This is a genomic window from Gilliamella sp. X-46, from assembly GCF_057063525.1.
Window position 1 is genome coordinate 1 of the sequence record NZ_JBXSQH010000005.1, and the last position, 57,671, is coordinate 57,671.

Genomic DNA, 57,671 nt, shown 5'->3' on the forward strand with positions numbered 1-57,671 from the left:
GATATATACCCCGCTACACCATTTACAGCCGGCTCATCTCCATCATCATCACGCCAATAATTATACCTAGTGACCAAATCACTTATACTCACTGAATTCACTGATGATGGGACTATCATATCTATATGACCCAGAGTATTCCCTACATAAGGTAATCTTATTGGATTTGATACACTTGATGTATTCGTAGACGGCATGATGACTTGGCCATCCTGCAACTTAATAGCCAACAAACTATCCGTTGAAGTAGCCCTTGTTTGGCCACCATCAAACGTTAAATACGGCGCACTACCCTCAATATACCTTGATGTAGACGCCGTTAATGCCATAGAGTACTGTGTATAAGGCAACAAAAACAATGGCACGAAGAACAACAATGATTTAGTTAATCTAAATAATCTAAGTAAGTTTGATAATTTAGATAGAAAAGATAAGCACCTCGATCTCGGTGATAAAAATAAGAATTGAGTCTGATTTAAACTACAGTAAAATTGAAAAAGATTTAGGGCGTAGGTTTGGCCGGTCAGCTGCCAGTTACCAATTGCCAAATAATGGTAGCGCATCTCAGTTATCATGTCAAGTAATCTTTTGTTTTATTTGGTTTTTTACAGTTAACCGCTCAACTAATGAGCATTCCCTTGCTTTAAAGCCGCTTAAATTATAATCGGCTGATTGATAATGGCCACTTTTTTTTGTTAAAATTTTGTAAATTTTTGTTAACGATGAGGTTGAACTATTATTGGTCGGTTTTGGGAAATGGTTTTGGTGGTGTTTTTTTGAATAAAAAAAATCAAAACAAAAAAATTAATAAAATCAATATATTTACCGACCTGTTTTAGTGAAAAATAAGCTTTTTTATTTCGGTGAATGGAATGGATTAGGGTTAGTGGTTTCGGGCGTTTTGACCTTTGGTGTATAAAATAACTATAATGACCACGCCCGAAACCTTTCCGTACTATAAATAGACCGCGAATTTAAACCGCCACAGCGTAATCACTAAGATTTTCAACCACGCTTTCAGCGTTGGCGGCGGGGGGAACGGCGCGATTGTAGCTTCACCGCGACAACGCACCCCTAAGGGAAAATGCTCCCAACTTACACGGGGGCTTTATTCTTTGTTAGATTATCCTCTATTTGCACCATAACCGCCCCCGCGGCCCAAGGATTAAGGACTAAGATATAAAAGCTAAGGTGTGGTACAAAGGCCATAAAGGCTGTAGCCGGCACTGAAGCTGTTAATGTCGCCGAGGTTCCAAGCAACAGTGAAGCTATTGCCACCTGAAGCATCGCTCGTCCAGTAGATGTTGTCACCAAAGCCCGCATCAGCGTAGTTGTAAAGGATGCCCCACTCCGTGAAAAAACCAGCACCTATGTGACGCTTGTAATGATTATTACTAGACGACGGCGTGGCACCTACTGCGCCTCGACACCAAAATCCTGAATGCCAACCAGAACAAACCGCATTAGTTAAATCCTTAACCTCTGGCGCACGATAACCCAAACGACTACACCAAGATATTTGGTCAGACTGACTAGCGTTTTTATTACCCCGATGGATGAACCACTGCTTTAACACAAATCCATATTTAACCACCACATTATTCCTACTATCCCTACCGACTAATTCAAACGTCTGTGGCAAAGGCAACGGAGTAAGCGGACTAGGATTACTTGTATTTATCTGAGTATTATCAGCTCTAGGACCACTTAACTTAACACGTGCGACAACTTTTCCTCTATCAGCACCAGAAATCCATCTATCGCTAGGTGTAACACTTGTCACTGTAGCCGTTACTCCACCACGAGTGACCGGAGACCACGTCAACTGACTTACATCGACTCCACCTATGTCTAAATCAAAATACAATCCATCAGCACCTGTAGTTGGAAAGTTTCGGTCGTAAGATGATGAATCATTTGACTGAGTTAAAAAACCCTTTGTACGAGACCATATGTTAGATAGGCCGGTGAAATCGTCTGTGCCATATTTAAGATTCGGCCTTGCGTAACAAGCAACAGGACTACCATACGGATTGATATAATATGTCACCGTCTGACCGCTAAAATTAGTCCTATTAGGAACCCCGTACCGCGTTTGTAAATAACCATCAGTACTACTTAACATTACCCTATAAGGAGCATTACACATATCCAATACATCACTACGATTAACAGTATTCCCATCCTTATCCGTAAACCATACCGATATACTCCCTGATACACCATTTGCAGCCAGCTCATCTCCATCATCATCACGCCAATAATTATACCTAGTGACTAAATCATTTAAACTCACCCAACTCTCCGATGACGGAACCAATGTCTCTATATCACCCAAAGTACTACCTACATAAGGCAAAACTATTGGAGTTATTGAGCTTGATAGATTGGTTGACGGTGTGAACCTTGTGCCATCCCGCAACTTAATAAACAAGAAGCCATCCGTTGAGGTTGTCCTTGTCCGACCACCGTCAAACGTTAAATATGGCGCACTACCCTCAATATACCTTGATGTAGATGCCGTTAATGCCATAGAACTCTGTGTATATGACAACAAAAACAATGGCACGAAGAACAACAATAATTTAGTTAATCTAAATAATCTAAGTAAGTTTGGTAGTTTAGATAGACAAGGTAAGTGCCTCGGCCTTGTAGATAGCCCTGCCGATAAACTCGGCGAGTTCGCTAAGCTCGATAACTTCGGTGATAAAAATAAGAATTGAGTCTGATTTCGACTACAGTGAAATTGAAAAAGATTTAGAGCATAGGTTTGGCCGGCCAGTTGCCAGTTGCCAGTTGCCAGTTGCCAGTTGCCAGTTGCCAGTTGCCAGTTGCCAGTTGCCAGTTGCCAGTTGCCAGTTGCCAGTTGCCAGTTGCCAGTTGCCAGTTGCCAGTTGCCAGTTGCCAGTTGCCAGTTGCCAGTTGCCAGTTGCCAGTTGCCAAATAATGGTAGCGCATCTCAGTTATCATGTCAAGTAATCTTTTGTTTTATTTATATTTTTACAATTAACCGCTCAACTAATGAGCATTCCCTTGCTTTAAAGCCGCTTAAATTATAATCGGCTGATTAATAATGGCTACTTTTTTTTGTTAAAATTTTGTAAATTTTTGTTAATGGTGAGATTGAGCTATTATTGGTCTGTTTTGAGAAATGGTTTTGGTGGTGTTTTTTGAATAAAAAACACCAAAACAAAAACATTAATAAAATCAATATATTTTCCGATCTGTTTTGGTGAAAAATAAGTTTTTTTATTTCGGTGAATGGAATAGTGGTTTCAGGCGTTTTAACCTTTGGTGTATAAAATAACTATAGTGACCACACCCGAAACCTTTCCGTACTATAAATAAACCACGAATTTAAACCGCCACAGCGTAATCACTAAGATTTCCAACCACGCTTTCAGCGTGGGCGGCGGGGGGCGGCACGATTGTGGCTTCGCAGCAACAGCGCAGCCCTAAGGGGAAATGCCCCAACTTACGCGGGGCTTTATTCTTTGATAGATTATCCTCTATTTGTACCATAACCGCCCCCGCAACCCAAAGATTAAGGACTAAGATATAAAAACTAAGGTGTGGTACAAACAGCATAGTAGTCGTCGAGGTAGTTATGGGTGCCGATGAAGCCGTAGTACGAGTCGACACCGAAGTATTTGCCATCTATTACGTCACTCGTCCAGTAGTAGTCGTTGACGATGCCAGCACCAGGGTAGGGGTACATGCAGCCCCACTCCGTGAAAAACCCAGCACCTATGTGACGCTGGTAATAATTACCAGATGAACGAGGAGTTGCGCCAGAAATAGGAAAAGGACTAGTTCTGACTGAATTGGTTAAATCACTTACCCTAGCAAGACGATAACCCAAACGACTACACCAAGATATTTGATGAGACGGTTGATACTGTTCATAACCCCGATGGACGAACCACTGCTTTAACACAAATCCATACTTCACCTCATTACCACGGCTATCCCTACCCACCAACTCAAAGGTCTGCGGCAAAGATGGTACAGTTAAAGGACTAGGATTTGTTGAACTTATCTGAGAACTATCAGCCCTAGGACCTCTTAACGTTACCCGTGTTACATATTTTGATTTATCAGTAATCCATTCATCTTCGTATGCACCTCGGTTTGGCAGCCTCCAACTCACCGTTGCTCTTATACTACCATTCGTGACAACAGACCACGTCAACTGACTTGCATCAACCCCACCTATATCTAAATCAAAATACAACCCATCAGCACCCGTTGTCGGAAAGTTTCGATCGTAAGATGATGAACTCATTGACTGAACTAAAAAACCCTTAACAGGACTCCATATGTTGGCAGGACCTGCATAGCGAGGCCTATCATGAGGAATGATAGGGTTATTATTAGGAACGATAGTAGTACCACCATATAACAAATTCGGCTGTGCGTAACAAACACGAGGAACACCGTCATACGGATTAATATAATAATCCACCGTAGCCCCACTAAAACTACTACTCCTTGGCACCCCATACTGAGTAGTTAAACTTCCTTCTGTACTTACTAACCTTACCCTATAAGGAGCATTACATATATCCAATGCATCACTACGATTAACAGTATTGCCATCCTTATCCGTAAACGATACCGATATATTCCCCGATGAGGTAACACCACTTGTACCCTGTCCATCTCCATCATCATCTCCCCAATTACCCTGAACAACCAAATCATTTATACTAATTGAACTCTGTGACGACGGAACGACCATTTCTATATGACCTAAGTTACTCCCCACATACGGCAATATTATTGGATTTGCTGAACTTGATGGATTAGTTGATGGCGTAATAACTCGACCATCCTGTAACCTAATAGACAACAAACTGTCTGTGTCTGTTACCTTTGTCCGACCCCCATCAAAGGTTAAATATGGAGGAGTACCCTCAATATACTTTGATGTATATGTCGTTAATGCCATAGAGCCCTGTGTATATGATAATAAGAACAATGCCACGAAGAACAATGCGGATGTTGATAATAACGAGAATTTAGATAACAATTTGGAAATCGGCGATAGCCTTACCGATAAACTCGACGAGTTCAATAAGCTCGATAACTGCAACTTTGATACCCCAAAAGATACACCGAGTAATTACAATGCATAACAACCTACCTTTTAAATAAATTTTTTATGGGAATTTCAGGATTGTCACTTAACAATAAGGACTTTTGTCCGGACGAAAGATTGTATTCTGCCACAAAATAAAGAACAGCTTATTTTTGTAAAATTTTGTTAAGCGCATAAGGTTGAGCTTTGGTGGTGTGTTTTGGGGAATGGTTTTAGTGATGTTTTTTGAATAAAAAAACCAAATAAAATTTAATAAAATTAATGCCTTTTTAACCGATTTTTTGGTGATTGAATAGTTGTTATTAAAGTGCTCTATTCGTGGTTTTGTTGATTTGCTATATGCTGGCGCTTTGTTTAGGCTGTGTAAGTGATTGATTTAGCTTAAAAACATCAAAATAAAAACTTGAATAAAATCAATACCTTTTCTGACCACTTTTTGGATGATTAAATGGCAATTATTAAGGCGTTTTGTCCATAGTTTGACCTATTGTTAGAAAGCGGCACTTTGTCTAGATTGTATAAGCGATTAATTTTTCATTAAAATAATAAAAAATACCATTAAATTAATGCCATAAATATTTTCTATTGGTGGTTTTCTTTTCTTACTCTATTTATATTTTTATACAAACGTTACTTTCTTGCATAAATCTTTTTTTCTGAATCAGGAACCGGTTCGCCAACTTCCCTTGCAATTAATTCAAATTTGTTTTCGATGACATTTTTATAAAAGATATCAATAAACTGTTGAAAAGCTAGAAAGTTATCTTTGATTTCGGTGCTTGATGATGGTTTTTGTTCAATAGAAAAATCAAGTATTGTGTCTTTATCGCCAATATTTTCAATATTTAATTTGATACGGATACAATCCAATTTAATAGAGTCAAGAGTATGGATAAAGAAGATGTGGATTCGTTGTAGTGGGATTACCGTTGTTGGTCGTATTTCAGATGATAGGGTTAGGTTGTGTTCATCAATGCTGATTTGTAGATTTTCTTGCTGTTTTTTTACTGTAAGATAAAAGCCTAATCGAAAAGCCGCCGCGGTGATTATGAGATACCCAACACAGATGCCTACTGGCACCATCCAATTTTTTGAAGTACAAGTTAATAGAAGATAAATAAAAATTGCTGTTGGTATGATAAACACAAATAGAAGAAATAACATTTGGATAAAAGTGGAAAAGCCTTTATCTGCAGCGTGCACGGTAAATTTGTAGTTATGGTTCATTAGACACCTAAATATCCTATCCTGATTTTTTTAATTATAAATTAAAGCAATTGTTTTTTATATAAAAAATTAAAGTTATTTTTATTTTCAGACGGTTGTTATGGTGTTTATTTTAGTGGCATAAAAAAACCGACCACAAAGGCCGGTTTGTTGTTTGATGGTTAATTACTGTTTAGCTTCGATGTTGTCGCCAACTAAATCTAGATGAATGGTTTTACCCGGAACTAGTTTGCCAGACAGTATTTGCTGTGCCAATGGGTTTTCGATCTCTTGTTGGATCGCTCGTTTTAGTGGTCTTGCTCCATAAATTGGGTCGAAGCCGACTTTAGCAAGTTGTTCCAACGCCGCATCCGAGATATCCAATTGGTAACCACGTTCATCTAAACGTTTTTCAACATGTGCTAATTGAATTTTTGCAATCGCTTTGATATTTTCTTGACCGAGTGGATGGAAGACCACTGTTTCGTCAATACGATTGATAAATTCTGGTCTAAAGTGTTTAGCAACGACTGTCATCACTAGCGCTTTCATTTCGTCATAACTTAACTCAACTTGACCTTGAATTAGATCAGAGCCTAAGTTTGATGTCATAATTATGACGGTATTACGAAAATCAACCGTGCGACCTTGGCCATCGGTTAAGCGTCCATCATCCAGAACTTGCAGTAAGATATTAAAGACATCTGGATGCGCTTTTTCGACTTCGTCAAGTAAAATAACTGAATAAGGTCGACGTCTAACTGCTTCTGTTAAGTATCCACCTTCTTCATAACCAACATAACCCGGAGGTGCACCAATTAAGCGAGCAACAGAGTGTTTTTCCATAAACTCTGACATATCTATACGCACCATAGCATCTTCGCTATCAAACATAAAGTTAGCCAGTGATTTGCAAAGCTCGGTTTTACCTACCCCTGTTGGTCCTAAGAATAGGAACGATCCAATTGGTCTATTTGGATCAGAAAGCCCTGCTCGGCTACGGCGAATCGCATTAGCAACCGCTAATACCGCTTCATTTTGGCCAATGACACGTTTATGCAAAGCATCTTCCATATGTAATAGTTTGTCTTTTTCGCTCTCAAGCATTCTAGAAACCGGAATACCTGTCGCTTTAGATAGCACTTCGGCAATTTCGTTATCGGTCACTTTGTTACGCAATAACTTCATGGTTTTGCCTTCTAACTGAGTTGCTGAAGCCAGTTTCTTTTCGAGCTCTGGGATTTTGCCGTATTGTAATTCAGACATTTTGCTCAAGTCGCCAGCTCGACGTGCTTGCTCTATTTCAGTACGCGCTTTTTCTAGCTCAGCTTTGATGCTTTGCGTGCCCGAAACAGCTGCCTTTTCTGATTTCCATTCTTCTTCAAGTGATGCATATTCCTTTTCTTTTTCAGAAAGTTCATCGTTTAACATCTCAAGTCGTTTTTTACTGGCATCGTCAGACTCTTTTTTAAGCGCTTGTTGTTCAAGTTTAAGTTGAATTATGCGCCTTTCAAGTCGATCTAAAGATTCTGGTTTGGAATCCATTTGCATACGAATGCTTGATGCAGCTTCGTCAATTAAGTCAATTGCCTTGTCAGGTAACATGCGATCTGAAATATAACGATGCGATAGCGTTGCCGCAGCCACAATTGCCGGATCGGTAATTTGTACATGGTGATGCAGTTCATAACGTTCTTTTAATCCACGCAAAATAGCAATAGTATCTTCAACTGTTGGCTCGGCAACATAGACTTTTTGGAAACGACGTTCTAATGCCGGATCTTTTTCGATATATTGACGATATTCATCAAGCGTTGTTGCGCCCACGCAGTGCAATTCTCCACGCGCTAATGCAGGTTTTAGCATATTACCGGCATCCATTGCACCATCGCTTTTACCTGCACCAACCATGGTATGGATTTCGTCGATGAACAATATAATGCGACCTTCTTCTTTTGCTAAGTCTTTAAGCACGGCTTTTAACCGTTCTTCAAATTCACCACGATATTTAGCGCCCGCAATTAATGCACCCATGTCTAATGATAACACACGTTTATTCCGCAATCCTTCAGGTACTTCGCGGTTAACAATACGTTGAGCTAAACCTTCCACAATGGCGGTTTTACCCACGCCTGGTTCACCAATTAATACCGGATTATTTTTAGTACGGCGTTGTAATACCTGAATTGTTCGGCGAATTTCTTCATCACGACCAATAACAGGATCAAGCTTACCTTGTTCTGCTCGTTGAGTTAAATCAATGGTATATTTTTTAAGTGCACCACGTTGATCTTCTGCATTAGGGTCGTTCACGTTATCGCTACCTCTTACTTGATTGACTGCTTGGCTAAATTTGTCTTTATTGACGCCTGATCTTTTAAGAATATCACTTAAGCTACCTTTGTCTTCTAAAGCAGCTAATATAAAGAGTTCTGATGATATATAACTATCGCCATTTTTTTGGGATAATTTGTCGCATAGATTTAATACACGAACAAACTCTTGCGATGGCATAACATCGCCCCCCACACCTTGAACTTGGGGTAATCGATCAACGGCTTGCGTTAATTCTTGTTGTAAAACAGCGACATTTGCACCAGCAGTAGTCAATAATGGCGTTACACTGCTACCTTCTTGCTTAAGCATGGCTAATAGTACATGCACAGGCTCTATATATTGATTGTCCTTACCTAACGCCATTGACTGCGCATCAGCTAAAGCTTGTTGAAACTTGTTTGTTAATTTATCTAACCTCATAGTATTTATCTCCTGAGCAATAGATTTGGATTCAATGCTTAACACATTCAACCCATTTGCATGTGATCTAAATGTGTGTTGCAATCTAAATTTCAAGAGTAAATCCACAATATTTTTTATAAAATTTATGTAGCAAGATCAGCAAGTATTTAAAGCTTCACTAGCGTCAAAAATAAAGGTCACCGCAATTCAATCAATTACCACTCAATGTTGTTTTAATAAAACTTGCAAGATGACAACTCAGCTTTTATCTATTATATTAGCGCCTTTATTTTGTTAGGTTAGCTAACCGTGGTTCGTAACCCATCCCACGTAAAAAAACTAGGAATATAAAATGTTTAAAATAGCTAAAGAGTTTCAATTTGACGCCTGTCATATGCTAGATGGGCACAATAAAAAGTGCCACAATCTGCATGGTCATACTTATCGCTTATTAGTCGAAATTAGCGGTGACCTTATCGATAATGGTTCAAGTCAAGACATGGTCATGGATTATGCTGATCTAAAAATGATTGTTAAACAGCATATTATTGATCCACTGGATCACGCTTATCTTTACAACCAAAATAACCCAAATGAGCGCCGTATCGCCACATTACTACAAGAAATGGAGCGCAAAATTTTTGCCTTTCCATGCCGAACTACTGCCGAAGGAATGAGCAAATTTATCTTTGATCGCCTGTCTCAATATTTGCCTGTTTCGATGATCAAATTATGGGAAACGCCAACTTCGTATTGTGAATATCATCGGAGCCCAAAATGATCGAATTTCGCATCGTTGAAATCTTCGAATCTTTACAGGGCGAAGGTTATAATACAGGCATGCCTGCTGTTTTTATCCGTTTTGCTGGGTGCAATTTAAATTGTGCTTGGTGTGATACTAATTTCCGCCAATTTACCCGGTTTACGTTAGATACACTGCTTGCTAAAGTGAGTGAATATAACAGCAAAAACATTATCATTACTGGCGGCGAACCCACTATGGTTAAAGCATTACCTCAATTGCTTGTACCATTAAAAAATGCGGGTTATTTTATTGCCATTGAAAGTAATGGACTTGGCAAAGTTGATCCGCTTATAGATTATATAGCTCTTAGCCCTAAGTTTTGTTATCAGTCACGCTATCAAAAAATAGCACAACCTACTGCCAATGAAGTGCGGATTGTTGCCGAAAATCATGCTGATTTTATCCCTTTTTGCCAATATATCGAAACTCAAATTCACGCCAAACGCTATTACCTTTCACCGTGCGAAAAAGATGGTGCGTTTAATATGTTTGAAACCATTGAACTATTGGGGAAAATCAACAAAGATCGCTTTGATAATAAATGGCTTTTGAGTGTGCAAAGCCATAAGTTTGCGAATATTGATTAGTCTTTTAAATTGAAGGAAACGGTTTTGCTATTAAATAGCAAAACCGCTTGGCGTGCATTTTTAACTACTTAGCACGCCAACTGTGCGGGGTGCTGGTCTTTGTTAGATTGTCCTTTATCTACACCATCCCCCATGGCCTAAGTACTAAGGATTAAGGAATAAAAGCTAAGGTACTACGCAAACAGCCGAGCCTCTTCCCGCGTTGGACATGGCGAATGAAAAGCTACCGTTGTTCGGGGCGACAAACGTGTTGACGTAGTATGAGCGACCTTCTGCAAGCTCACTTACAATGTACCTTGTTTCGGAGAAGCCAGCACCGGCGTAATCATACATGATGCCCCACTCCGTGAAAAATCCTGCACCTATTCGACGCCTGTAATAATTACTACCTGAACTAAGACTTGCGCCACAAGCATTAGGTCGTGGGCCATTTTTACACGCATTAGTCAAATCACGGCCCTTAACAAAACGATACCCCAAACCTCCACACCAAGTTAATACATTATAATGCTCCCCACTCTGACCACCGACAAACCACTTCTGTAATTTAAACCCATATTTAACCACATTACCAAGACCATCCCTACCCACTAACTCAAATGTCTGCGGTAAATTTGGCTTACTAAGTGGACCAGGATTAGCTGACTGTTTTTGAGCATCACTTGCTCTAGGACCATGTAATGTTACCCTCGTTACATGCCAGTTTTTATCTCTAATCCAATTATCACTACTGTTTGGTCTTACCCATTCTACTGTAGCTGTTATCCCACCACGCGAGACCGGAGACCACGTCAACTGACTTCCATCTACTCCTCTAGGCAAATCTAAATCAAAATACAATCCATCTGCACCCGTTGTCGGAAAATTTTGGTCGTAAGATAATGGATTCGTTGACTGAGTTAAAAAACCCTCTGTAGGACTCCATATGTTAGCTGAGTCGGCGTAACGAGGACTGTCGTTAGAAACAATACCAGTTGTGCCACCCAACAACAAATTCGGCCTTACGTGACAAATAACTGAACCACTATACGGTTCGACATAATACGTCACTGTACCACCACTATAATTGGTTCTATTAGGAATTCCGTACGGTGTTTGTAAATAACCCCCTGTACTATTTAAGGTTACCCTATAAGGAGCCTTACATTTATTTAATGCAACAGAAGGAGCTACTGTACGACCATCCTTATCAGTAAAACTCACCGATATACTCCCTCCTGATGCCGTTGCAGTAACTAGACCTCGCCCATTTCCATTACTCCATCCATCTCCATCATCATCATCCCAATTTATATATCTACTCACTAAATCACTAAAACTCACTGAACTAGCTGGTGATGGAACTACCGTTCTTATATTATCCAAACCACTCGCTATTGGTAATATTATCGGATTTGTCGCACTTGATGTATTAGTCGATGGCGTGATTACTCGACCATCACTCAACTTAATAGACAATAAAATATCCGTTGAAGTTACCTTAATCTGACTCCCATCATACGTAAAATATGGCGCACTACCTTCGATTACTCTTGATGTATGCGCAGTTAATGCAAAAGAAACCTGCGTATATGACAATAAGAAAAATGCCACGAAGACCAACGAGGACGCAAAGCTCGATAACTTTGATGATAAAAATAAGAACTGTGTCTGATTTCGACTACGGTGAAATTGAAAAAGATTTAGGGCGTAAGTTTGGCAGGCCAGATGCCAGATGCCAGATGCCGATTATGATAGCGCATTTCGATTATCCTGTCAAGTAAATTTTTGTTTTATTTCAGTTTTTTATAATTGACTGCTCAATTAGAGAGCATTTCATTGCTTTAAAAGCGCTTGAATTATAACCGTTTGAGTAATAATGCGCTACTTTTTTTGTTAAATATTTGTAAAATTTTATTAATTACGAGGATTAAGCTTTTGGTGGCGTGTCTTGGAAAACGGTTTTGGTGGTGTTTTTTGACTAAAAACCACCAAATAAAAACTTAAATAAAATCAATACCTTTTCTGACCGATTTTTGATGAAAAATAACCTACCCTTTTTGTTTTGGTGGGTAGAATGGTTTGGCTATGGGGAGGGCGAACGTTTGTTGTTTGGATGTTCAAAATAGTTATAATGAGCACGTCTTCGTTAGGAAATTATGACAAATTCTATAACTCAGATATGGTTGATAGAGTTATTTTAATCACTAAAACTACAAACACGCAAAATTTCTACACTAACTACATGCTATTACCCCAAACAACCCTCCCAAATTTCAGATAAAACTGTCAGAAAACATATTGATTTTATTTTAGTTTTTTATTTTGTTTTTAAATAAAAAAAATATTCCATCACATCCAATCAGTGACAATTCGTCACTTTCTCGGTATAATATTAGCCATTTTAGAAAATAGATTAGGTTTAGTGTGAATATTCAACAATTATTAACGCAACGTGTTTCGCAAGCGATGATTATGGCGGGTGCAGATAAAAACTGCGACGCTCTAATTAAGCAATCAGCTAAAGCACAATTTGGTGATTACCAAGCGAATGGCATTATGGCTGTTGCCAAAAAACTCGGAATGCCGCCTCGGGAGCTTGCTCAAGCGGTTTTACAACATTTAGATATTGACGATATCGCCGAAAAAGTTGAAATTGCAGGTCCAGGCTTTATCAATATCTTTTTAAAAAATAGCTGGATTGCTAAGCAAAATGAAGTTGCTTTAGGTAGTAATAAACTCAATATTACTTTACCAACCAAGCCACAAACCATTGTGGTTGATTATTCTGCACCTAATGTCGCCAAAGAGATGCATGTCGGGCACTTGCGTTCAACCATTATTGGTGATGCTAGCGTTCGCGTTTTATCGTTTTTAGGGCATAACGTTATTCGTGCCAATCATGTTGGTGATTGGGGAACACAATTTGGTATGTTAATTGCCTATCTTGAAAAGATGCAAAATGAGCATGCCAATGATATGGCGCTATCTGATTTAGAATCCTTCTACCGCTCTGCCAAAAAACATTATGACGAAGACGAAGTGTTTGCCGAAAAAGCCCGTAATTATGTAGTAAAACTACAAGGCGGTGATGAGTATTGTCGCGATATGTGGCGTAAGTTGGTTGATATTACCATGACGCAAAATATTGCCACTTATAAACGTTTAAATGTTACGTTATCGCTTGAAGACACCATGGGCGAAAGCATCTATAACAGTATGCTACCGAGTATTGTTGCCGATTTAAAACAAAAAGGGCTAGCCGTTGAAAGCGAAGGCGCGATTGTTGTGTTTTTAGATGAGTATAAAAACAAAGAAGGTGAGCCGATGGGTGTTATCATCCAAAAACGGGATGGTGGTTATCTTTACGCTACAACCGATATTGCTTGCGCAAAATACCGTTACGAAACGTTACACGCTGATCGTATTCTTTATTATACTGACTCTCGCCAACATCAGCATTTGGAGCAAGTTTGGACAATTATTCATAAAGCCAAGTATGTGCCAGAATCATTAAAACTTGAGCACCATATGTTTGGCATGATGCTAGGTAAAGATGGTAAGCCATTTAAAACACGTTCTGGCGATACTGTTAAATTAAATGATTTGCTAGACGAGGCTTGTGAACGTGCGACAACATTAATTCGTAGCAAAAATCCTGACTTAACTGAAAGCGAGCTTGCCGAAATCGTCGATGCAGTGGCTATCGGTGCAGTTAAATATGCCGATCTTTCTAAAAATCGCACCACCGATTATGTTTTTGATTGGGATAATATGTTGTCATTTGAAGGCAATACCGCACCTTATTTACAATATGCTTATACCCGTGTGTTATCAATATTTAAAAAATCAAATATTGCCGAAGACAGCTTAACAGGTAATATTAGTTTAGAAACCGATAAAGAGCGTGCCTTAGCAACTCGTTTAATTCAATTTGACGAAACAATTTCAACCGTAGCAAGGGAAGGTACGCCGCATGTACTTTGTGCTTATCTTTATGAAATCGCGACGCTGTTTTCAAGTTTTTATGAAAACTGCCCTATTTTAACAGCCGACAGCGAAAGCTTGAAGCAAAGCCGCTTGAAATTGGCTTGTTTAACAGCGAAAACACTGAAAATTGGTCTTGATATGTTAGGTATTAAGACGGTTGAAAAAATGTAAGTAAACTGCCACCGATGTGAATGCATGGGTGGCAGTTTTTGCTAACATGCCTAGCATTTTGGACTATTAACTAAATATGATCAGGTTTATTGTTCGTCATCAAAATAAGTTAATGGCTTTGTTGCTGTTATTTATTACAATTTTTGCTATTCGTTTATATCCACATCCCCCACTTTCAGAATCACTAAGCTTTTCAAAGCGCTATTATGATGACAGTGACCAGTTAATTCGCATGACATTAGCCAATGATGATCGTTATCGTTTATGGACGCCTTTAGAAGATATTTCGCCCGATATTGTTAATGGCTTGTTACTGCACGAAGATCAGTGGTTTTATTATCATATTGGTGTTAATCCATTTAGTTTGATGCGCGCTTTTGGCGCAACTTATTTGACTGGAGGCAATCGTCAAGGCGCATCCACAATCACCATGCAACTGGCACGCATGCATTGGCGGTTAAATACTAGAACTATTGGTGGTAAATTGCATCAAATAGCTAGAGCAATTCAGTTAGAACTGATGTATTCCAAGCATGATATTTTAGAGGCTTATTTAAATTATGCGCCTTTTGGACGCAATATTGAAAGCGTTGGCGCCGCATCATTTATTTACTTTAATAAACCACCTGCGCAAGTTAATTTGCCCGAAGCATTAACGCTGGTGGTTTTACCTCAATCCCCAACCTATCGGGTTGATCGTAAAACAGGATTTGCAGGTAAAGCATTAGTTAAAGCAAGAAATCAATTATTTGATCGTTGGCAAGAAAAATATCATGTTGATAGCCATATTGCGGCGCTTTTTTCGCAAAAGTTGGTTTTACGTCAACCAGAACAAGTGCCCTTTGTGGCGCCCCATTTTGTGAATCAAATCATTCACCAGAAAAACGACCAAACCCAAGAAGTCAAAACCACATTAGACAGCAATCTGCAAAAAATCATCCATCGTCAAGTCAACGCGTTCATCGAGCGCAATCGTTTGAAAGGCATTAATAATGCCTCTGTGATTTTGGTTGATACCCAAACAATGAAGGTTAAAGCGCTGATCGGATCGGCTAATTATTTTGATAATTCAATTCAAGGTCAAGTGAACGGTACACTTGCCAAACGTTCACCCGGCTCTACGCTTAAACCGTTTATTTATGCGCTTGGCATTGATCAAGGTGTTTTGCATCCCCGTACCATTTTAAAAGATGTAGCAACCGATTTTGGTTCATACACCCCCGAAAATTTTGATCGCAACTTTCGTGGTCCTATTTCGGCTACCGATGCGTTAATTCATAGCCGTAATATTCCTGCGGTATGGGTTGCATCAAAATTGAATAATCCCACTTTTTACCAATTTTTAGTCAACGCCCATATCCAAAAGCTCGCCGATGAAGCGCATTATGGCTTGTCTTTAGTGTTGGGGGGCGGTGAAGTGAGCCAGCAAGAATTAGTCGGCTTATATGCCATGCTAGCTAATGAGGGACGCTGGCAACCACTACAATTTACCGAATCAGAAACACTTCCCGAACCGGAAAAGTTGTTAAGCCCACAAGCGGCATTTATGACTATCGATATGTTAAAACAAAATACCCGTCCACAAGATGTGCTGAGCAAAATGCAAAAAAATGTAGTCCCTGTTGCTTGGAAGACGGGTACTTCATGGGGCTTTCGTGATGCTTGGACTGCAGGGACTTTTGGACACTATGCTATGGTGGTTTGGCTTGGCAATTTTGATGGTAGTGGTAATAATGCCTTTGTAGGTGTCGATGCTGCCACACCACTCTTTTTCAATATCGTTGATAGTATTAATGCTTATTATCCTAACGTGCGTTCCCCTAATCGTCCATTACCGCCAAATTTAAAACGCATTGATATTTGCCTAACCAGTGGCAATTTACTGACCCAATGGTGTAAAGCAAAAGGTAAAACGTGGTTTATTCCTGGGGTTTCTCCTATTAATCCTGATACTATTTTCAGACCTGTTATGGTCGATAATCAAACAGGTAAAGCGGTTTGTCCACCTTATGATTTAACGACATCTCACTTAGCTGTTTTTGAATATTGGCCGTCCGATTTAGCCGCTATTTTTGCTAAAGCAGGTATCCCGAAAAAAGTGCCACCCTCAACAAAACATTGCCGTTCATCACAAAATTATGTAGGTGAACCACCCAAAATAACTTCACCACTCAAAAATGTGGTTTATCAATTTAGAACAACAAAACAAAAAAATGAACAAATTAGTTTTACCGCTAATAGTGATGGCGATGTTAAAACACTTTATTGGTTTGTCAATGACAGTTTTATTGGGCAAACCGATCCCCGAAAGGCAATTAGCTGGATCCCAACACAAAGCGGAACGTTCAAAATATTAGTGCTTGATGACTTGGGGCGAAGTGATTCACGAAGTGTAAAAATCGAACTCTTTGATTAATAAACATGATAGTTAACCTGAAGTCACTAACTATCATAATCAACTTTTAAGCTACATGATTTGTTTAACTATATTAATTTCTAACCCATCAACGTGATCTTTAGCAAAGTTGGCAAATTCGACAAAATGAGGCGTTGTATTGTGAAAATCAATGGCCTGTTGTGAAGCCCATGTTTCGATCACAACAAAAATATTAGGGTTATCAATACTTTGATTAAGTTCATAGCGCACGCAACCTGCTTCGGCTCTACTACCTGCGACTAATCGTTTAAATATTGGTTGAAATGCATCATAAAATTCTGGTTTAACGGTGATTGTGGCAACGATATTTAATTGGCTCATGTTAACTATCCTATATTTCAAAATAATTGGTTAGCACAGTATACGCTTGGTATTACGAATAATCCAAAGCAGAATAATGAGATAAATAATCTCATTTTTGTGACGCTCAATTATTATTATTAAATAACAAGTTATCATTTAATTTTTTATTTTATGGATAATTTGTATTTATTGAACGCTTTTTTGTTAGTAGAAAATCTAAAAAATAATACTTTAACCATTTCATTTATTTATATATTTTATCAATTATAGTACTTGCTATTAAAAATATTTTGGTTAGAATTTCTGCAATTTTTAATCGATAAGGTATAAGCGCAATGAACACTTGTAAATCAATAATCCTAATCACTAAAATTATTGATATTACTTTTATCCTCCTTTTTGGGGGATTTTTTTTGCCTATTGCGCTCGATTTTATCCACTTTATTTAAAATGATTGCATTGTAGAGGCACACATTATGATTGAACATAAAAACATGTTATTAACCACAAGAGACCAAAGTTTAAAAGCCTATTTAATGAATAAAATTAAACAAAATGGCGGATGGGTTAATGCTCATATGCATGCCGATCGTGCTTTTACTATTTCGGTTGATAGTTTTGATGTCTATCAAAAACAGACCTTAATTGAAAAATGGGATACATTAGATAAAGTCAAAGCATCAATGAGCGAAGATGATTACTATCGCCATTTTAGTATGGCGGTTGAACGGATGATTGAGCAAGGGGTGAGTGCAATGGGATCGTTTGTTGATATTGACCCTATCGCTCAAGAACGGGCAATTAGAGGGGCGTTAAGAGCACGCGAAACCTATAAAAATGACATCACTATAAAATTAGTCAATCAGACACTTAAAGGCGTTATCGATAAAGAAGCTCGTTATTGGTTCGATAAAGGCGCTGATTTAGTTGATATTATTGGTGGTTTACCACGTCGTGATGAGCGCGATCATGGTGAAGGAATGGGACTGAAACATCTTGATGTGCTAATGCAAACAGGTAAATCATTAGGAAAAATGGTGCATGTACATGTTGACCAGTTTAATTCTCAAGATGAGATCGAAACGGAACAGCTTACCGATAAAACCCTTGAACATGGTATGCATGGTCGCGTTGTTGCTATTCATAGCATTTCGATCACAGCCCACAGTTTAGAATATCGCCAAAAACTCTATAAAAAAATGAAAGAAGCAAAAATGATGATAATTGCCTGCCCATTTGCTTGGATCGATAGCCCACGCCGTGAAGAACAAGGCCCTACTCGTAACTCACTCACCCCCGTAGATGAACTAGCTGCTGCTGGTATTCCTGTTGCTATTGGTACTGATAACGTGAGTGACTATATGTTACCATTTTCAACTGGTAATATGTGGGAAGAACTTAAATTGTTAGTGACCGGATGTCGTTATACTGATTTAGATAATGTAATTAATGTAGCAACAAAAAATGGACGAATGGTGCTTGGGCTTGAATAGTTAATCACCTATCTTAAATAAAAATCCCACAAACAATAAATAATGTTGTTTGTGGGATTTTATTTTTGCTGTGCATATAAATATTATGCACACTGATGTAATTAGATTATCTTTTCTAAAAATTTAAATATAAACTTTAATTAGTTATAAATATGAAAGATCTCTAATAATATCGTCAAACCGTGATTTTAGTTCGGTTAATTGCTGTTCTTTTGCTGCTTGAAGCAAGCTATCTTTAGTTTTCAACACTCCTTCACTATGGTTGCGCAAATTAGAGGGCACATTACCAGAATAGATATAATCATGTTTTGCCGATGTTTGAACAATGTCAAATTTTTTATTGTAACTATAAGCACCATGGACATCAATTTCAGTGGTCAAGGTTAATTTATTGCTATGCGTCACCGTTTTTAAATTAAATTGCTGATCTTTGTAGGTTTTAACTTGCTTTTTATTGCCGTTTTCGTCAGACACTTCAACAAATTTATCAAAGACTTGTTCGGTTTTGGTTTCATTGTTAACAGACTCCCCAAGATCAGAAAATTCAACGTTTGTCGTAATGCGGATTGTGACATCTGCCTGACTTGGTTGATAAGCAATGAATTCTATAAAGTCCTTACTTAATGTATCTAATACAAAAGATTTTAATTCTAAAGAATTATAATAAACTTTAATTTTTCCTTTTTTTGTATAATTATTTGCTTGTGAATCTGCATCGCGAAAAGATCCGTATTGACGATAAGTAGAAGCAGCCGAGGCGTAATATTTAGCAATTTCACGAAATTGATAACGATGCGTTGCAGTCTTTTCTAGTTGTTTTGCTTGTTCATAAGCATTTTCTGCTTGTTGAGTACAGTATTTTCTATCATTATCAATAGAAAGTTTATCACTATCTTTGTACTTGCCAAGCGGTTTATATACCTCCGAGGCATTACTAAATGCATCCGCAGCAGCCTTATAATTACCTTGCTGTTCGAACATTTTTCCTTGATCATAATACTCTTTAGCCGCAAGTTGCATATATTTTTTATTGGCGTTTTTGTACAAGCTTTCAATATTTTTATAGTTATATTGTTCAAGCCCTTTTCCATATAAATCGGCTCTTATTCTGTAACTTTCACTGTCGGTGCCAGTGATTGAATTGCCATAATTGTAGTACTCTTTAGCAATAGTTTGTTGTAATTGAGTCACGTCATATTTGTTATCGAAAAAACTGATTTCTTGGCTATAAAAACGATCAGTTAATCGCATTTTCATGGCTAATAGGTTTTCGTAGCATTTTATTCGTGTGGCATAATCCGAGTTATTGGTGTTTAAAAGGCTTGTTTCATAATGTTGCATGACATTACTGACTATATTTTGCAGCCGTTGTATATCTTGTTTTCCAAATTCTGCAGGGCCTTTATCCTCAATACTGTCACCCAATAGGTTGATACTTTCTAAATATTTTCCTTCTTTATAAGCATCTTCTGCTGTACGTGTATGACAAGCAGTTAATAAAAACATAAAAAAAACAGCTATGATTATACGCATAATTTTCCTTTCAATTCATTTTAGTTTTGTGCTCGTTCATCTATTTATTATGATGAAAACTGTTTTAATTGAGCTTAATTAATAAGCTGGTTGATGAGTTTATTATAAATTCGCTCTAATTTATTAACTTTTTTTGCTAAAGTTGAACCATAAATTAATCACCCTTTTATTTGATGAGTGATGTTATTTTGGGTATGAATAGAGATAAATTATGCGTTATACAAACACCCTTAAATAAGTTTTTTATTTAAGGGTGCTATGAAGGTTATTTTCGAGTTGCTTTTTGGCGAGTGTTTTTAGTATGCTGATTAAATTTAATACGTTTAGGTCTTACTACTCGTTTGTCAGAAGGCGAACTTGTTGTAAAGCTTTTGGCTTCTGGCGGTAAACCAACTAGTTCACGTAAGTAATTGACTGAGTCAATACCCAGTTCCATCCAAGTTCCACGCGATAATCCTTTGGGTAAAGTGATATTACCATAACGAATACGCAATAATCGGCTAACTTGCACCTCGATAGCTTCCCACATACGGCGCACTTCGCGATTACGTCCTTCAGTTATCACAACATTAAACCATTGGTTAAGCCCATCGCCACCTTGTGCTTTTATTGATTGAAACGAGGCTGGACCATCTTCTAGTTGTATTCCTTTACGAAGTTGATTAATCTGCTGATCAGTCACATTACCAAATACACGCACAGCATATTCGCGCTCAATTTCGTGCCTTGGATGCATTAAGCGATTAGCTAATTCACCATCTGTTGTAAATAATAATAAACCCGATGTATTAATATCAAGCCTGCCAATATTTATCCAACGAGCATTTTTTAATCTAGGCAAACGTTCAAAAACAGTAGCCCGACCTTGTGGATCATGACGAGAGCAAATTTCACCTTCTGGTTTGTAATAAGCAAGCACGCGACAAATTTCTTTTTCTTTGCTTCTAAGTTGAACCAAATGTCCGTTGATACGTATTTTAGGGTTTGCATTCACATCTACGCGATCACCTAAAGTGGCAATTTTACCGTCTACACTGATTTTACCTGCCATAATCATGGCTTCAATTTCGCGGCGAGATCCATTGCCTAAATTGGCTAAGACTTTTTGTAGTTTTTCAGTATTATCATATGTCGAAGTTTTGCGTGTCACATTTGGTGTACTTGGTGCTTTCGTTTTTTCATAAGATTGACTTTCTTTAGCTTTAATACTATTTATGTTTTTGCCTCGTTGTGGGAATGCAGATTTGCTATTTTTCATATTATCCTCGCTGTTACCTTCTCAGGTATCATTTTTCTCTTCACTTTATTGTCTGAATGTTGGCAATAAAAAAACGGTCATTTATTCGAATGGTTTAGTGTCTCCACTTCCTTGACGAATAATTTCTGGATAGTCATTTGTTAAATCAATTACGGTGGTTGGTTGCTCACCTATATAGCCTCCGTGCACAATCGCATCAAGCTGATGACCGATTTTATCTTCTATTTCGTCGGGATCGGATTGCGCTTGATCATCATCAGGTAAAATTAACGTTGCAGTCATTAATGGTTGCCCTAATAATTCAAGCAATGCTAAATCAATTTTATTATCTGGAATACGTAGCCCAATGGTTTTACGTTTTTCGTTCATTAATCGACGGGGTACGTCTTTACTGGCTTGTAAAATAAACACATATTTACCTGGTGTATTATTTTTTAATAATCGAAAAGTCGTGTTGTCAACAAAAGCATAGCAAGATAACTCTGAAAGATCACGGCACATTAAAGTAAAATTGTGATTTTTATCCAGCTGACGAATTTGGCAAATGCGATCAACGCCATGTTTGTTATCCAGTAAGCAACCCAACGAATACCCAGAATCAGTCGGAAAAGCGATAACTCCACCGTTATTTAATATTTTAACAACTTGATCTAATAATCGCGTTTGGGGATTATCTGGATGAATATAAAAAATTTGGCTCATAATTTTCTTCTATATCAATTTTTAGTGTTGAGTTGAATACCATCAATATTTGGGTAAAACATAAATATAAGGCCATTTAATACTAATTTATTTAGCATTGCCAATTATGCCAAATTGGTGTAACACTACCTGGTAATGGCGTTGTTTTACCTAAATCTAAATAATTAACTAAATCATGAAAATCTGAACCTTGCGATGCTAACATGTCAAATTCATTGGCTAATTTAGCTAATCGATGTAAATCATCTTGCGTTTGCCTGCTTTGCGAAACCTCAATTGCATCGCCACCACAAGCTTTAAATTCACTCAATAATGATTTTAATTTTGTTAAGGTTAGATCATAACGACTTGGATGTGCAAGCACCGCTTGCCCTCCTGCCATGTGAATCGCTTTAACCGCATCAGTAATGCTGCACCATGTTGCAGGCACATAAGCATAACCACCTTTACCTAGGTACTTTTTAAATGCGCGTTTGATGTCCTTAACATAGCCGTTAGCAACTAAAAATCTTGCAAAATGAGCACGTGAAACAATGTCACCTTTAGCAAATTGTTGTGCTTGTTGATAAGCATTTTCAATACTAACCTTTGCCAATTTTTGGCTTATTGCCAACGCCCGATTAATTCTGCCTTGCTCTTGCGATGATAACAAGTTCAATAATTGAGTATGCTCAATATCAATATTTAATCCCACAATATGAATTTCGTTATTCTTCCAAGCCGTAGATATTTCAACACCGCAAACTAATTTAACAGGCAAATTTTCATTAGCAATTGTTTGTTGAGCTTCAGGTAAGCCTTTAACGGTGTCATGATCGGTAATGGCCAAAAGATCAACTTGGTTATCCACTGCCCTTTTGACAAGATCGCTCGGCGTTAAAACACCATCCGATGCTGTAGTATGAGAATGTAAATCAACAATCACTTTTTTCTCGAAAATTATTTTTAAACGTGTAATATACCACACAATTTGCATGACCACTAAAAGGTATATTATGAAAGATCAAATTCTTCTTGCTCAGCAAGACACTAGCGCTATTATCGAAGAACTGTTAGAAGATGGTAGCGATCCTCATGCGCTTTATATCATTGAACACCACGTTTCATCACAAAATTTTGATAAATTAGAAAAAGTAGCAGTAGAAGCCTATAAATTAGGTTATGAAGCAACCGATCCCGATGAAGATGTCGATGATGCAGGCAACGTTGTTATCGCTTTTGATATCGTTACAGAAAGTCCGCTTAAAGCTGAATTAATTAATGCGCAAATTGCAGAAATAATCAAGCTTACTACCCAATTTGGCGTTAATTATGATGGTTGGGGTACTTATTTTGAAGATGGAAGTGATGATGACTTTGATGAAGTTGAACTTATGGAGACACTTCATTAAATATTATTAATTCTCTTTCTGATGTTTTATTTTTATCAAGTAAACGGATAAAAATATTTTATTTTCAACCTAAAGTTATTTCAGTTCTTCTATGCTGTTAGCATTTTTTTAGTTTGCTGATATAAAAAGAGAAATAGTTCACATTTCTCTTTTTGTTAATATCTTTATTTACAATAAAACCAAATAACTTTTAAGAAACTTTTAAAGTTAATTTTCAGTATCAATTTCATCAAAGCTTTTTACTAGCTCATCAATGGCTTTCATCTGTTTTAAGAAAGGTTCAAGTTTATCAAGTGGTAATGCTGATGGGCCATCGCATTTTGCATGGTTCGGATCTGGATGTGATTCTAAAAATAACCCAGCTATACCAATAGCCATACCAGATCGCGCAAGTTCAGTCACTTGACCACGACGCCCTCCAGATGCGGCACCCATTGGATCACGACACTGCAAGGCATGAGTAACATCAAAAATAACTGGTGAACCTTTGCTTGCTTTTTTCATAATGTTAAAGCCAAGCATATCAACCACTAAGTTGTCATAACCAAAACAACTGCCCCGATCGCAAAGAATGATTTGATCATTGCCTGCTTCTTCAAATTTCTCAACAATATTACCCATTTGCCCAGGACTGACAAATTGAGGTTTTTTGACATTAATAACTGCGCCGGTTTTTGCCATTGCAACAACGAGATCAGTTTGCCTTGCTAAAAAGGCCGGTAATTGAATCACATCAACCACATCAGCAACGGGTTGACATTGCGCTTCGGTATGGACATCGGTAATAATTTTAATGCCAAACTGTTGTTTAAGCTCTTGGAAGATTTTAAGCCCTTCTTCTAAGCCAGGTCCACGATAAGAATGGATTGATGAGCGGTTCGCTTTATCAAAAGACGCTTTAAAAATATAAGGAATATTCAGTTTATTGGTAACGGTGACATAATGCTCACAGATTTTCATTGCTAAATCACGAGACTCAAGTACATTCATACCACCAAATAGTACAAAGGGTAGATCATTAGCGACAGTAATATCGCCAACGTTTACTTTTTTTTGCTGCATCATAAATAAAATTTTCCTAGTTAAGGTTTGAACCAGCGACCAAGTGTGACTCGATCATTACCACTATAGTCGGTGAAAGTTTCAACTAATTGAAATCCGTGTTGTTTAAAAATGGTTTGCACTGCTTCACCTTGTTTCCAACCGTGTTCTATTAGTAACCAACCATATTGGTGTAAATGCTTAGTTGCACCTTTTACAATTAGTTTAATATCAGCTAAACCACCATCTTCAGAAACTAGTGCACTTCTTGGCTCATAACGCACATCACCTTGTGATAAGTGGATATCTGTTAGCTCAATGTAAGGAGGATTACTGACAATCATTGAAAACTTGCGGTTTTTTATTGGTTTATACCAATCCCCTTGTAAAAAATAAACATTATTTACCCCAATTTGGGTTGCATTTTGTTGAGCTAAAATCAACGCATCTTTATTTTTTTCAATTGCGGTAAATAAACAGTCTTGACGCTCAGTTGCCATGGCGATAACTATTGCACCGGTACCCGTACCAAGATCCAACACTTCGCATGGCACTTTAGGTAGATACTCTAAACCTAATTCAACTAATTTTTCAGTATCGGGTCTAGGGATTAATGTAGCGTTAGAGACATTAAACTTTAAAGACCAAAACTCTTTTTCGCCAGTAATATAAGCGATGGGCTCACCATTTTGCCTACGTTTTAAACATTCAGATAAAGCAATTAACTCATCATCAGTAAGCAATGTTTCACTAAATGCCATTAAAAATGTTCGCGTTTTTTGCGTAACAAAACTCAGCAAAATTTCAGCATCACGCTTTGGACTTTCACTATCAGTTAAAGTTTGAGATGCACTCTTAAGCCATTGTAAATAGGTCATTCATCTTGTTCCGATAAAGCAGCTAGCTGATCTGCTTGATATTCTTGTACAATTGGATCGATTAGCATCTCTAATTTCCCTTCCATTACTTCGTCTAACCGATAAAGAGTTAGGTTAATTCGATGATCAGTAACTCGACCTTGAGGATAGTTATATGTTCTAATTCTATCTGAGCGATCACCTGAACCTAATAAATTACGTCTTGTCGAGGCTTCTTCTTGTTGACGCTTGCGTAACTCCGCATCTTGAATACGCGCAGCCAATACAGACATCGCTTTGGCTCTATTTTTATGTTGGGAACGTTCGTCTTGACATTCAACAACAATACCTGTTGGTAAGTGAGTAATCCGAATAGCTGAATCCGTAGTATTAACATGCTGACCACCGGCACCAGATGAGCGGTATGTGTCAATTTTTAAATCAGCAGGGTTAATTTCAGGCATTTCGGCCTCAGGAACTTCTGGCAAAACAGCAACGGTACAAGCTGAAGTATGAATACGACCTTGCGATTCAGTTTCTGGTACGCGCTGAACTCGGTGTCCACCTGATTCAAACTTCAAATGACCATAAACACCATCACCACTTACTAACATAATAACTTCTTTATAACCACCATGTTCGCCATCATTTGCACTCATAATTTCAACGCGCCAATTTCGTGATTCAGCATAGCGTGTATACATTCGAGCTAAATCACCAGCAAAAATAGCAGCTTCATCACCGCCCGTTCCGGCTCTAACTTCCACAAAGCAGTTGTAATCGTCATTTGGATCTTTCGGTAGTAATAGCACTTGTAATTGTGTTTCTTGTTCTTCAATTCGGCTTAATGCTTCGTTTAGTTCCTCTTGTGCCATTTCACTCATTTCAGGATCGGATAGCATCATTTTAGCTGTCTCAATATCCTCTTGTGTTTGCTTCCAATCGGTAAAACACTTAACAACACCAGTTAATTGTGAATACTCTTTAGACAGTGTACGAAAGCGATTTTGATCGGCAATAATCGAAGCATCAGACAATAATGCTTGAACCTCTTCATAACGCTCTTGTAGCGCTTCTAACTTACTGATAATTGAAGGTTTCATAAAAATATATTTTTATAGAGATTAGTTGAATTTGCTAGGCATTATATACTTAATTGCTTTGAAAATACAGTTTCGGATTGTTGCTAAAGTCATATCCGATCATAGCATAAGCAATCAATAATAAAGCAATTGAATAAAATGAAAATATTCTAAGCATCATAAAAGTAATATCAGTGTTAAAAACGAAAATAATAGCGCATTTAAAATAGATATCACTTGGAATAAATTTAATTTAGGCTACTATTTACCAATACATATTGAGCTTGAATCAACTTATATTGAGAGTATAGTTAACCTATTGAATCAAAATCAATTAACCTTACAACAAAAATGTAGAGGGGGAATAAAGATGAATCAAACGATATGGAAACTTGAAAATAAAATCAAAAATTATGATTGGGGAAGTATCGAAAATATACCAAAATTATTTGGTTTTAAAAATCCATCCCAAAAACCCATAGCAGAAATCTGGATGGGAGCTCATCCTTTAGGGTGTTCATTAGCTATTAATAAACATAATCAAAAAATCAGACTTGATGATCTTATTAAAAACCATCCTTTAGAAATATTAGGAACAAGAACCTTTAAGCAATTTGCTGCTTTGCCTTATTTATTTAAAGTGCTTTCCGCAAATAAAGCGCTATCCATCCAAGTACATCCAACTAAAATAAATGCACAACAAGGTTTTGCAAGAGAAAACCAACTAGGCATTGCCTTAGATAATCCAAGGCGCAATTATAAAGATCCAAATCATAAACCAGAACTAATTTATGCTTTAACACCATTTAAAGCTATGCGATCTTTTCGACCGATTCATGAAATTTTAGAGTTATTTTCTAAAATCAATCTTTTTTCTTTGAATAAAGAGATTGATCAATTACAAAAAAATCCTAACAAACAGCAGTTAAGACAGTTTTTTCATGCATTACTAATGCTACCACCAGAAAAAAAGCATCAAGAAATTAATCAATTATTAGAAAGTATTGAACCGTTCTGTGATGAGCCTTATTTAACAATTAAAACGCTAGCCAAAGATTATCCAAATGATATTGGACTCTTTATGCCTTTAATTTTAAACATTATTGAATTGCAGCCCTCACAAGCAATGTTTTTAAGTGCCGAAACACCCCACGCTTACTTAAGTGGTACTGGGCTTGAGGTTATGGCAAATTCTGATAATGTGTTAAGAGCTGGATTAACCAATAAGCACTTAGACATTGATGAGCTATTAAAAAATACTCAATTTAAAAGTCTAACTTTGAATGAATTATTAACCCAACCGGTTACCCAACAAAATAAAATTGATTATCCAGTTCCTGTTGATGATTTTAAATTTGAAATAATTAAAAGCGATAATCAACAAAGAGTTGAAAAAGTAAACAGTCCACAAATTCTATTTTGTATTGCTGGAAGTATCACACTAAAAACAAAATCTGATATCTTAACTCTAACCAAAGGAGAATCCGCTTTTATTGCTTACGAAGCGCAATACTATCATTATCAAGGAGAGGGAGTATTGGCAAAAGTTTTTAATTAAATTATAACCGATAAAATATAACTAATTAATTTTAATTAATATTAATGTTTTACATAGCAAAAACAATATATTAATATGTATTAATATATTAATGTATATCGTTGTCATCATGAATCCTAAAAATAAAATTCCACGCCATCTTTTTATCCAACAAGATTTATTGAAAAAAATTCAGTCAGGAGAGTATGCTCAAGGTCAATTAATTCCTAAAGAATCTGAATTGACCGAGATTTATAAAGTTAGTAGACCGACCGTACGTCAAGCAATTCAATATTTGGCCAATGATGGTTACCTAGAACGTAGAAAACGCCGAGGAACCATAGTTAAACAACAAAAAATAAATCAAGAATTTACGCATATTATTGAAAACTATGATTCAGAAATGAATAGAAAAGGTCTTCATCCTAGAACACAAGTTCTTACATTCAAAATTGATAAAGCGACTAATGATATAGCGAACCATTTAGAAATCGATGAACAAGATGAGATTTATAAATTGGTCCGTTTACGTTATGCGGAAAATAAACCGATAGTATTAGTCACTACTTATTTACCATTAAAACTTTTACCTGACTTTTTGAATAATGACTTTGAACAAGAAAAGCTATATTCCGTATTACAAAAGATGAATTTTCCGGTATTGCAAATACGTAGAAAACTAGATGTTGTCAAAGCAGATGAAACAACAAGTGATTTATTAGATATTGAAGAAGGAAATCCTATTTTTTATTTTCATTCAATTGGTTATACACATAACAGAATACCAATTGAATACTCAATTTCTAAATATCGTGGTGATATCAATTCATTTATTTTTGAATTAAATCATTCAGCTTAAATTATTAGAACCGATAATAAGCATATTAAACCTAAAAATACCCACTTATTAGTAGGTATTTTTAGGTTTAAAATATCCGCTTAGGTATAAATTAATTAAATTTCAATAAAGTCTTTTTGGCTATTTTTTAATTCTTGTTTTAACTCTTCAATAACGGCAATACCCGCGCTTGTACCAATTCGCTCTGCACCCGCTGCAATCATTTTTTTAAATGTTTCAGCATTACGTATTCCGCCAGCTGCTTTTACTTTAACAATATCACCTACATGGCTTTTCATTAACTCAACATCGGCAAGTGTTGCACCTGAAGGTCCGAATCCTGTCGATGTTTTGATAAAGTCAGGTCTAACTTGAACAGCAATTTTACACAGTGTTATTTTTTCTTCTTCTGTTAGATAACAGTTTTCAAAAATGACTTTCGAAATGACATTGTGTTTACGACAGATATTAACAATTTGTGTCATTTCATCTTTAATATATTTCAGATTTTTAGCCTTCAATTCAGAGATATTAATCACATAATCGATTTCAGTTGCTCCATTTTCGATCGCATTTTGCGTTTCAAAGCATTTTGACTCAATAGTTGTTTGCCCAAGCGGAAAAGCAATTGCAGCACCTATGTCCACTTTAGTATCTTTTAATAACTCTGCACATAATTTCGATTGAACCTGATTAATCGCTACCATTTTAAAGTTATAGTCACTTGCTTCTTTACAAAGTTTTTCCATCATAGCGGTAGTTGCATCCGGTTTTAAATTTGTGTGATCAATAAATTTGCTTAACTCTAGTAAAGAATAACTTTTCATAATTCCCCCCAATTTAAATATGTATTTACATTATATTAAAAACAATAAAAACATTGTCAATGCGATTTCCATTAAAATCGTGATGAACTTCTCAATTAATGAAAAATACGACCCAATCCATTTGTTTTAGAAAAAAAATATGTAAACATATATTTAAACAATAACCACAAGGAGTACTATCATAATGAAAATAGTTATAACTTCACATGGTGATTTGTGTGAGGGCATTTTGACAAGTTATAAAATGATTGCCGGCGATACATCAAAATTCATTGCAGTCAAGCTTGATGAAAACGGAATTGGCGATTTTTCATTTAGATTGACGAAAATTCTTGATGAACAGATAAACGATAATAAAACAGTAATCGTCTTAAGTGACATAATGGGAGGTACACCTTACAACGAAACATTACGTTACATGCTTGCTCATCCCAATAAAGTTTTTTTATTTGCTGGATTAAATTTACCAATGTTAATTCAAGCAGGCACTTCATTAGAAGAATCCAATATACCGAATCTGCTTAATTCAATTTTAGAAGCTGGTCAAACTTCGGTTTTATTAGCTCCAGCAACAATAGACAATAATGAAGACATAGATTTTTAATGAATTATACGATAGGAGTAAAGATTTATGGCAATTACATTAACCAGAGTAGATGATCGTGTTATTCACGGTCAAATAATGACACGTTGGACAAAAGTCAGACCTGTCGATGGAATACTTGTTGTAGGCGACAATATTGCCTCGGATGAATTACGAAAACGTGTATTAAAAGCAGCTGCAGGCACATTAAAAATTGGGATTTATACTGTTGAACAAGGTGTAGATAAAATAAAACAAGGTATGGAATCAACTAAAAACTTTTTTTTAATCAGTGATTCACCGCAAACATTTGAAAAACTTCTCAGAGCTGGAGCTAAACTGAATCCAACATTAAATATAGGATGTATGAATACTCGAGCTGGAGCAAAAGTATTAGGAAGAACCGTCGCTATTGATGAAAATGACTATAAAGCTTTTGAATATATTGAAGCTCAAGGTATTAAGATTGAATTTCAACTTTTACCAGACGATGAACCTAAAAGCTGGTCAATTATGAAAAAGAAATATGACACTTTATAGATCTCATTGATTGAGGAGAATATTATGGAGACAACACTATTTATTCCAGCCTTACTCACAGGAATATTCTGTTACTTAGGCGCCATAGAATCACCTTGGTTATTTGGTATGTCAGGTGGTTTTTATATTGTAGGTAGGCCGTTAGTTGCAGGGTTATTAGTTGGATTTGCTTTTGGCGATGTACAATCAGGTGTTTTGTGTGGCTTAGCTGTTCAAGCTGTTTTTATCGCTAACCTATCAACAGGAGGAGCAACTAATAGTGAGATCACTTATGCTGCTTATGGAGGTATTGGTTTAGCTTTAGCAACAACAAAAGAACCCGCTGTAGCTGTAACATTATCAGTATTATTGGGGCAAACTTTTGGTTTAATATTTTACAATACTCGAATGGCACTTTATTCATTCTGGAATAATAAAGCACAACAAGCTGCAGAACATAATAATACTCGAGGTATTATTTTAAATCATTTATTTTACCCCCAAGTAACAACATTTTTATTACGTACAGCCCCTGTTTTCTTAGCTATTTTCTATGGTTCAGGTCTAGTAGATTGGTTATTAAGTAATGTCCCTGAAGTCATCACAAAAATTATTTCTGTTTTAGGTGGTGTCTTACCAGCGCTTGGTATTGCCATGTTAATGAATATCGTTATTAAGTCAAAAATTCAGCTTATATTCTTTTTTGCCGGTTTTGTTTTATTGGCTTTTGCCGGTTTAAGTATGATCGCGTTGGTGTTTATTTCGGCTTTAGTTGCTTATCTATATTACATGGCAATTAATAAACCAGCTTCTTCCGTTGTCAAAGAACCTAATAACTCAAATTCAAATGTTTTTGAAGATGATGATCTATTTTGATAGGAGAACTAAAAATGGATAAAAAAATGAATAACCAATCAAAATTAACTAGAAAAGAATTACGTCAAATTTGGTATCGATGGGGATTTACACATTTATCATCTATGAGCTATGAAAAATTACAAGCACATGCTTGGGCATTTTCTTATATCCCATTTGCTGAAAAATATTACAAAAATGATCCCGAAGCAAAACGTCGATTATTAACAAGACATTCGATGTTTTACAATACTGAACCACAAACAGGTCAAATCATAAATGGTATTGTTGCTTCAATGGAAGAAGAGATAGCATTAGGTAATAATGTGCCTGAAGAATTACCGGTGAATATCAAAGCAACATTAATGGGTCCATTAGCTGGTATAGGCGATTCTTTAATTCAAGGCATTATCGTTCCTATCTTGTTATCAATTGCTATGGGAATGGCAGCAGGAGGAAATGCCATTGGTCCAATCTTTTATATTTTATCTTACGGTATTTTAGGTCCTTTAATTTCTTATATAAGCTTTCATTATGGCTATAAACTTGGTGTGAATGCCATTGATAATATTATTGGCGATAATGTAAAACGAATTACCGATGCTTTTAATATTCTAGGAATTATGGTAGTTGGAGGACTTGCTGCTGGTAATATTGTGTTAAATTCGCAATTGGAAATTCCAATGGGTGATAGCATGCGGTCATTACAAAGTGTACTTGATGGTATATTCCCGAAAATACTACCTTTGACTATGGTTTTACTTGCTTGGTGGTTAGTGTCTGCAAAACAAATGACAGCCACAAAAGTCATCTTAATTCTGACTGCAATTACTTCGCTCGGTGTAATTATTGGTATATTTTAATCTATCCAAAGACCTTAAACTGATCAGTAATTGAATATCAAAAATCAGAAAAATAAAAATGCCGTTAGTTTGACTAACGGCATTTTATTAAATAAATGACTTATTGTTACTATTTTTTCTTTGCTTTTGCATTAGGTAAATCAGTGACAGAGCCTTCATAAATTTCAGAAGATAAACCAATTGATTCATGCAATGTTGGGTGAGCATGGATAGTTAATGCAATATCTTCTGCATCACAGCCCATTTCAACAGCTAAAGTGATTTCACCTAGTAATTCACCGCCATTCACGCCAACAACCGCACCACCTAGCAAGCGATTATCTGCTTTATTAAAGATGAGTTTTGTCATCCCTTCTGAACAATCCGAAGCAATAGCGCGCCCTGATGCAGCCCATGGGAAGATTGACACTTCATAATCAATGCCTTTTTCTTTGGCTTCTTTTTCAGTTAAGCCCACCCAAGCTACTTCAGGTTCAGTATAGGCAATAGAAGGAATAGTTTTTGGATCGAAGAAGTGTTTTTTACCAGCAATCACTTCTGCTGCCACATGCCCTTCGTGTACACCTTTGTGCGCAAGCATTGGTTGTCCCACAATATCACCAATGGCATAAATGTGTGGTACGTTGGTGCGCATCTGTTTATCGACTTCGATAAATCCACGATCCGTGACATTAACACCAGCTTTTTCTGCACTAATTAACTTACCATTTGGCGTACGACCAATCGCTACTAATACCGCATCATAAGTATGGGTTTCGGTGGTGCCGTCTTTCTTTTCCATGGTGACGTAGATTGCATCATGTTTGGCTTCAACAGTGGTCACTTTGGTTTCCAATCGTAAAGTGAATTTCTTTTGGATCTGCTTAGTAAAAACTTTAATCACATCTTTATCAGCAGCTGGAATCACTTGATCAAACATTTCAACCACATCCACTTCTGAACCTAATGCATGATATACAGTACCCATTTCAAGCCCAATAATTCCGCCACCCATTAATAATAATTTTTTAGGAATGGTGGTTAGCGCTAAGGCATCCGTTGAATCCCAAATACGCGGATCATCATGTGGAATAAAAGGTAACTTAATTGGACGAGAACCCGCTGCAATAATGGCATTATCAAAGGTAATTTTAGTGATCCCTTTTGAAGAAGTTACATCCATAGTATGGCTACCAGTAAACTGAGCTTCACCTTGAATCACATTGACTTTGCGCATTTTTGCCATGCCAGCAAGTCCGTTAGTCAGCTGACTAATGACTTTTTCTTTCCAGCCACGCACTTTGTCTAATTCAAGTCTCGGGGTACCAAAATGGATACCATGTTCAGTTAATGATTTTGCTTCATCCATTACTTTTGCAACATGAAGTAATGCTTTTGATGGAATACAGCCTACATTTAAACAAACACCACCAAGTGTTGAATAACGTTCAACAAGGGTAACATCTAGTCCAAGGTCAGCTGCGCGGAACGCAGCGGAATAACCCGCTGGTCCTGCCCCTAAAACCACAACTTGCGTTTTAACATCTTGACTCATAATTTGATCTCCTTAATTACATCACTAAACGACGTAAGTCGGATAAGACGTTAACAATATGGCTTAAGAAGCGCGCACCATCCGCACCATCAATCACTCGGTGATCAAAGGATAATGATAAAGGTAACATTAAGCGTGGTGTAAACTCTTTACCATTCCAAACTGGTTTCATGCTAGAACGAGATACACCTAAAATACCCACTTCTGGTGCATTGACAATTGGTGTAAACGAGGTTGTACCAATACCACCAAGGCTAGAAATAGTGAAACATCCACCTTGCATATCGCTACCAGTCAATTTACCTTCACGCGCTTTTTTAGAAATTGCCGCAAGTTCTCGTGAAAGTTCAACAATGCCTTTTTTATCGACATCTTTAAATACTGGCACAACAAGACCATTTGGTGTATCAACAGCAACACCAATATTAATGTATTTTTTGATGATTAGCGTTTGAGCATCTTCAGATAATGAGCTATTAAAGCGTGGATACGCTGTTAATGCGCTAGCTACCGCTTTCATGATAAACACTAAAGGTGTGATCTTAAGGTCAAGTTTCTTCTTATCAGCTTCTGCATTTTGTTGCTTACGGAATGCTTCTAAATCAGTAATATCGGTTTCATCAAACTCCGTCACATGCGGAATCATGACCCAGTTACGGTGTAAATTTGCACCTGATACTTTTTGAATTTTAGTTAATGGTAAGCTTTCAACTTCACCAAATTTGCTGAAATCAACTTTCGGCCATGGTAATAAACCTGGTAATGCACCGCCAGCAGCGCCACTTTCAATTTGCTTAACTGCATTTTTAACGTACGCTTGAATGTCTTCACGTAAAATACGGTTTTTAGGACCTGTCGCGGTGACTTTAGCGAGATTTACGCCAAATTCACGTGCTAAACGGCGCACTGATGGAGTTGCATGCGCATAAGCATCATTTTCAACAAATTCATTGCCTGATGCTACAGGCGCTGATTTTGCAGCAACAGGCGCAGGTGTAGATGCTGGTGCGGTTTTTTCAACAACTGGGGCTGAAGCTGCTGGCGCTGTTTGAGTAGCAGGCGCTGCACTGGTTGTGGTTTCAAATTCCATAATTTTGGAACCTGTTTTCACTTTATCACCCACTTTCACTGTGATACTTTTAACCGTTCCGGCAATAGTTGCTGGTACTTCCATTGAAGCTTTATCACCTTCAACGGTAATTAACGAATCATCAACAGATATAGTATCGCCAACTTTTACTAAAATTTCGGTGACTTCAACTTCATCGCCACCGATATCAGGCACATTTACATCAACAGTTTGACTTGCTGTAGCAGCAATTGGTGCGACTTCAACTTTTGGTGCTTCCTGCGCTTGCGCTGGAGCTGCAGGCGCTGCACCACCCTGTTCATCAAAGACCATAATGTCCACACCTGTTTGGACTTTATCGCCAATTTTAACCGAAATTGATTTAACAATACCGGCTTGTGGTGCTGGGATTTCCATTGATGCTTTATCACCTTCAACAGTCATAATTGACTGATCAGCTTCAACTTTGTCACCAACATTAACCAGAATTTCGGTCACTTCGACTTCATCACCGCCAATATCAGGTAATTTAATTTGAATACTCATTATAACAACCTCTTATGCAATTCGTGGATTAAGTTTATCAGCATTGATTTCAAATTTTTTGATCGCTTCTTCAACAACGCTAACTTCGATATCACCACGTTTAGCAAGTTCACCCAATGCTGCAACTACAACATAAGATGCATCAACTTCAAAGTGATGGCGTAAATTTTCACGGCTATCACTGCGACCAAAGCCGTCTGTACCAAGCACTCGATAACTTTCAGAAGGTACAAATCCGCGAATTTGCTCAGCAAAAATTTTCATATAATCAGTTGAAACTACTGCTGGATTGTTATTCATAATTTGTGCAACATAAGGCACTTTCGGTGTTTCACTCGGATGTAGCATATTGTATCGTTCACAATCTTGTCCATCACGAGCAAGTTCAGTAAATGATGTTACGCTATAAACTTCAGAACTAATACCATAGTTTTTAGCTAAGATGTCAGCCGCATCACGTACATGACGTAATATCGAACCTGAACCTAATAACTGAACAGTCGGTTTACCTTTTTGACCTTCAACAGTATCAAGTTTATAAATACCACGACGAATACCTTCTTCTACACCTTCTGGCATTGCAGGCTGTGCATAGTTTTCATTGAGTGTAGTAATATAGTAGTAAACGTTTTCTTGTTCGCCATACATACGACGTAAACCGTCTTGCATAATAACCGCAACTTCATAAGCATAAGCAGGATCATATGAGATACAGTTAGGTATGGTTAATGATTGAATGTGGCTGTGACCATCTTGGTGTTGTAAGCCTTCACCATTTAATGTTGTACGACCAGAGGTACCACCAATCATAAATCCGCGTGCTTGCTGATCGCCAGCTGCCCACATTAAATCGCCAATACGTTGGAAACCAAACATAGAATAGTAAATATAGAATGGAATCATTGGGAAATCATTGGTGCTATATGATGTCGCAGCAGCTAACCATGAAGCCGTTGCACCACATTCATTGATCCCTTCTTGTAAAATTTGACCTTTTTCGTCTTCACGATAATAAGCAACTTGCTCTTTATCTTGTGGCGTATATTGTTGCCCATGTGGGTTATAAATCCCAATTTGACGGAATAAGCCTTCCATACCAAAAGTACGCGCTTCATCAGCCAAAATTGGCACTAATCGAGGTGCTAACTCTTTATCCTTAAGCATGATGTTAAGGGCACGGACAAATGCAATTGTGGTTGAAATTTCTTTTGATTGTGCTTCAAGTAGTGATGAGAATTCACTCAATGATGGAATTGAAACGGTACCAGAGAATTTGGTTAATCTTGATGGAACATAACCATGTAATGCATTACGACGTTCATGAATATATTTATATTCTGGAGTATGTTCCTCAAACTTGATATAAGGTAATTTTTCAAGTGCTTCATCCGTTACAGGAATATTGAAGAAATCACGAACATGACGCACACCATCCATATTCATTTTTTTCACTTGGTGGGCAATATTTTTCGCTTCAGCTGCAGCACCCATACCATAGCCTTTAATGGTGTGAGCAAGAATAACAGTTGGGCGATCTTTAGTTTCTTTTGCTCGTTGGAATGCAGCAAACATTTTAGCTGGATCTTGACCACCACGGTTTAATCTAAAGATTTCTTCATCAGACATATCTTTAACTAATTCAGCAGTTTCTGGATATTTGCCAAAGAAATGCTCACGCACATAAGCGCCATCTTTTGATTTTAATGTTTGATAATCACCATCAAGCGTTTCGTTCATTAGACGAATTAATTTACCTGATTTATCTTTTTGCAGTAATTTATCCCAACGATCGCCCCAAAGAACTTTAATCACATTCCAGCCTGCACCAGCAAATACACCTTCAAGTTCATTAATAATTTTACCATTACCGGTTACTGGACCATCTAATCGTTGTAAATTACAGTTGATAACAAATACCAAATTGTCTAATTTTTCACGCGTTGCAACGGTGATTGCGCCTTTTGATTCTGGTTCATCCATCTCACCATCACCTAAGAAAGCATAGACTGTTTGTTCAGACGTATCTTTCAGTCCACGATTTTCTAAATATTTTAAAAAACGTGCTTGATAAATGGCACTAACAGGACCAAGCCCCATTGAGACTGTTGGGAATTGCCAAAATTCAGGTAATAATTTAGGGTGAGGGTAAGAAGGTAGTCCTTTACCATGTACTTCTTGACGGAAATTATCAAGTTGTTCTTCGGTTAAACGACCTTCAATAAATGCGCGTGAATAAATACCTGGTGAAATATGTCCTTGGAAATAAACTAAATCACCACCATCTTTTTCGTTACGTGCACGGAAAAAATGGTTAAAGCAAACCTCATAAAATGTAGCAGCAGACTGGAATGATGCCATATGACCACCAAGCTCTAAATCTTTCTTTGACGCTCTTAATACCATCATAATTGCATTCCAACGAACGATTGAACGAATTCGTCGTTCTATTTCCCAATCGCCAGGATAAGCAGGTTGTTCTTCTACTGGAATAGTATTGACATAATTACTTGTTGAGGAACCAAAAAGTAGTGGTACACCACCGTCTCTTGCTTTATTGACTATTTGTTCAATAATATATTGTGCACGTTCTATACCTTCTTCGCGAATAATTGAATCAAGACTCTTGAGCCAATCTTGTGTTTCAATGGGATCGATATCATTCACTTGCATGTCCGACATATAAAAACCTCTTTTTTGTTTAAAAAAATGCAGTATTTGCTATCCTTAGCTATAACTAACTATATAAATTACAACTCTGCATTATGGAGTTTTATTTGTATCAGTCTGCCATTTTCATAAAAAAAGTAAAGCAAACCGAAGCTTAGAAAAGAATGTTAATTCCTATCAAATTAATCAACTATTTCAATGGTAACATTAAAAATAACGTTAGTTAATTGATAAAAAAGAAATTTTAACAATAAATAAATACAAAAAATAGATAGTATACCTATACTGAAGTCATCTATAAGTTGTCAAATTATAGTAAAATTTGATATATATTGATAAATTTTTTGTTAATACTACCAATAACAATAAGCAATACCATGAGCACTAATAATGATATTATCATCAAAGATCTACATATTGTTCCCTATATGCAAACTTATCAAGCTATGCATGACTTTACACAAAATCGTCATGAACAAACACTTGATGAAATTTGGTTAGTAGAACATCAACCTGTATTTACCCAAGGAAAAGTGGGTAAAGCTGAACATTTATTAAATCATACGGATATTCCTGTTATTCAAACTGATCGCGGAGGTCAAATTACTTATCATGCCCCAGGGCAACAAATTATGTATATTTTATTTGATTTAAAACGACTCAAGATTGGTATTCGTGATGTAGTTAGTTATTTAGAAAATAGTGTCATTCAAACATTGGCTCATTATGATATTATAGCCTATGCAAAACCAGATGCTCCTGGAGTTTATGTTGATCATAAAAAAATTTGTTCACTTGGTCTACATATAAACCGAGGCTGTACACTACATGGGCTAGCACTAAATATTAATATGGATCTTACACCTTTTAATAACATTAACCCTTGTGGATACGCTGGATTACAAATGACACAGCTTAAAGAATATATCTCACAAATTGACCGTAACGAGATAAAACATTTATTAACTGATAATTTGATTAAGCAGTTACCCCAAAGATAAGATATTAATTATGCAAAATAATGAAACAATAATCAGAAGCTCGAAATACCGTGATGCTGACAAAACACGTTTAATCCCAACAACCACAGTAGAAACAACACCACCACTTAAAAAACCTGAATGGATGCGAATTAAATTATCTGCTTACTCAGATAACATAGCGCATATCAAAAACACCATGCGCAAACATGGGCTACATTCAGTTTGCGAAGAAGCATCTTGCCCTAACTTAGCTGAATGCTTCAATCATGGGACTGCTACTTTTATGATTTTAGGTGATATTTGCACCCGACGTTGCCCTTTTTGTGATGTTGCGCATGGCAGACCATTACCACCAGATAGTCAAGAGCCTATTAAATTAGCACAAACAATTCAAGAGATGAAATTACGTTATGTGGTTATTACCTCTGTAGACAGGGATGATTTAAAAGATGGTGGTGCTAGTCATTTTGCCAATTGTACTCGCGAAATTCGTGCATTAAGCCCTAATATAAAAGTTGAAACCCTCACGCCGGATTTTCGTGGTTGTGTTGAGCAAGCAATTGAAGTATTAAGCGAAAATCCACCTGATGTATTTAACCACAATCTAGAAAATATTCCACGCCTATATAAAAAAATTCGCCCTGGTGCTAACTATGAAGGTTCACTTAAATTACTTTCCGCCTTTAAAGAAAAACACCCCGAAGTGCCAACAAAATCGGGCTTAATGGTTGGACTTGGTGAAACTAATCAAGAATTAATTCAAGTATTAAAAGATTTACGTACCCACGGAGTAACAATGTTAACGCTAGGACAGTATCTGCAACCAAGCAAATACCACTTACCTGTTGAACGTTATGTTTCACCACAAGAGTTTGAAGCGTTAAAACAGACAGCTTTAGATATGGGATTTACGCATGCTGCTTGTGGACCTTTTGTGCGTTCGTCTTATCATGCTGATTTGCAAGCTATGGGTAAAGAGGTGAAGTAATCTTCACCTTTTTTATTGTTAAACCGAATAGCTAAATCAATTGTCTACGACCATAAAACGGCGGTTTTCGGTAACAATTTGTAGAAAGATCGGTAAGCTGATTTTTTCGCCTTTTTGTAATTTACCATTAAGATCATAAATTTTAGAACGACCAAAGGCATCTAAAACCACTGTTCTATCATCATAAAGTGCAGCAATCATATTTTCATCACCAGCAACTAACCATTGTCTAGGCTTCAAGTTAAATAAATTTTCACATTGGCTATACTGCTGTGGCGGTGTAGTGACATAAAATACGTCTTGCATTAATGTACAAATAATATCAGTTTGCGAAGTTACTTTCGTTATTTGTGCGCTTCCTTTATTTTTCCATGACATAATCAAGGGTACTTTTAGTGATTCACGATTAAAGTCGCTACCTGTATTACGTAATACTATTTTCTTCATTTCATCAATTTTAATATCATTCGTACCTGTAATAATAATAACCGTATCATCATAGGCATTAGATAATCTTAAATAAGCAATTAATGATTCAATATACTGATCTAATTTTTTTGCTTCAGATTGAAGAGTTGATATTGAAATTTTTTTATTTTTATCAAATAGCGAATATTGAATTATAGAAAATAAAGGCGCATGATTATCAAGACTATTCTGCTCTTCATGCCACTTCATCCAGTTTTCAGTTATTTGTTTATTAGACTCTCTTTTAGACTCTGGTATTGAGAAATTAGATAACAAAGCCGAACGATATAAAGGTTCAGCAAAACCATCTGCTGAAAATAATCCTAGATTATATTGTTGTTTAGTAACAACTTCGAGTAATACAGATGGTTTATGCCCAACCAAAATACTATTATAATAATTAGGAGCTAATCCATAAAACAATGAAAAATCATTCAAATAAGATTGATTACTTGCACCATAATGATTAGTAAAGGCAATATTATCTTGAGAAAATTCATTTAACCACGGCATATATTTAGTCAATAAATTAGTATTCCATCCATCAATAACAATCATTAGTACATTGTTTTTTGTTGGTTGCTGATCATAAACAATCCTTCCCAAAGGATATTCAATCGTCATTGCAAAAGGGTTTCCCTCTTGCGTAACACGATCGCGATAACCGTTTTCTTTCATAAAGCCATAACGTTCAAGAAAATGGCGGGCAGTCAAAGGATAAGAAAGTGGTAGACTTGATCGCTGCATAGTAATGGGCCGATAAAAATTAGCATCAGCCCAACTATGGATCAAATGCGAAGCAACAAAACAAATAATAAAAAAAATCACTACTGGTTTTGCATAACGTTTGCGTTTACTTAAGCTACGTAGTTTTTTCCAGCTCCATAATGAAAATAAAATCTCAATCAATAAAATAAATGGAATGGCAATAAATACCGTACTTAAATAAGAAACTTTTTGCGATGAGAATAATTGCCAAATCGACAAATTAAGATGCATTCTAAAATGCGAAAAAACTTCAATATCAATAATCAGTAATGAAATACCGACTGTGGCAAAAGCCGTTGCAATAATTCTTTGCCATCGAGAAGAATGAATAAAAAAACTTAACGGAAAAAGTAAAATTAGATAAGCGACAAAAGTCAAATAGCTAAAGTGACCAATTGCACTGATAATGGCATAAAATCGCCCCATAAAAGTACGAGGCCAATCTGCAATGAGTAAATATTGACTACCTAATAAAATAACCACAAAAATATTAAACAACGTAAACCAATGTCCCCAACTAACAATTTGCGAGGCACGATCGTCTTTGAAGTAAGTATTTTTGATTTTGAGCATATTTAGTCGTTGATTATGATGATAATGAAGTAAGACAAACAATAAATTGTGGCTTAGTTTACCTGATTTTGAAAAATCTTTCTGTAAATTTTTTATTTGTTAGCATAAAGATTTTGGTAATCTGTTGGCGATACACCTGATACTTGTTATAATTTAAATTTAAAATAAGCTAACAAAAAAGATAACAATTTTGGCCATTACACAACTCAACGCACAACAAATCCAACCTAATTTATCTTATATTTCTGGATTTAGTAACAAAACTAATACTTCAAAAGAATTAGCATTAGAAAAATCGGAACATTTACTCATGTGGCAACCACGTGTTGCATCTGCCTTGTCGCTGTTGTGCCCTAATAAGAGAGTATGCTATAGCCCACGTTTTATGTTGCTTAAAGCCCCTGAAAGTGAACTTTTTTTTGATCTATTACGGCAAGCTATTAAAGTCAATTTATCAGCTCCCCCAATTGGTTACAGTTATTTTTTCAACGAAAACAAAATTATACTAGCTGAAGCGAAAAGCAAACAAGATAATTTTGCCACTCAAGACAATTGCTTATTTGCCTCTTCCGTTGATGCTGAAAAACTTTTTGGTTGTGTTAGACAACCTGAAAATGGCCCAATTAAATTACAAGCAGGACTAGTCCATCGTACTAATGGTGGCATTTTAATTTTAGGCCTTCGCTCGTTGCTTAATCAACCATTGCTATGGGCAAAGCTAAAGCAAATGGTGATAAAAAAAGAGTTTGAGTGGGTTTCATCTGACGAATCTCATCCTTTACCTTTATCTATTCCACCAATGCCGCTTGACTTACGTATCATTTTAGTTGGAGATAGGTTAAGTTTAGCTGAATTGCAAGATTTAGAGCCTGAATTTTATTCAACATCTATTTATGCTGAATTTGAAAATGAATTGCAGGTCAAATCGCCAGAACAAATCGAACAATGGATTAATTATTTAAATTTTATCGCGAACAAACAACAATTACCTAATATTGATACCTTAGCTTTTGCAAAAATTTACAAAGAAGCAACGCGCTATACTGGTGATCAATATTATCTACCACTTTCAGTTGACTGGATTAATTCATTATTAGTCAATGCAACTTACTTTATGCAAAATAATGTAATAGATGAATCAGCGATTACAATTGCGATAAAGAAAAAATCATGGCACGAAGGTTATTTGCAAGATAGAGTGCATGATGAAATCTTTAGTAATCAAATAATGATTAATACTAAAGATCAAGTCATTGGACAAATAAATGGTTTATCAGTAATTGAATATCCAGGAAATCCCAAAGCTATAGGTGAACCTACACGTTTAAGTTGCCTTATTCATTTTGGCGATGGTGAGCTAATTGATATTGAACGCAAAACAGAATTAGCCGGTAATATTCATTCAAAAGGAATGATGATCATGCAAGCCTTTATTATGTCTGAGTTTGCGTTTAATCACCAATTACCTTTTTCGACTTCTTTGGTTTTTGAGCAATCTTATAGTGAAATTGATGGTGACAGTGCTTCGCTTGCCGGACTTTGTGCAATCATTAGCGCTTTATCTCAGCAACCTATCGATCAGCAATTGGCTGTAACTGGTTCAGTGGATCAATTTGGTCATGTTCAAGCAATTGGTGGTGTTAACGAAAAAATTGAAGGATTTTTTGCCGTTTGTCAGCATCAAGGCTTAACAGGTCAACAAGGAGTGATCATACCAGCCACCAATCAACGCCATCTAAGTTTAAGTGATGAAGTTATTGAAGCTATTGAACAAGATAAGTTTTCAATATGGACAGTTGAACATATTGCCGATGCTCTTTATTTGCTTACAGGTATTCCGTATAAAGATAAAAGTAGTATCAATCTTTACCAATTAATTCATGCACGTATGCAGGCAGTATTATTACAAGACAAAAAACAAGATAGTTGGCTAAGTAAATGGCAAAAATATTGCAAAAAGTAGCAATACCCAATAAACTTTAGCCCAAAATTTTATTCATTATGGAATAAAAAAGAGATCTAAGTAACTTTCAATTTTTTAAGGCATGTTTTAATTTACATTAAATAAAAGGTTTTTTTATGACATTTGAACGTAAATCATCGTACGATAAAGCTGATTTAATTAAATCAGGAAATAATGAATTATTTGGTCATGATGGCCCCCCATTACCATCTGATTTAATGTTAATGATGGATCGTGTTATCGAGATGAATGAAAACGGTGGTAATTTTGGCAAAGGTTTTGTCGAGGCCGAACTTGATATTAATCCTGATTTATGGTTTTTTAAATGTCATTTTAAAAATGATCCAGTTATGCCTGGCTGTTTAGGGCTTGATGCTATGTGGCAACTAGTTGGATTCTATTTAGGTTGGATTGGCGGTAAAGGTAAAGGACGAGCTTTAGGTGTTGGCGAAGTTAAATTCACTGGACAAGTATTACCAGCCAATAAAAAAGTGACCTATAAAATCCATTTTAAACGCGTAATTAACCGTAAATTAATTATGGGGATTGGTGATGGTGAAGTTTTTGTTGATGGCAAACTAATTTACCAAGCGTCTGATTTAAAAGTAGGTCTATTTCAAGATACCAACGCATTTTAATTTAACGTTATCTTTCTCTATCAGCTTTACTCTATATGAGTAAGGCTGCATGTCATGGCTTTTCTTATCATGTTCAAAACATAAGTAATTGTGAAATAACTGATTAATTTTCAAATAAAAACAACCTCGCAGCTTACTGAGTTTAAATAACCAATGTATAATAATACAAATTTTATATCTTCCCTTATTAATAATGAATCACTTAAAACGTTTATTTGTTTGTATCATTTTATTTTGTTTATCGAACACATTAGTTTATGCTGATTTCAGCGGTAAAGTTGTTAAAGTCATTGACGGTGATACAGTGGATATTTTAACCGTCAAAAAACAAAAAATCCGTGTTCGTTTACTTGATATCGATGCCCCAGAAAGAGGACAAGCTTATGGTAATGCATCTCGTAAATATTTAGCATTCCTTATTTCGGGTAAAAATGTATTTGTGAAAGAAAACAAAAAAGATGTTTATAAAAGAATCTTAGGTACTATTTTCTTAAATAAAGTTAATATCAATGCAAAAATGGTCGAAAATGGTTATGCTTGGGCATATCGTTATCATAACGTAGCTAACAATAGAATAATGGTAAAACTCGAGGCAAATGCTAAACAAAACAAAAAAGGGCTATGGAAAGATAAACATCCAATAGCTCCTTGGGATTTTCGTCATAGATAGCCAAACTCGCATTAGATATATAAATACAATTCGAATGTGTTGCGTGCGTTCGTTTATTGTAAATTCGACCTGTATTTAGCATCAATTTTTATCGCTTTCCCCAGAGGTTATATGCTAACATTGTTCTAGGCATAACGCGTTGTTATTGTTAGTTTTTAGCGGAATAATATTATAACAACATCTTTATACCTTTTTATTTTTTTGTTGAAAATCAACCGCCCTACTATTTTTTAAGAAAGCTTGCTCCAACTTGTTGAAGTAAATCCATACCTTGTTTACAAGCTGACTCTTGATTAGCTGCAGGCATTGAGGAAATTTGTTGTTTACCCATTTCTAAATTTTGTCTAATTAAATCAGATTGTTGTTTAGTTAGAGAACCTTTAGGAATAGCTTTGACTAAACTTTCAACTTTATCAAAATAGGTTTTACATAATTCAGGTAAATCCGCCATAGAAATTGAAGAAAAACCTAATAACACAATAAACAGTAATCTTTTCATTTTCTTTCCTTATATCATAAGTTTGTTGATAATATCATTAAAAATGATAATTAATACTAGGAATAGCCAGAATATGGTAAAGAATTTAAGGAGGGAAGTCTATATAAGAAAATACCCTATCAATAACTATTTACCGATAGGGGGTAGCAAAATTAAAAAATAAAATTTAAATCTTAGATGATGGTAACATCCGCTGCTGCAGGACCACGAGGACTGTCTTGAATTGAAAATTCTACTTGTTGACCTTCACCTAATGTTTTAAAACCATTACCAGAAATCGCAGAAAAGTGTACAAATACATCTTTGCTACCATCCGCAGGAGAAATAAAACCAAAACCTTTACTTTCGTTGAACCATTTAACTTGACCAGTTTTCTTAGACATAATAATCTTCCTATAAATAAATTAATCTTAGCCACTAGAGGCTATACTCAAAAACATAAAACCTAGGTTACTTAACTAACACGAAGAAGAAGATACTGAAGAAAACTAATCTCTAAGACAAAGTAAACTACAAACTACATATATCTAAATGTTATAAAATAAATCCGCATGTCATATGCTTAGCTCTATTTACGCATAAAAAAGCAAGTAATGCAAGCAATCATTTAAAAAAGATTATTAATAATTAAAACATAAAAAATTATAACTTTTAATTCAACGACATAACATTATAAATTTATGCCTTATTAACTCTCGGCCATTTCTTTTGATTTTTTTATAGCTGCATCTACCGCATTAATAACTGCAGATCTAAATCCTTTTTCTTCAAGCGCATGAACACCTTCAATGGTCGTACCAGCAGGTGAACAGACCATATCTTTTAACTCACCTGGATGTTTACCAGATTCAAGTAACAGCTTTGCCGATCCCATAACTGCTTGTGCTGCAAATTTGTAGGCTTGAGCTCTTGATAAACCGCCTTTCACAGCACCATCAGCTAGTGCCTCAATAAACATAAAAACAAAAGCTGGAGAAGAACCACTCGCACCAACAACTGCATCGATTAAACACTCAGAAACAACTTCAGTTTCACCAATACAATTTAATAATTGTTGAACTATAGACAATTCTTCATCGGTAACTTCAGTGTTGGGAGTAATAGAGCACATAGCAGCATTGACAAGTGCTGGCGTATTTGGCATAACACGAATAATTTTTTGCTCATAACCTACACATTTTGCAATTGTTTTAATTGTAACACCCGCTGCAATTGAAATAACGATAGTATTCTTCTTTAATTCTTTTTGAATATCATTAAGTACATCAACAATCACATTAGGTTTAACGGCAACAAATACAATATCAGACTCGCGAGCAACCTCTCTTGCAGAATCAAGATTATTAATTGAATAAACCTGATTAAGAACCTGACCTTTTTCTAAATGAGGATCATAAACATACATTTGTGTTCCAGAAACAATATTGCTCGCTAAAATACCTTGTAATATAGCATTGCCCATATTGCCTAAACCAATAAAACCAATTCGCTGTTCCATTTATTATCCCTTCTTTTACAAAAGACTATTTGAAAGATTATAAATGATTTTAAATATAAATCTCAAAATTTTGCATTTAAAAATGCAACGCTAACTTTTATAAACTATAAACAATAGCAAATGGTGTTAACGTTCTGGCATCACTTGCATACCATATTGTTGGCCTGTTTGCATTAGTGAAAAGATTTGTTTGATCTTCCCTTCATTGATTAAATTACTGACAGCAGGTGTATTTATAAGGATTTCAAATAATGCTTTACGACCATTCTCAGCGGGTACTAACTTTTGACTTATAATTGCTCTTAAATTATTTGATAGTTGTGTACGAATAAAATTACGAGAACTTTCATCAAATACATCAACAATACGATTAATACTTTGAATAGCAGAACACGTATGTAACGTAGCAAAAACTAAGTGCCCCGTTTCTGCTGCTGTCAATGCAGTTTGGATAGACTTTTTATTGCGCAATTCACCAAGCAATATAATGTCAGGATCTTGCCTTAAAAGGCTATCAAGCGCATGGTCAAAATTCGTAAGTTCCCGTTGCTGAATTAATGAATATTGATTGTGATAAATAAATTCAATAGGATCTTCTAAAGTAAGAATGTGTTTAGATTGAGTCGAGTTAATGTGCTCAATTAATGATGCAAGCGTCGTCGATTTACCACATCCTGTAGCCCCCGTGACTAAAATAATCCCACTGTCATGCGTTATGAGTTCTTTAAATACCTCGGGAGCACCTATTTCTGCTAAATCTGGAATATGAGTTTTGATGATTCTAAATACTGCAGAAATACCACGCTGTTGATAAAATATATTGATTCTAAAACGCCCTATTCCAGGAGATTGGTAGGCTAAGTCAATTTGTTTATCTTGCTGTAATTGCGCTTTTTGTGATTCATTGAGTAACGTTAATAGTTCACCTTCTAAGTCTAAAGGCGATAACTTTTCATTTGATAAACATTTTAATTGTCCATTAATGCGAATGCGTGCAACTTCACCACTTGAAAGGTGCAAATCGGATGCCTTTTGCGTTACACTAAGCGATAACAGTGAATTTAACATTACATTTAACCTATTAGTTTATTAATTGGGAATTAATATGAATACAGTACGTGACAATTTACTCACTATTAAAAGCAAAATTCAAAAAATAACCGAAAGATGCGAAAGAGATCCCAATACAATAGAACTTATTGCTGTTAGTAAAACAAAGCCGGTGACCTTAATCAAACAAGCAATTGATGCAGGCCAACTTTCTTTTGGGGAAAACTATGTTCAAGAAGGTATTGAAAAGATCCAGCACTTTAAACAAACCCTTCCCAATACTCCATTAACGTGGCATTTTATTGGTCCATTACAATCAAACAAAAGTAAATTAGTTGCCGAACACTTCGATTGGATGCATACCATTGATCGCTTCAAAATCGCACAACGTTTAAATGACCAGCGCCCTACATCAATGGCTAAATTAAATGTATTAATTCAGGTCAATATTAGTCAGGAAGCAAGTAAATCAGGGATTTTACCTGACCAAGTCGCTGATTTGACTAAGCAAATACTTACATTACCCAATTTAAAGTTGCGCGGTTTAATGGCTATTCCTGAAATCGAAAATGATTTTGACAAACAATTACATGTCTTTACTAAAATGCAGGAACTGTTACATTCTTTACAATCCGATTATCCATTTATGGACACATTATCTATGGGCATGAGTAACGACATGGAAGCGGCGATTGTTGCAGGTAGCACAATGGTTCGCATCGGTACGGCAATTTTTGGAGCAAGGCAGTATTTGTGATATATTGCCTAGATAGTTTATTTTAAGGAGTGTTAAATGGCATCGCTTTATTTTTTAGGAAAAACCCTTTTAACGATATGCTTATACGTTTTAATTTTGCGCTTATGGATGCAACGAGTACGAGTCAATTTCTATAATCCATTTACCCAATTTATTGTCCGAATAACCCAACCAATTATTGCTCCATTACGTAAAGTTATTCCCTCTATTAAACAGATAGATACAGCTACATGGGTTCTTTTATACTTTTTTGCTTTCATAAAAATTACGTTTATTGGCCATTATGGAATCATCAATAATTTTAGCTGGCCTGTTGGATACCTCTTATATGCCATTGCTGCCATCGCTCATGCTTTTGGACATCTACTATTTTTGTTATTACTATTTAGAGCAATTTTAAGCTGGGTAAGCCGAGGACAATCGAATGCTGATGAGTTGCTTACACAGCTAACAGAACCATTTATAGCACCAATTCGACGCGTCGTACCACCTATTGGTATGATCGATATTTCATTTATGATTTTTGTATTTATTTTGATGTTTTTAAATATGTTTGCTATCGATATTATTGGGGATTTATGGCTTGTACTTTAAATTCAAATAAGAGGAAACAATAGCTTCTTTAAGTTATGAACAAAGAGCTCGTTTTTTAGCGAGCTTATTTTGATCTAATAAAAATAAGTAAATAACTACAAGCCTTTCCAATACTAGAAGTTACCCAATAAAAGCAGTCAGGAAAGATATTGATTTTATTTAAGTTTTTATTTTTTTTCTTTAAGAGAAATCACATCATTGATATGCTAAATTAAATCATATAAAGGCTGGTGAACAATCTGAGGACACTATAACCCTTTTTAGAGAATATGATCTTCCCAACAAATCACATCTTTTTCATAAACAATCCGATTTTTAACAGAAATTTTTAGCTTGTGCATAAGCTTCTTATTACCTGTAATAAGAGGATGCCAATCGGGCAATCTCCCCGTTTCAGAAAAATAGCGATAAGTGCAAGTTATAGGTAACCATTTAATGGTGAGAAGATTATCGCGAGTCAACTTGATACAATCAGGTTCGTAATCGAAGCGGTTATAATAGTGCTTACACTGGCAAGTATTCGAGTCTAGCAAATTGCAAGCTACGTTAGTGTATAATATTTCGTCGGTATCTTCGTCCATCAATTTATTTAAGCAACACTGGCCACAACCATCACAAAGTTGTTCCCATTCTTCATCACTCATTTGTTCTAGGGTTTTGTACTCCCAAAATGATTCAATCATACTTTAAAATCATCTTCTTTTAACATTTGTAAAAAAAATCCATCAGTTTTAATTTTTTCTTCTATTTCATCAGAGGTACCAACAACAAAACGGCGTTTTCCGTCAAGTAATACCTTCATTGTAAACACTGGGATACCAAAAAGAGACATTATTTTTTCAGGAATAGCGGAAAAATCGTTTTCCTTTCCTATATATAAATAACAATTTTCTTTTTTAGTACTTCGATAAATATAACACCACATCATAAAAAACCTTTACTTATCAATATTATGTAAGACAATTTTGCAAATAAACACCAGCACCCAACAAACCAGGATCTTCATGAGTTATCACATAAACAGGAACTTTTTTGACTAAATATGACATACGACCTTTATGTTCAAAAGCCTGTCTAAATGGTGATGCCTTAAAAAACTCAATAAAGCGAGGCACTATGCCCCCAGCAATATAAACACCACCCTGCGTATTAAGCGTTAATACTAAGTTACCGCCAAAACGCCCCATAAAAGTACAAAAATAGGTTAAAGTTTGCAAGCAAAGTGGACAACTATGTGATAAAGCATTCTTAACAATAATATCTGGTGTAACCTCCTCTACTGGTTGACTGTTAATATGTAACAACGCTTGATAAATATTAACAATACCATTACCGGATAAAAAACGCTCAGTCGAAACTCGTCCAAATTTTTTGCGTAGTTGTGCTAAAATACGGTATTCATCGTCACTTATCATCGGAAGTTCAGTATGTCCCCCTTCTCCAGACAAGCTAATCCAACGTTCATTGACTTTAATCAAATGTGATACACCAAGCCCTGTGCCTGCTCCATAAATTGCAATGGGATAATTTAAATCAGGTTCATCGCCACCAATTTTTACAAGATCCTGTTTTGGTAATTTAGGAATTGACGTTGATACAGCAGTAAAATCATTAATTACCTCAAGCTTAATCAGATTTAATTCTTTAACAAGCTCAGAGCGTGAAAATGACAAATTGTTATTGGTCATTTTGATCACATCACTATCATCAATCGGACAAGCAATAGCAATACATGCCATTTCAACGATTATTGATTGGGATGCTAAATAGTTTTTAATTAATGTTAATAACACATCATCTTTTGCAATAAGTACTTTAGTAATTGCAGATAACTCATTGGTCTCTAAATTATAAAGTGCAAATCGTGCATTGGTTCCACCAATATCGGTGACTAGTGCATATTGATTCATGCTATTTCCTTTGGTGACAAATTAATTTTATTCAAATAACAAGCTTTAACCATCAATAGAAGAAAACATAATGGCAACTATTATTAAATAGTTATATTAAACTCTTTTAATTACCTTACATGAATAAGACAAAGATGATTTCCGCTAAACTATCAAAGTATTCACGGATAAAGACAACAGGGTTAAGTAAATAATCTATAACCATTTTTTCAATTTAAAATAAATATAAGGAGCAACACCTGCTAGTAACATTAATAGTAATGAAAACGGGTAACCATATTCCCATTTTAATTCGGGCATAAATTCAAAGTTCATACCATAAGCAGAAGCAACCACAGTTGGAGGTAGAAACACAACCGAAACAACCGAGAAAATTTTAATAATTCGACTTTGTTCAATATTAATGAAACTGGTTGCCGCTTGCATTAAGAAGTTCACTTTCTGAAATAATGACTCATTATGAGGAACAAGTGATTCAATATCGCGAATAACTTCGCGAGCTTGTTCTAGCTGATCTACAGGCATTTTTGCACGACGAACTAAATAGTTAACTGCACGTTGACTATCCATTAAACAAAGCCTTACTTTCCACGCGGTATCTTCAAGCTCTGCCAATGAAGTGATTGCTTCATCATAATGTTCTTGTGCAGAACGATCCATAATAATTAAACTTAATTCTTCTAATTCACTATAAATATTTTCGATTTGATCTGCTAACTGCTCAACTTTGACTTCAAATAAGTCAAGTAACACTTCATAAGGATTACCATCACTCATACTTTGATAGCGCGATCGCATGCGATACAACCGAAATGCAGGTAAATCACGTTCACGTAGTGTAAATAAACGTCCATTATGCACTGTAAAAGCCACAGTCGAGTTACCTGCACGATCTTCTGCATCTTCATAAAAGAAAAAAGAGTGAACATGTAGCCCTTCATTATCTTCAAAAAAACGAGCTGACGCTTCGATATCATCTAGCTCGATACTCGTTGCTAAGTTTTGTCCTAAATGTGTTAAAACAAAATCGCGATCGGCTTCTTCTGGTTCAATTAAATCAACCCAGGTTGCATTATTTATATCGCCTTCATTAATTTTTACTAATTGTTTGTTTTTTAGCCCAAACGCATTAATCATAAGGCCTCCTGTAGGGGAATAATCTTTTAGAACACAACATTAACAAATGTTTGGCATTATACCCGTTATAACAATAAATTCCTATGTCTAAGCCAATCTTTCTATATTTTTACAAAATGAGGACAAAATTCCATTATTGAATTAAATTCGCTGATATTACTGCAGTCTCATGTTACAATATGCGGCTTAAATACTTATGCAATTTTTAGGAGTTAATAATGGCCAATAGAGGAATAAATAAAGTCATTTTAGTTGGTAATTTAGGTCAAGATCCCGAAGTTCGTTACATGCCCAATGGTAATGCAGTTGCTAATTTTAGTGTCGCAACATCAGAATCATGGAAGGATAAACAAACAGGTGAAACCCGAGATCGTACTGAATGGCATCGTGTTGTTGTATTTGGTAAACTCGCTGAGATCGCAGGCGAGTATATAAAAAAAGGCACTCAAGTCTACCTTGAAGGACAACTACAAACGCGAAAATGGCAAGATCAATCAGGGCAAGATCGTTACACGACAGAAGTTGTGATCAATCCAATTGGCGGTATTTTACAAATTTTAGGATCACGTAATAGCGGTGAAAATATGGATGGTAGTTCACAAAACTGGGGACAAAGTGCTAATAATGCTTCATCAGCACCAGCGTCTCAATCTCGTCCGACAACACAAAACACACCGGCACAACCTGCAGCTACACCAGAACCCCCAATGGATTTTGATGACGACATCCCATTCTAAAATCATCATTCATTTATCATACAATATTGGGCGTTAACTTACGCCCGATACCATTTTCTATTCATTTCAATTATACTTAACAGAACTTTTGTCAGACCTAAATAAATCTACACTAGAACTTATACAAACTATCGGTTTTGGTTTAATTTTATTTATTCAATTAACGAATCCATTAACCACAGTGGTACTTTTATTAGGTCTATCCGGTGATATGACCAATGAAGAACGTAATTACCAATCAAAACTAACCTGTATTTATGATTATGGTAGTGTCGTTTTATTGCGGGCAATTGGTGATGAGTACGTTTGGTATATCGATTCCTGGATTACGCATTACTGGTGGTATGATTGTTGGCATTATTGGCTTTAGAATGTTATTTCCACAACAGCCATCATATAAAAGCCTTGAAGCAGATGCAAAAAAGAAAGAGATCTCAAATAATATCGCTTTTGTTCCACTCTCCATGCCAAGTACCGCTGGTACCAAGAACCATAGCAATGATCATCAGTATGTCATCAACAGTAAAAATTGGTGGCTATGACGTTTACACTGTCTCAATATTAGTGCCTTTATTGCTATGTATTATTCTTTGGTTTTGTATGCACAGTGCCGGCAGCATAATACGTTTTATGGGGAAAATTAGCATTAAAGCCACTTCAAGAATTATGGGATTTTTATTAGTTTGTGTTGGTACACAATTTATAATCAATGATGTTAAAAAACTTATATTAAGCTTGCCTAATATTTAATATAAAAATCAATTTAACAAAATTAAAGAGCTGGTATGTTTTTAATCATCTCCACTCGCATTAAGTAATCATAAAACGGGACTAGCTGTTTAAACCCTTTAGCCAATTTTTGGGGTAAATCACTATTTAACACGTCTTCAATATGATTGCTTGTCACCATAACCGCAAGGTTTTTTCGGTTATACCATGTAGCTATTTTTGCATCTTGCTCTTTGATTAACGGTCGTTTATAACTTTCACCAACAAGCTCAAATGGTTTTTTAACACAATGCGTCATCGCTAAAAATTTCTTAGTATCATTAAGGATTTCTTTCCGAAAAATATCCATCGTTTGTTTTGATGAACAATAATAACCAAGACCATATCGATAACTACTTGGATTAATTTCAAAAAAGTAAGCGGGAGCTTCTTTCCAATCTAGATTAGGTCGTTTAAACGTTAACCATAGCCGATTACGATAAAGTGATTTATCATTTGAAAAACGGGTATCGCGATATATACGTGAAATCGTTTTACCAATAGCAGGACGAGTTTCAAACCACTCATCAATTTTGAGCATTTCTGGTGTTAGTTGTTCAACCAAAAGTCTAAACGGCTTGACTAAATCATTATCATAAATAGCACGATGTTCTTCAAACCATAGTTTGCTGTTATTTATCCAAACGTCTTGCAAAAAATTAAGACCAGCTTGGGTAAAGCCGGTAAAATCAGCCATAGATCAATCCTTAAATAGTGCCCTTACTTTTTCTAAATCTTCTTGCGTATCGACGCCAATTGCTGGCGATTGCTTTGCAACTGCAACATGTATTTTTTCGCCGTACCAAAGTACTCTAAGCTGTTCTAACATCTCAATTTGCTCAAGTGTAGATGGCGCCCAATTAATATACTTGCGAATAAAACCAGCGCGATAAGCATAAATACCAATATGGCGAAGATAAAAATTACCAATACTGGACTGTTTTAATAGATCAACCGATTTAGAAAAACGATCGCGTTCCCAAGGAATCGTAGCACGAGAAAAATAAAGCGCATAACCCTTTTTGTCGGTCACAACTTTAACCGCACCGGTATTAAATGCTTCTTCAACAGAATCAATTGGCACCGCTAATGTTGCCATTCCCGTTTTATATTGCACCAAATTTTCAGCCACTTGGTCAATAATAACAGGAGGAATTAAAGGTTCATCCCCCTGCACATTAACAATGATTTCATCATCAGCAAATTGGAAAGCATTAATAACTTCTGCCAACCTTTCTGTACCAGAATTATGCTTGTCACTAGTAAGAATGACTTCACCACCATACGCTTTGACTACATCAAAAACTTGTTGATGATCAGTTGCAATAATCACTCGATTAGCTGACGATTTTTTTGCTTGCTCCATCACACGCACAATCATAGGTTTACCGTGAATATCCGCCAATGGCTTAGCAGGTAAACGGCTTGAAGCATACCTAGCAGGAATAATAACCGAAAAATTCATAACTAATGCCTTATATTTTATTCTTGAACAGACGGTGATTGATTTAGTGGTTTTGCTTCACATTCAAGCAAAACAGGAATGCTATCTTTTATTACATAAACCAGATTATCTGCTTGGCAAATCAACTGCTGGTTGTTGGCATCATATTGTAGTTGGCCATGGCACTTAGGACAAGCAAGTGCGCTTAATAGGATTTCTTTCATATTTTATTCTCTTTGAGATTTTGTCTTAGCTAATAACAAACAGATTTGATCAATTGCCTCATGAGGTATTACCGCATCAATAGGTAGATACCACCAATTTTTCTGGGCAAATTGCCTACATTTAACTGCATCTTTTTCAGTCATTAAAAGTGTTTGTTCACAACTTGCCAAATCATTTAATAGTGGCAAAGTAAATTTTTGATGATCAGCAAAAGAAGCTGTTTTAACCACATCAATTTTCATGTTGATGAGCATATCAAAAAAACGTTTTGGATTACTAATACCCGCAATAGCACAAATATTTTGCAATGAAGATAATGCTTTTTTTTCTTTAGTTAGCAAATTTACTGCATATAGTGGTGTTAATTGCATGGTGTACGTTTTATTTGGATACTGTTCAGCCAGATTATTTACACTATCACCGTTTATAATAATCAGATCAACCGATTTTAATCGTCTTTTTCGCTCTCTCATTGGTCCGGCTGGCATCCACCATCCATTACCAAATAAACGTTTTCCATCAACCACTACCACTTCAATGTCGCGTGCTAATGCATAATGTTGCAAACCATCATCAGTCAAAATAACATCTAAATCATACTGCTTTAATAATGATTGAACAGCTTCAGCTCGATGGGGCGATACCGCGACAGGCACATGAGTACGTTGAAAAATAAGTACCGGCTCGTCACCAGCTTGTTCGGTTGTGGTTGTATTATTTAAAATAAGCGGATAGTTATCAGCCTTACCACCATACCCTCTCGAAACAACTCCGACTTGTAACCCTTTTTGTTTTAACGATTCAATTAAACCAACAACCAGTGGCGTTTTGCCATTACCGCCAACAGATAAATTGCCGATAATGATAATAGGTATAGGAGAACGCCAAGATTTAAGAATACCTAACCGATACAAAGAGCGACGAACAAAAACAATCAAACCATATAGTAAAGAAAATGGTATAAGTAACCAAAATAAACGATTTTTACCATACCATAGTTTTTCAATCATAACTTTAACATCACTCAATTAAATTTTGTAAAATTGTTTTATATTCCAATGTCTATATAACAATTATTAAAATAGCTGCTTATAACAAATAATAGCTTATTTTACTCATAAATGGGTAAACTACCAAACCAATCATGATACCATCGAGGTTTAATTTCACCCCGCATAGTTTTTAATTGCCAGGTTTGTTTATCAAAAAATAGACTTATTTGGCCACTCTTCGCGGTAACAAAATAATCTAATTGTAAATCTTGATATTTTTTCATTACCTTAGTGGAAGGCAATTTCCAAGGGTTATAACGGGAAGTAGAAACTAACGACCTTAGCGGTTTAACATGACTTAAAAAAGTATAACTTGATGACGTACTACTACCATGGTGTGGCGTTTGCAAAATGGTCGAAGCTAGCTGATTTCGATACTTAGACACTAACTGATATTCCTGATTTCGCTCTAAATCCCCAGTTAATAATACAGAAA

At 36.0% G+C, this 57,671-nt stretch carries 54 protein-coding genes and 1 riboswitch (1 of these 55 running past the window's edge); of the genes, 21 read left to right on the forward strand and 33 right to left on the reverse strand.

What is annotated here, in order from left to right; genetic code table 11:
- The 6 genes from ACYIAJ_RS05535 to clpB all read right to left on the reverse strand — a co-directional run.
- A partial coding sequence (locus ACYIAJ_RS05535; RefSeq protein WP_483564430.1) for a hypothetical protein occupies positions 1-575 on the reverse strand: 575 nt, incomplete at its 3' end.
- Between the two features lie 611 nt (positions 576-1,186).
- Entirely contained in the window at positions 1,187-2,533 is a 1,347-nt protein-coding gene (locus tag ACYIAJ_RS05540) for a hypothetical protein (RefSeq protein WP_483564431.1), read from the reverse strand.
- Positions 2,534-2,757: 224 nt separating this feature from the next.
- Entirely contained in the window at positions 2,758-2,970 is a 213-nt protein-coding gene (locus ACYIAJ_RS05545) for a hypothetical protein (protein ID WP_483564432.1), read from the reverse strand.
- Positions 2,971-3,565: 595 nt separating this feature from the next.
- The gene (locus tag ACYIAJ_RS05550) at positions 3,566-4,951 is read right to left on the reverse strand and encodes a hypothetical protein (protein ID WP_483564433.1); all 1,386 of its coding nucleotides are present in this window, start codon (positions 4,949-4,951) and stop codon (positions 3,566-3,568) included.
- Positions 4,952-5,731: 780 nt separating this feature from the next.
- Positions 5,732-6,328: a hypothetical protein gene (locus ACYIAJ_RS05555; RefSeq protein WP_483564434.1), complete on the reverse strand. Its 597-nt coding sequence runs from the start codon at positions 6,326-6,328 to the stop codon at positions 5,732-5,734.
- A gap of 165 nt (positions 6,329-6,493) precedes the next feature.
- Positions 6,494-9,064 (reverse strand): ATP-dependent chaperone ClpB, encoded by a 2,571-nt coding sequence (clpB, locus tag ACYIAJ_RS05560; protein ID WP_483564435.1) that lies wholly within the window; start codon positions 9,062-9,064, stop codon positions 6,494-6,496.
- Positions 9,065-9,349: 285 nt separating this feature from the next.
- Positions 9,350-9,395, forward strand: a riboswitch (PreQ1 riboswitch).
- 3 nt (positions 9,396-9,398) lie between these two features.
- On the opposite strand from clpB, the gene queD reads away from it, so the two are divergent.
- A complete protein-coding gene (gene queD / locus ACYIAJ_RS05565) occupies positions 9,399-9,827 on the forward strand; it encodes a 6-carboxytetrahydropterin synthase QueD (protein ID WP_483564436.1) in 429 nt (142 codons plus the stop codon).
- Positions 9,824-10,438 carry a 7-carboxy-7-deazaguanine synthase QueE gene (locus tag ACYIAJ_RS05570; protein ID WP_483564437.1) on the forward strand — a complete coding sequence of 205 codons (615 nt, stop codon included), beginning with the start codon at positions 9,824-9,826 and terminating at the stop codon, positions 10,436-10,438. The genes queD and ACYIAJ_RS05570 overlap by 4 nt, the downstream gene beginning before the upstream one ends.
- 165 nt (positions 10,439-10,603) lie before the next feature.
- Here ACYIAJ_RS05570 and ACYIAJ_RS05575 read toward each other — a convergent pair whose 3' ends face one another.
- Positions 10,604-12,016 (reverse strand): hypothetical protein, encoded by a 1,413-nt coding sequence (locus ACYIAJ_RS05575; protein WP_483564438.1) that lies wholly within the window; start codon positions 12,014-12,016, stop codon positions 10,604-10,606.
- 828 nt (positions 12,017-12,844) lie between these two features.
- Between ACYIAJ_RS05575 and argS the strand changes: the two genes are divergently transcribed.
- Both argS and pbpC read left to right on the forward strand, forming a co-directional pair.
- Complete coding sequence (argS, locus tag ACYIAJ_RS05580) at positions 12,845-14,578, forward strand: arginine--tRNA ligase (protein ID WP_483564439.1); 1,734 nt, start codon at positions 12,845-12,847, stop codon at positions 14,576-14,578.
- Positions 14,579-14,654: 76 nt separating this feature from the next.
- Positions 14,655-16,994: a penicillin-binding protein 1C gene (gene pbpC / locus ACYIAJ_RS05585; RefSeq protein ID WP_483564440.1), complete on the forward strand. Its 2,340-nt coding sequence runs from the start codon at positions 14,655-14,657 to the stop codon at positions 16,992-16,994.
- Between the two features lie 51 nt (positions 16,995-17,045).
- On the opposite strand, the gene ACYIAJ_RS05590 is transcribed toward pbpC, so the two are convergent.
- Positions 17,046-17,336, reverse strand: a complete 291-nt coding sequence (locus ACYIAJ_RS05590; protein ID WP_483560082.1) for a putative quinol monooxygenase — start codon at positions 17,334-17,336, stop codon at positions 17,046-17,048.
- Positions 17,337-17,794: 458 nt separating this feature from the next.
- Between ACYIAJ_RS05590 and ACYIAJ_RS05595 the strand changes: the two genes are divergently transcribed.
- On the forward strand, positions 17,795-18,811 hold the full coding sequence (locus ACYIAJ_RS05595; protein WP_483564441.1) for an amidohydrolase family protein: 1,017 nt from the start codon (positions 17,795-17,797) through the stop codon (positions 18,809-18,811).
- 144 nt (positions 18,812-18,955) lie between these two features.
- Here ACYIAJ_RS05595 and ACYIAJ_RS05600 read toward each other — a convergent pair whose 3' ends face one another.
- From ACYIAJ_RS05600 to rnm, 4 genes are all read right to left on the reverse strand, one after another.
- Positions 18,956-20,344, reverse strand: coding sequence for a hypothetical protein (locus tag ACYIAJ_RS05600; protein ID WP_483564442.1), 1,389 nt, complete (start codon positions 20,342-20,344; stop codon positions 18,956-18,958).
- Between the two features lie 265 nt (positions 20,345-20,609).
- Positions 20,610-21,602, reverse strand: a complete 993-nt coding sequence (rluB, locus tag ACYIAJ_RS05605) for a 23S rRNA pseudouridine(2605) synthase RluB (protein WP_483564443.1) — start codon at positions 21,600-21,602, stop codon at positions 20,610-20,612.
- A gap of 81 nt (positions 21,603-21,683) precedes the next feature.
- Positions 21,684-22,304, reverse strand: a complete 621-nt coding sequence (locus ACYIAJ_RS05610) for an L-threonylcarbamoyladenylate synthase (RefSeq protein WP_483564444.1) — start codon at positions 22,302-22,304, stop codon at positions 21,684-21,686.
- Between the two features lie 91 nt (positions 22,305-22,395).
- Complete coding sequence (gene rnm / locus ACYIAJ_RS05615) at positions 22,396-23,280, reverse strand: RNase RNM (protein WP_483564445.1); 885 nt, start codon at positions 23,278-23,280, stop codon at positions 22,396-22,398.
- A gap of 19 nt (positions 23,281-23,299) precedes the next feature.
- On the opposite strand from rnm, the gene rraB reads away from it, so the two are divergent.
- The gene (gene rraB, locus ACYIAJ_RS05620; RefSeq protein WP_483560072.1) at positions 23,300-23,695 is read left to right on the forward strand and encodes a ribonuclease E inhibitor RraB; all 396 of its coding nucleotides are present in this window, start codon (positions 23,300-23,302) and stop codon (positions 23,693-23,695) included.
- A 207-nt stretch (positions 23,696-23,902) separates the two neighbouring features.
- On the opposite strand, the gene kdsA is transcribed toward rraB, so the two are convergent.
- Genes kdsA through prfA form a run of 3 tightly spaced genes read right to left on the reverse strand, consistent with a single transcriptional unit; the run spans position 23,903 to position 26,696 of the window.
- Positions 23,903-24,757 carry a 3-deoxy-8-phosphooctulonate synthase gene (kdsA, locus tag ACYIAJ_RS05625; protein WP_483560104.1) on the reverse strand — a complete coding sequence of 285 codons (855 nt, stop codon included), beginning with the start codon at positions 24,755-24,757 and terminating at the stop codon, positions 23,903-23,905.
- Positions 24,758-24,777: 20 nt separating this feature from the next.
- Positions 24,778-25,614, reverse strand: a complete 837-nt coding sequence (gene prmC / locus ACYIAJ_RS05630; RefSeq protein WP_483560070.1) for a peptide chain release factor N(5)-glutamine methyltransferase — start codon at positions 25,612-25,614, stop codon at positions 24,778-24,780.
- A complete protein-coding gene (gene prfA, locus ACYIAJ_RS05635; RefSeq protein WP_483560068.1) occupies positions 25,611-26,696 on the reverse strand; it encodes a peptide chain release factor 1 in 1,086 nt (361 codons plus the stop codon). Before prfA ends, prmC begins: the two co-directional genes overlap by 4 nt.
- A gap of 298 nt (positions 26,697-26,994) precedes the next feature.
- Here prfA and manA point away from each other — a divergent pair, with 298 nt between their 5' ends.
- Both manA and ACYIAJ_RS05645 read left to right on the forward strand, forming a co-directional pair.
- Positions 26,995-28,233: a mannose-6-phosphate isomerase, class I gene (gene manA, locus ACYIAJ_RS05640; RefSeq protein ID WP_483560066.1), complete on the forward strand. Its 1,239-nt coding sequence runs from the start codon at positions 26,995-26,997 to the stop codon at positions 28,231-28,233.
- Positions 28,234-28,324: 91 nt separating this feature from the next.
- Entirely contained in the window at positions 28,325-29,071 is a 747-nt protein-coding gene (locus tag ACYIAJ_RS05645; protein WP_483564446.1) for a GntR family transcriptional regulator, read from the forward strand.
- A 95-nt stretch (positions 29,072-29,166) separates the two neighbouring features.
- Here ACYIAJ_RS05645 and deoC read toward each other — a convergent pair whose 3' ends face one another.
- On the reverse strand, positions 29,167-29,877 hold the full coding sequence (gene deoC / locus ACYIAJ_RS05650) for a deoxyribose-phosphate aldolase (protein WP_483560062.1): 711 nt from the start codon (positions 29,875-29,877) through the stop codon (positions 29,167-29,169).
- Between the two features lie 184 nt (positions 29,878-30,061).
- On the opposite strand from deoC, the gene ACYIAJ_RS05655 reads away from it, so the two are divergent.
- Genes ACYIAJ_RS05655 through ACYIAJ_RS05670 form a run of 4 tightly spaced genes read left to right on the forward strand, consistent with a single transcriptional unit; the run spans position 30,062 to position 32,697 of the window.
- A complete protein-coding gene (locus ACYIAJ_RS05655; protein WP_483560060.1) occupies positions 30,062-30,481 on the forward strand; it encodes a PTS sugar transporter subunit IIA in 420 nt (139 codons plus the stop codon).
- A gap of 27 nt (positions 30,482-30,508) precedes the next feature.
- Positions 30,509-31,000 carry a PTS sugar transporter subunit IIB gene (locus ACYIAJ_RS05660; protein WP_483560058.1) on the forward strand — a complete coding sequence of 164 codons (492 nt, stop codon included), beginning with the start codon at positions 30,509-30,511 and terminating at the stop codon, positions 30,998-31,000.
- A gap of 24 nt (positions 31,001-31,024) precedes the next feature.
- Entirely contained in the window at positions 31,025-31,855 is an 831-nt protein-coding gene (locus tag ACYIAJ_RS05665; RefSeq protein ID WP_483560056.1) for a PTS mannose/fructose/sorbose/N-acetylgalactosamine transporter subunit IIC, read from the forward strand.
- Positions 31,856-31,869: 14 nt separating this feature from the next.
- Positions 31,870-32,697, forward strand: a complete 828-nt coding sequence (locus ACYIAJ_RS05670) for a PTS system mannose/fructose/sorbose family transporter subunit IID (protein WP_202112674.1) — start codon at positions 31,870-31,872, stop codon at positions 32,695-32,697.
- A 109-nt stretch (positions 32,698-32,806) separates the two neighbouring features.
- Here the strand turns inward: ACYIAJ_RS05670 and lpdA are convergent, their stop codons facing one another.
- From lpdA to aceE, 3 genes are read right to left on the reverse strand one after another with little or no spacing between them, the layout of a single operon-like run.
- The gene (lpdA, locus tag ACYIAJ_RS05675) at positions 32,807-34,231 is read right to left on the reverse strand and encodes a dihydrolipoyl dehydrogenase (RefSeq protein WP_483560054.1); all 1,425 of its coding nucleotides are present in this window, start codon (positions 34,229-34,231) and stop codon (positions 32,807-32,809) included.
- 16 nt (positions 34,232-34,247) lie between these two features.
- Entirely contained in the window at positions 34,248-35,846 is a 1,599-nt protein-coding gene (aceF, locus tag ACYIAJ_RS05680) for a pyruvate dehydrogenase complex dihydrolipoyllysine-residue acetyltransferase (protein WP_483564447.1), read from the reverse strand.
- A gap of 12 nt (positions 35,847-35,858) precedes the next feature.
- Positions 35,859-38,525 (reverse strand): pyruvate dehydrogenase (acetyl-transferring), homodimeric type, encoded by a 2,667-nt coding sequence (gene aceE, locus ACYIAJ_RS05685; RefSeq protein ID WP_483560051.1) that lies wholly within the window; start codon positions 38,523-38,525, stop codon positions 35,859-35,861.
- Between the two features lie 365 nt (positions 38,526-38,890).
- On the opposite strand from aceE, the gene lipB reads away from it, so the two are divergent.
- Both lipB and lipA read left to right on the forward strand, forming a co-directional pair.
- Complete coding sequence (gene lipB, locus ACYIAJ_RS05690) at positions 38,891-39,514, forward strand: lipoyl(octanoyl) transferase LipB (RefSeq protein ID WP_483560050.1); 624 nt, start codon at positions 38,891-38,893, stop codon at positions 39,512-39,514.
- A gap of 10 nt (positions 39,515-39,524) precedes the next feature.
- A complete protein-coding gene (lipA, locus tag ACYIAJ_RS05695; RefSeq protein ID WP_483560048.1) occupies positions 39,525-40,484 on the forward strand; it encodes a lipoyl synthase in 960 nt (319 codons plus the stop codon).
- A 36-nt stretch (positions 40,485-40,520) separates the two neighbouring features.
- Here lipA and ACYIAJ_RS05700 read toward each other — a convergent pair whose 3' ends face one another.
- Positions 40,521-42,293: a DUF3413 domain-containing protein gene (locus ACYIAJ_RS05700; protein ID WP_483564448.1), complete on the reverse strand. Its 1,773-nt coding sequence runs from the start codon at positions 42,291-42,293 to the stop codon at positions 40,521-40,523.
- Positions 42,294-42,483: 190 nt separating this feature from the next.
- Here ACYIAJ_RS05700 and ACYIAJ_RS05705 point away from each other — a divergent pair, with 190 nt between their 5' ends.
- From ACYIAJ_RS05705 to ACYIAJ_RS05715, 3 genes are all read left to right on the forward strand, one after another.
- A complete protein-coding gene (locus ACYIAJ_RS05705; protein WP_483564449.1) occupies positions 42,484-44,256 on the forward strand; it encodes an AAA family ATPase in 1,773 nt (590 codons plus the stop codon).
- 116 nt (positions 44,257-44,372) lie between these two features.
- The gene (fabA, locus tag ACYIAJ_RS05710) at positions 44,373-44,894 is read left to right on the forward strand and encodes a bifunctional 3-hydroxydecanoyl-ACP dehydratase/trans-2-decenoyl-ACP isomerase (RefSeq protein ID WP_483564450.1); all 522 of its coding nucleotides are present in this window, start codon (positions 44,373-44,375) and stop codon (positions 44,892-44,894) included.
- A gap of 193 nt (positions 44,895-45,087) precedes the next feature.
- Positions 45,088-45,564 (forward strand): thermonuclease family protein, encoded by a 477-nt coding sequence (locus ACYIAJ_RS05715; RefSeq protein WP_483564451.1) that lies wholly within the window; start codon positions 45,088-45,090, stop codon positions 45,562-45,564.
- Between the two features lie 223 nt (positions 45,565-45,787).
- Here ACYIAJ_RS05715 and ACYIAJ_RS05720 read toward each other — a convergent pair whose 3' ends face one another.
- From ACYIAJ_RS05720 to ACYIAJ_RS05735, 4 genes are all read right to left on the reverse strand, one after another.
- Complete coding sequence (locus tag ACYIAJ_RS05720; RefSeq protein WP_483560039.1) at positions 45,788-46,063, reverse strand: DUF5339 domain-containing protein; 276 nt, start codon at positions 46,061-46,063, stop codon at positions 45,788-45,790.
- A gap of 173 nt (positions 46,064-46,236) precedes the next feature.
- Positions 46,237-46,446, reverse strand: a complete 210-nt coding sequence (gene cspE, locus ACYIAJ_RS05725) for a transcription antiterminator/RNA stability regulator CspE (protein ID WP_483560037.1) — start codon at positions 46,444-46,446, stop codon at positions 46,237-46,239.
- Between the two features lie 305 nt (positions 46,447-46,751).
- Positions 46,752-47,561 carry a pyrroline-5-carboxylate reductase gene (gene proC / locus ACYIAJ_RS05730; RefSeq protein WP_483564452.1) on the reverse strand — a complete coding sequence of 270 codons (810 nt, stop codon included), beginning with the start codon at positions 47,559-47,561 and terminating at the stop codon, positions 46,752-46,754.
- Between the two features lie 126 nt (positions 47,562-47,687).
- Positions 47,688-48,629 carry a type IV pilus twitching motility protein PilT gene (locus ACYIAJ_RS05735; RefSeq protein ID WP_483564453.1) on the reverse strand — a complete coding sequence of 314 codons (942 nt, stop codon included), beginning with the start codon at positions 48,627-48,629 and terminating at the stop codon, positions 47,688-47,690.
- Positions 48,630-48,666: 37 nt separating this feature from the next.
- Between ACYIAJ_RS05735 and ACYIAJ_RS05740 the strand changes: the two genes are divergently transcribed.
- Together ACYIAJ_RS05740 and ACYIAJ_RS05745 are read left to right on the forward strand one after the other, a co-directional pair.
- Complete coding sequence (locus tag ACYIAJ_RS05740; RefSeq protein WP_483564454.1) at positions 48,667-49,368, forward strand: YggS family pyridoxal phosphate-dependent enzyme; 702 nt, start codon at positions 48,667-48,669, stop codon at positions 49,366-49,368.
- A 36-nt stretch (positions 49,369-49,404) separates the two neighbouring features.
- Positions 49,405-49,962, forward strand: coding sequence for a YggT family protein (locus ACYIAJ_RS05745; protein ID WP_483564455.1), 558 nt, complete (start codon positions 49,405-49,407; stop codon positions 49,960-49,962).
- A 260-nt stretch (positions 49,963-50,222) separates the two neighbouring features.
- On the opposite strand, the gene ACYIAJ_RS05750 is transcribed toward ACYIAJ_RS05745, so the two are convergent.
- The 4 genes from ACYIAJ_RS05750 to corA all read right to left on the reverse strand — a co-directional run bounded on the left by ACYIAJ_RS05750 (position 50,223) and on the right by corA (position 53,009).
- Complete coding sequence (locus tag ACYIAJ_RS05750) at positions 50,223-50,645, reverse strand: YcgN family cysteine cluster protein (protein ID WP_483564456.1); 423 nt, start codon at positions 50,643-50,645, stop codon at positions 50,223-50,225.
- Entirely contained in the window at positions 50,642-50,890 is a 249-nt protein-coding gene (locus ACYIAJ_RS05755) for a YcgL domain-containing protein (protein WP_483560026.1), read from the reverse strand. The genes ACYIAJ_RS05750 and ACYIAJ_RS05755 overlap by 4 nt, the downstream gene beginning before the upstream one ends.
- 22 nt (positions 50,891-50,912) lie before the next feature.
- Entirely contained in the window at positions 50,913-51,872 is a 960-nt protein-coding gene (glk, locus tag ACYIAJ_RS05760) for a glucokinase (protein WP_483564457.1), read from the reverse strand.
- A gap of 195 nt (positions 51,873-52,067) precedes the next feature.
- Positions 52,068-53,009, reverse strand: coding sequence for a magnesium/cobalt transporter CorA (corA, locus tag ACYIAJ_RS05765; RefSeq protein ID WP_483560023.1), 942 nt, complete (start codon positions 53,007-53,009; stop codon positions 52,068-52,070).
- 218 nt (positions 53,010-53,227) lie between these two features.
- Here corA and ACYIAJ_RS05770 point away from each other — a divergent pair, with 218 nt between their 5' ends.
- Together ACYIAJ_RS05770 and ACYIAJ_RS05775 are read left to right on the forward strand one after the other, a co-directional pair.
- Positions 53,228-53,746, forward strand: coding sequence for a single-stranded DNA-binding protein (locus ACYIAJ_RS05770; protein WP_483564458.1), 519 nt, complete (start codon positions 53,228-53,230; stop codon positions 53,744-53,746).
- Positions 53,747-54,151: 405 nt separating this feature from the next.
- Positions 54,152-54,496: a MarC family protein gene (locus ACYIAJ_RS05775; RefSeq protein ID WP_483564459.1), complete on the forward strand. Its 345-nt coding sequence runs from the start codon at positions 54,152-54,154 to the stop codon at positions 54,494-54,496.
- Between the two features lie 22 nt (positions 54,497-54,518).
- On the opposite strand, the gene ACYIAJ_RS05780 is transcribed toward ACYIAJ_RS05775, so the two are convergent.
- The 5 genes from ACYIAJ_RS05780 to ACYIAJ_RS05800 all read right to left on the reverse strand — a co-directional run.
- On the reverse strand, positions 54,519-55,211 hold the full coding sequence (locus ACYIAJ_RS05780) for a DUF2461 domain-containing protein (RefSeq protein WP_483564460.1): 693 nt from the start codon (positions 55,209-55,211) through the stop codon (positions 54,519-54,521).
- Between the two features lie 3 nt (positions 55,212-55,214).
- Positions 55,215-55,979, reverse strand: coding sequence for a 3-deoxy-manno-octulosonate cytidylyltransferase (gene kdsB, locus ACYIAJ_RS05785; protein ID WP_483560020.1), 765 nt, complete (start codon positions 55,977-55,979; stop codon positions 55,215-55,217).
- 17 nt (positions 55,980-55,996) lie between these two features.
- Positions 55,997-56,182, reverse strand: coding sequence for a Trm112 family protein (locus ACYIAJ_RS05790; RefSeq protein ID WP_483560018.1), 186 nt, complete (start codon positions 56,180-56,182; stop codon positions 55,997-55,999).
- A gap of 3 nt (positions 56,183-56,185) precedes the next feature.
- Positions 56,186-57,193, reverse strand: coding sequence for a tetraacyldisaccharide 4'-kinase (gene lpxK / locus ACYIAJ_RS05795; RefSeq protein ID WP_483560016.1), 1,008 nt, complete (start codon positions 57,191-57,193; stop codon positions 56,186-56,188).
- 101 nt (positions 57,194-57,294) lie between these two features.
- Positions 57,295-57,671 carry the 3' portion of a DNA internalization-related competence protein ComEC/Rec2 gene (locus ACYIAJ_RS05800; RefSeq protein ID WP_483560014.1) on the reverse strand. 1,933 nt of this gene lie beyond the right edge of the window, so the window shows 377 of its 2,310 coding nt (coding positions 1,934-2,310); the start codon falls outside the window, past its right edge; it ends in the stop codon at positions 57,295-57,297.

Excerpts from the sequence above, each read along its gene's own strand:
- ACYIAJ_RS05540 (WP_483564431.1), bottom strand. The coding sequence starts at position 2,533 with ATGGCATTAACGGCATCTACATCAAGGTATATTGAGGGTAGTGCGCCA.
- ACYIAJ_RS05545 (WP_483564432.1), bottom strand. The coding sequence starts at position 2,970 with ATGATAACTGAGATGCGCTACCATTATTTGGCAACTGGCAACTGGCAA.
- ACYIAJ_RS05550 (WP_483564433.1), bottom strand. The coding sequence starts at position 4,951 with ATGGCATTAACGACATATACATCAAAGTATATTGAGGGTACTCCTCCA.
- ACYIAJ_RS05555 (WP_483564434.1), bottom strand. The coding sequence starts at position 6,328 with ATGAACCATAACTACAAATTTACCGTGCACGCTGCAGATAAAGGCTTT.
- clpB (WP_483564435.1), bottom strand. The coding sequence starts at position 9,064 with ATGAGGTTAGATAAATTAACAAACAAGTTTCAACAAGCTTTAGCTGAT.
- queD (WP_483564436.1), top strand. The coding sequence starts at position 9,399 with ATGTTTAAAATAGCTAAAGAGTTTCAATTTGACGCCTGTCATATGCTA.
- ACYIAJ_RS05570 (WP_483564437.1), top strand. The coding sequence starts at position 9,824 with ATGATCGAATTTCGCATCGTTGAAATCTTCGAATCTTTACAGGGCGAA.
- pbpC (WP_483564440.1), top strand. The coding sequence starts at position 14,655 with ATGATCAGGTTTATTGTTCGTCATCAAAATAAGTTAATGGCTTTGTTG.
- ACYIAJ_RS05590 (WP_483560082.1), bottom strand. The coding sequence starts at position 17,336 with ATGAGCCAATTAAATATCGTTGCCACAATCACCGTTAAACCAGAATTT.
- ACYIAJ_RS05595 (WP_483564441.1), top strand. The coding sequence starts at position 17,795 with ATGATTGAACATAAAAACATGTTATTAACCACAAGAGACCAAAGTTTA.
- ACYIAJ_RS05600 (WP_483564442.1), bottom strand. The coding sequence starts at position 20,344 with ATGCGTATAATCATAGCTGTTTTTTTTATGTTTTTATTAACTGCTTGT.
- rluB (WP_483564443.1), bottom strand. The coding sequence starts at position 21,602 with ATGAAAAATAGCAAATCTGCATTCCCACAACGAGGCAAAAACATAAAT.
- ACYIAJ_RS05610 (WP_483564444.1), bottom strand. The coding sequence starts at position 22,304 with ATGAGCCAAATTTTTTATATTCATCCAGATAATCCCCAAACGCGATTA.
- rnm (WP_483564445.1), bottom strand. The coding sequence starts at position 23,280 with ATGCAAATTGTGTGGTATATTACACGTTTAAAAATAATTTTCGAGAAA.
- rraB (WP_483560072.1), top strand. The coding sequence starts at position 23,300 with ATGAAAGATCAAATTCTTCTTGCTCAGCAAGACACTAGCGCTATTATC.
- kdsA (WP_483560104.1), bottom strand. The coding sequence starts at position 24,757 with ATGCAGCAAAAAAAAGTAAACGTTGGCGATATTACTGTCGCTAATGAT.
- prmC (WP_483560070.1), bottom strand. The coding sequence starts at position 25,614 with ATGACCTATTTACAATGGCTTAAGAGTGCATCTCAAACTTTAACTGAT.
- prfA (WP_483560068.1), bottom strand. The coding sequence starts at position 26,696 with ATGAAACCTTCAATTATCAGTAAGTTAGAAGCGCTACAAGAGCGTTAT.
- ACYIAJ_RS05645 (WP_483564446.1), top strand. The coding sequence starts at position 28,325 with ATGTATATCGTTGTCATCATGAATCCTAAAAATAAAATTCCACGCCAT.
- deoC (WP_483560062.1), bottom strand. The coding sequence starts at position 29,877 with ATGAAAAGTTATTCTTTACTAGAGTTAAGCAAATTTATTGATCACACA.
- ACYIAJ_RS05655 (WP_483560060.1), top strand. The coding sequence starts at position 30,062 with ATGAAAATAGTTATAACTTCACATGGTGATTTGTGTGAGGGCATTTTG.
- ACYIAJ_RS05660 (WP_483560058.1), top strand. The coding sequence starts at position 30,509 with ATGGCAATTACATTAACCAGAGTAGATGATCGTGTTATTCACGGTCAA.
- ACYIAJ_RS05665 (WP_483560056.1), top strand. The coding sequence starts at position 31,025 with ATGGAGACAACACTATTTATTCCAGCCTTACTCACAGGAATATTCTGT.
- ACYIAJ_RS05670 (WP_202112674.1), top strand. The coding sequence starts at position 31,870 with ATGGATAAAAAAATGAATAACCAATCAAAATTAACTAGAAAAGAATTA.
- lpdA (WP_483560054.1), bottom strand. The coding sequence starts at position 34,231 with ATGAGTCAAGATGTTAAAACGCAAGTTGTGGTTTTAGGGGCAGGACCA.
- aceF (WP_483564447.1), bottom strand. The coding sequence starts at position 35,846 with ATGAGTATTCAAATTAAATTACCTGATATTGGCGGTGATGAAGTCGAA.
- aceE (WP_483560051.1), bottom strand. The coding sequence starts at position 38,525 with ATGTCGGACATGCAAGTGAATGATATCGATCCCATTGAAACACAAGAT.
- lipB (WP_483560050.1), top strand. The coding sequence starts at position 38,891 with ATGAGCACTAATAATGATATTATCATCAAAGATCTACATATTGTTCCC.
- lipA (WP_483560048.1), top strand. The coding sequence starts at position 39,525 with ATGCAAAATAATGAAACAATAATCAGAAGCTCGAAATACCGTGATGCT.
- ACYIAJ_RS05700 (WP_483564448.1), bottom strand. The coding sequence starts at position 42,293 with ATGCTCAAAATCAAAAATACTTACTTCAAAGACGATCGTGCCTCGCAA.
- fabA (WP_483564450.1), top strand. The coding sequence starts at position 44,373 with ATGACATTTGAACGTAAATCATCGTACGATAAAGCTGATTTAATTAAA.
- ACYIAJ_RS05715 (WP_483564451.1), top strand. The coding sequence starts at position 45,088 with ATGAATCACTTAAAACGTTTATTTGTTTGTATCATTTTATTTTGTTTA.
- ACYIAJ_RS05720 (WP_483560039.1), bottom strand. The coding sequence starts at position 46,063 with ATGAAAAGATTACTGTTTATTGTGTTATTAGGTTTTTCTTCAATTTCT.
- cspE (WP_483560037.1), bottom strand. The coding sequence starts at position 46,446 with ATGTCTAAGAAAACTGGTCAAGTTAAATGGTTCAACGAAAGTAAAGGT.
- proC (WP_483564452.1), bottom strand. The coding sequence starts at position 47,561 with ATGGAACAGCGAATTGGTTTTATTGGTTTAGGCAATATGGGCAATGCT.
- ACYIAJ_RS05735 (WP_483564453.1), bottom strand. The coding sequence starts at position 48,629 with ATGTTAAATTCACTGTTATCGCTTAGTGTAACGCAAAAGGCATCCGAT.
- ACYIAJ_RS05740 (WP_483564454.1), top strand. The coding sequence starts at position 48,667 with ATGAATACAGTACGTGACAATTTACTCACTATTAAAAGCAAAATTCAA.
- ACYIAJ_RS05745 (WP_483564455.1), top strand. The coding sequence starts at position 49,405 with ATGGCATCGCTTTATTTTTTAGGAAAAACCCTTTTAACGATATGCTTA.
- ACYIAJ_RS05750 (WP_483564456.1), bottom strand. The coding sequence starts at position 50,645 with ATGATTGAATCATTTTGGGAGTACAAAACCCTAGAACAAATGAGTGAT.
- ACYIAJ_RS05755 (WP_483560026.1), bottom strand. The coding sequence starts at position 50,890 with ATGATGTGGTGTTATATTTATCGAAGTACTAAAAAAGAAAATTGTTAT.
- glk (WP_483564457.1), bottom strand. The coding sequence starts at position 51,872 with ATGAATCAATATGCACTAGTCACCGATATTGGTGGAACCAATGCACGA.
- corA (WP_483560023.1), bottom strand. The coding sequence starts at position 53,009 with ATGATTAATGCGTTTGGGCTAAAAAACAAACAATTAGTAAAAATTAAT.
- ACYIAJ_RS05770 (WP_483564458.1), top strand. The coding sequence starts at position 53,228 with ATGGCCAATAGAGGAATAAATAAAGTCATTTTAGTTGGTAATTTAGGT.
- ACYIAJ_RS05780 (WP_483564460.1), bottom strand. The coding sequence starts at position 55,211 with ATGGCTGATTTTACCGGCTTTACCCAAGCTGGTCTTAATTTTTTGCAA.
- kdsB (WP_483560020.1), bottom strand. The coding sequence starts at position 55,979 with ATGAATTTTTCGGTTATTATTCCTGCTAGGTATGCTTCAAGCCGTTTA.
- ACYIAJ_RS05790 (WP_483560018.1), bottom strand. The coding sequence starts at position 56,182 with ATGAAAGAAATCCTATTAAGCGCACTTGCTTGTCCTAAGTGCCATGGC.
- lpxK (WP_483560016.1), bottom strand. The coding sequence starts at position 57,193 with ATGATTGAAAAACTATGGTATGGTAAAAATCGTTTATTTTGGTTACTT.